General features: G+C 45.9%; 51 protein-coding genes, 4 tRNA genes and 1 pseudogene (1 of these 56 only partly in view). 28 read left to right on the forward strand and 28 right to left on the reverse strand.

Going from position 1 to position 57,671, the window contains the following annotated elements:
• From EX31_RS04100 to EX31_RS04115, 4 genes are all read right to left on the reverse strand, one after another.
• Positions 1-1,219, reverse strand: partial view of a type II toxin-antitoxin system HipA family toxin gene (locus tag EX31_RS04100; RefSeq protein ID WP_037033498.1) — the 5' portion only. It extends 41 nt beyond the left edge of the window; only the first 1,219 of its 1,260 coding nucleotides appear in the window; it begins with the start codon at positions 1,217-1,219; the stop codon falls past the left edge of the window.
• A gap of 2 nt (positions 1,220-1,221) precedes the next feature.
• On the reverse strand, positions 1,222-1,545 hold the full coding sequence (locus tag EX31_RS04105; protein ID WP_013577110.1) for a helix-turn-helix domain-containing protein: 324 nt from the start codon (positions 1,543-1,545) through the stop codon (positions 1,222-1,224).
• 231 nt (positions 1,546-1,776) lie between these two features.
• The gene (gene rimI / locus EX31_RS04110; protein WP_013577111.1) at positions 1,777-2,220 is read right to left on the reverse strand and encodes a ribosomal protein S18-alanine N-acetyltransferase; all 444 of its coding nucleotides are present in this window, start codon (positions 2,218-2,220) and stop codon (positions 1,777-1,779) included.
• The gene (locus EX31_RS04115; RefSeq protein ID WP_037033499.1) at positions 2,189-2,602 is read right to left on the reverse strand and encodes a DNA polymerase III subunit psi; all 414 of its coding nucleotides are present in this window, start codon (positions 2,600-2,602) and stop codon (positions 2,189-2,191) included. The genes rimI and EX31_RS04115 overlap by 32 nt, the downstream gene beginning before the upstream one ends.
• Before the next feature lie 139 nt (positions 2,603-2,741).
• Here EX31_RS04115 and rsmC point away from each other — a divergent pair, with 139 nt between their 5' ends.
• Positions 2,742-3,788, forward strand: a complete 1,047-nt coding sequence (gene rsmC / locus EX31_RS04120) for a 16S rRNA (guanine(1207)-N(2))-methyltransferase RsmC (protein ID WP_037033500.1) — start codon at positions 2,742-2,744, stop codon at positions 3,786-3,788.
• A gap of 4 nt (positions 3,789-3,792) precedes the next feature.
• On the opposite strand, the gene EX31_RS04125 is transcribed toward rsmC, so the two are convergent.
• Positions 3,793-4,785 carry an aldo/keto reductase gene (locus EX31_RS04125; protein ID WP_013577114.1) on the reverse strand — a complete coding sequence of 331 codons (993 nt, stop codon included), beginning with the start codon at positions 4,783-4,785 and terminating at the stop codon, positions 3,793-3,795.
• Positions 4,786-4,910: 125 nt separating this feature from the next.
• Between EX31_RS04125 and EX31_RS04130 the strand changes: the two genes are divergently transcribed.
• The 4 genes from EX31_RS04130 (at position 4,911) to EX31_RS04145 (ending at position 6,384) form a co-directional block, all read left to right on the forward strand.
• Positions 4,911-5,849 carry a LysR family transcriptional regulator gene (locus tag EX31_RS04130; RefSeq protein ID WP_037033501.1) on the forward strand — a complete coding sequence of 313 codons (939 nt, stop codon included), beginning with the start codon at positions 4,911-4,913 and terminating at the stop codon, positions 5,847-5,849.
• A gap of 194 nt (positions 5,850-6,043) precedes the next feature.
• A tRNA-Leu gene (locus EX31_RS04135) sits at positions 6,044-6,129 on the forward strand.
• Positions 6,130-6,165: 36 nt separating this feature from the next.
• Positions 6,166-6,251 (forward strand) — tRNA-Leu (locus EX31_RS04140).
• A gap of 46 nt (positions 6,252-6,297) precedes the next feature.
• Positions 6,298-6,384 (forward strand) — tRNA-Leu (locus tag EX31_RS04145).
• A 115-nt stretch (positions 6,385-6,499) separates the two neighbouring features.
• Here the strand turns inward: EX31_RS04145 and EX31_RS04150 are convergent.
• Positions 6,500-6,784 (reverse strand): DUF1435 domain-containing protein, encoded by a 285-nt coding sequence (locus EX31_RS04150; protein ID WP_037033580.1) that lies wholly within the window; start codon positions 6,782-6,784, stop codon positions 6,500-6,502.
• A gap of 302 nt (positions 6,785-7,086) precedes the next feature.
• Between EX31_RS04150 and EX31_RS04155 the strand changes: the two genes are divergently transcribed.
• A complete protein-coding gene (locus EX31_RS04155; RefSeq protein ID WP_037033502.1) occupies positions 7,087-8,181 on the forward strand; it encodes a GGDEF domain-containing protein in 1,095 nt (364 codons plus the stop codon).
• Between the two features lie 600 nt (positions 8,182-8,781).
• Positions 8,782-9,816 (forward strand): L-rhamnose/proton symporter RhaT, encoded by a 1,035-nt coding sequence (gene rhaT, locus EX31_RS04160; protein ID WP_013577118.1) that lies wholly within the window; start codon positions 8,782-8,784, stop codon positions 9,814-9,816.
• A gap of 28 nt (positions 9,817-9,844) precedes the next feature.
• Here the strand turns inward: rhaT and rhaR are convergent, their stop codons facing one another.
• Together rhaR and rhaS are read right to left on the reverse strand one after the other, a co-directional pair.
• Positions 9,845-10,717, reverse strand: a complete 873-nt coding sequence (gene rhaR / locus EX31_RS04165; RefSeq protein ID WP_037033503.1) for an HTH-type transcriptional activator RhaR — start codon at positions 10,715-10,717, stop codon at positions 9,845-9,847.
• An 83-nt stretch (positions 10,718-10,800) separates the two neighbouring features.
• The gene (gene rhaS / locus EX31_RS04170) at positions 10,801-11,628 is read right to left on the reverse strand and encodes an HTH-type transcriptional activator RhaS (protein ID WP_013577120.1); all 828 of its coding nucleotides are present in this window, start codon (positions 11,626-11,628) and stop codon (positions 10,801-10,803) included.
• A 340-nt stretch (positions 11,629-11,968) separates the two neighbouring features.
• Between rhaS and rhaB the strand changes: the two genes are divergently transcribed.
• From rhaB to rhaM, 5 genes are all read left to right on the forward strand, one after another.
• Positions 11,969-13,453 carry a rhamnulokinase gene (rhaB, locus tag EX31_RS04175; protein ID WP_037033504.1) on the forward strand — a complete coding sequence of 495 codons (1,485 nt, stop codon included), beginning with the start codon at positions 11,969-11,971 and terminating at the stop codon, positions 13,451-13,453.
• A complete protein-coding gene (locus EX31_RS04180; RefSeq protein ID WP_037033505.1) occupies positions 13,450-14,706 on the forward strand; it encodes an L-rhamnose isomerase in 1,257 nt (418 codons plus the stop codon). Before rhaB ends, EX31_RS04180 begins: the two co-directional genes overlap by 4 nt.
• A 52-nt stretch (positions 14,707-14,758) precedes the next feature.
• On the forward strand, positions 14,759-15,583 hold the full coding sequence (gene rhaD, locus EX31_RS04185; protein WP_013577123.1) for a rhamnulose-1-phosphate aldolase: 825 nt from the start codon (positions 14,759-14,761) through the stop codon (positions 15,581-15,583).
• 136 nt (positions 15,584-15,719) lie between these two features.
• Positions 15,720-16,868 (forward strand): lactaldehyde reductase, encoded by a 1,149-nt coding sequence (fucO, locus tag EX31_RS04190; protein ID WP_037033506.1) that lies wholly within the window; start codon positions 15,720-15,722, stop codon positions 16,866-16,868.
• Between the two features lie 223 nt (positions 16,869-17,091).
• On the forward strand, positions 17,092-17,406 hold the full coding sequence (rhaM, locus tag EX31_RS04195; RefSeq protein WP_013577125.1) for an L-rhamnose mutarotase: 315 nt from the start codon (positions 17,092-17,094) through the stop codon (positions 17,404-17,406).
• On the opposite strand, the gene EX31_RS04200 is transcribed toward rhaM, so the two are convergent.
• Positions 17,381-19,555 carry a YgiQ family radical SAM protein gene (locus tag EX31_RS04200; RefSeq protein WP_037033507.1) on the reverse strand — a complete coding sequence of 725 codons (2,175 nt, stop codon included), beginning with the start codon at positions 19,553-19,555 and terminating at the stop codon, positions 17,381-17,383. The two genes, rhaM and EX31_RS04200, sit on opposite strands and share 26 nt — an antisense overlap.
• 259 nt (positions 19,556-19,814) lie before the next feature.
• Between EX31_RS04200 and EX31_RS04205 the strand changes: the two genes are divergently transcribed.
• Positions 19,815-20,546: a hypothetical protein gene (locus EX31_RS04205; protein ID WP_037033508.1), complete on the forward strand. Its 732-nt coding sequence runs from the start codon at positions 19,815-19,817 to the stop codon at positions 20,544-20,546.
• Positions 20,547-20,612: 66 nt separating this feature from the next.
• Here EX31_RS04205 and EX31_RS04210 read toward each other — a convergent pair whose 3' ends face one another.
• The 3 genes from EX31_RS04210 to EX31_RS04220 all read right to left on the reverse strand — a co-directional run bounded on the left by EX31_RS04210 (position 20,613) and on the right by EX31_RS04220 (position 25,164).
• A complete protein-coding gene (locus tag EX31_RS04210; RefSeq protein WP_037033509.1) occupies positions 20,613-22,265 on the reverse strand; it encodes a dihydroxyacetone kinase subunit DhaK in 1,653 nt (550 codons plus the stop codon).
• Positions 22,266-22,409: 144 nt separating this feature from the next.
• The gene (locus tag EX31_RS04215; RefSeq protein ID WP_037033510.1) at positions 22,410-23,777 is read right to left on the reverse strand and encodes an L-serine ammonia-lyase; all 1,368 of its coding nucleotides are present in this window, start codon (positions 23,775-23,777) and stop codon (positions 22,410-22,412) included.
• A 103-nt stretch (positions 23,778-23,880) separates the two neighbouring features.
• On the reverse strand, positions 23,881-25,164 hold the full coding sequence (locus tag EX31_RS04220; RefSeq protein WP_013577130.1) for an HAAAP family serine/threonine permease: 1,284 nt from the start codon (positions 25,162-25,164) through the stop codon (positions 23,881-23,883).
• A gap of 587 nt (positions 25,165-25,751) precedes the next feature.
• Between EX31_RS04220 and EX31_RS04225 the strand changes: the two genes are divergently transcribed.
• Genes EX31_RS04225 through EX31_RS04235 form a run of 3 tightly spaced genes read left to right on the forward strand, consistent with a single transcriptional unit; the run spans position 25,752 to position 28,135 of the window.
• Complete coding sequence (locus tag EX31_RS04225) at positions 25,752-26,339, forward strand: regulatory sequestration protein YfiR (RefSeq protein WP_228389031.1); 588 nt, start codon at positions 25,752-25,754, stop codon at positions 26,337-26,339.
• Positions 26,340-26,341: 2 nt separating this feature from the next.
• Positions 26,342-27,622 (forward strand): diguanylate cyclase DgcN/YfiN, encoded by a 1,281-nt coding sequence (locus EX31_RS04230; RefSeq protein WP_037033512.1) that lies wholly within the window; start codon positions 26,342-26,344, stop codon positions 27,620-27,622.
• A 15-nt stretch (positions 27,623-27,637) separates the two neighbouring features.
• Entirely contained in the window at positions 27,638-28,135 is a 498-nt protein-coding gene (locus EX31_RS04235) for an outer membrane lipoprotein YfiB (RefSeq protein ID WP_037033513.1), read from the forward strand.
• 1 nt (position 28,136) lies between these two features.
• Here the strand turns inward: EX31_RS04235 and EX31_RS04240 are convergent, their stop codons facing one another.
• A complete protein-coding gene (locus tag EX31_RS04240; protein WP_013577134.1) occupies positions 28,137-29,009 on the reverse strand; it encodes a LysR family transcriptional regulator in 873 nt (290 codons plus the stop codon).
• Positions 29,010-29,112: 103 nt separating this feature from the next.
• Between EX31_RS04240 and budA the strand changes: the two genes are divergently transcribed.
• The 5 genes from budA (at position 29,113) to EX31_RS04265 (ending at position 35,133) form a co-directional block, all read left to right on the forward strand.
• Positions 29,113-29,895 (forward strand): acetolactate decarboxylase, encoded by a 783-nt coding sequence (gene budA, locus EX31_RS04245; protein ID WP_037033515.1) that lies wholly within the window; start codon positions 29,113-29,115, stop codon positions 29,893-29,895.
• A gap of 27 nt (positions 29,896-29,922) precedes the next feature.
• Complete coding sequence (gene alsS, locus EX31_RS04250; RefSeq protein WP_037033516.1) at positions 29,923-31,599, forward strand: acetolactate synthase AlsS; 1,677 nt, start codon at positions 29,923-29,925, stop codon at positions 31,597-31,599.
• Between the two features lie 132 nt (positions 31,600-31,731).
• Positions 31,732-33,303, forward strand: coding sequence for an MrcB family domain-containing protein (locus tag EX31_RS04255; protein WP_037033518.1), 1,572 nt, complete (start codon positions 31,732-31,734; stop codon positions 33,301-33,303).
• A complete protein-coding gene (locus tag EX31_RS04260; RefSeq protein WP_037033520.1) occupies positions 33,303-34,577 on the forward strand; it encodes an McrC family protein in 1,275 nt (424 codons plus the stop codon). The genes EX31_RS04255 and EX31_RS04260 overlap by 1 nt, the downstream gene beginning before the upstream one ends.
• 334 nt (positions 34,578-34,911) lie before the next feature.
• Positions 34,912-35,133: a hypothetical protein gene (locus EX31_RS04265; protein WP_013577139.1), complete on the forward strand. Its 222-nt coding sequence runs from the start codon at positions 34,912-34,914 to the stop codon at positions 35,131-35,133.
• A 66-nt stretch (positions 35,134-35,199) separates the two neighbouring features.
• Here the strand turns inward: EX31_RS04265 and EX31_RS04270 are convergent.
• Positions 35,200-36,326: pseudogene (locus EX31_RS04270) on the reverse strand (porin).
• 628 nt (positions 36,327-36,954) lie between these two features.
• On the opposite strand from EX31_RS04270, the gene EX31_RS04275 reads away from it, so the two are divergent.
• Positions 36,955-37,290: a hypothetical protein gene (locus EX31_RS04275; protein WP_013577141.1), complete on the forward strand. Its 336-nt coding sequence runs from the start codon at positions 36,955-36,957 to the stop codon at positions 37,288-37,290.
• Here the strand turns inward: EX31_RS04275 and EX31_RS04280 are convergent.
• The 4 genes from EX31_RS04280 to EX31_RS04290 all read right to left on the reverse strand — a co-directional run bounded on the left by EX31_RS04280 (position 37,268) and on the right by EX31_RS04290 (position 42,881).
• Positions 37,268-38,188 carry an alpha/beta hydrolase gene (locus EX31_RS04280; RefSeq protein ID WP_037033522.1) on the reverse strand — a complete coding sequence of 307 codons (921 nt, stop codon included), beginning with the start codon at positions 38,186-38,188 and terminating at the stop codon, positions 37,268-37,270. The two genes, EX31_RS04275 and EX31_RS04280, sit on opposite strands and share 23 nt — an antisense overlap.
• A gap of 806 nt (positions 38,189-38,994) precedes the next feature.
• Positions 38,995-39,666, reverse strand: coding sequence for a RipA family octameric membrane protein (locus EX31_RS25135; protein ID WP_072012256.1), 672 nt, complete (start codon positions 39,664-39,666; stop codon positions 38,995-38,997).
• Positions 39,667-39,715: 49 nt separating this feature from the next.
• Complete coding sequence (locus EX31_RS04285; RefSeq protein ID WP_037033523.1) at positions 39,716-40,828, reverse strand: restriction endonuclease subunit S domain-containing protein; 1,113 nt, start codon at positions 40,826-40,828, stop codon at positions 39,716-39,718.
• Positions 40,821-42,881, reverse strand: coding sequence for an HsdM family class I SAM-dependent methyltransferase (locus tag EX31_RS04290; protein ID WP_037033524.1), 2,061 nt, complete (start codon positions 42,879-42,881; stop codon positions 40,821-40,823). The genes EX31_RS04285 and EX31_RS04290 overlap by 8 nt, the downstream gene beginning before the upstream one ends.
• A gap of 288 nt (positions 42,882-43,169) precedes the next feature.
• On the opposite strand from EX31_RS04290, the gene EX31_RS04295 reads away from it, so the two are divergent.
• From EX31_RS04295 to EX31_RS04315, 5 genes are all read left to right on the forward strand, one after another.
• Positions 43,170-43,910 (forward strand): hypothetical protein, encoded by a 741-nt coding sequence (locus EX31_RS04295; RefSeq protein ID WP_037033525.1) that lies wholly within the window; start codon positions 43,170-43,172, stop codon positions 43,908-43,910.
• A 519-nt stretch (positions 43,911-44,429) separates the two neighbouring features.
• Complete coding sequence (locus tag EX31_RS04300) at positions 44,430-44,867, forward strand: hypothetical protein (protein ID WP_037033526.1); 438 nt, start codon at positions 44,430-44,432, stop codon at positions 44,865-44,867.
• Positions 44,836-46,104 carry a relaxase/mobilization nuclease domain-containing protein gene (locus EX31_RS04305; protein WP_051930990.1) on the forward strand — a complete coding sequence of 423 codons (1,269 nt, stop codon included), beginning with the start codon at positions 44,836-44,838 and terminating at the stop codon, positions 46,102-46,104. Before EX31_RS04300 ends, EX31_RS04305 begins: the two co-directional genes overlap by 32 nt.
• Before the next feature lie 235 nt (positions 46,105-46,339).
• Entirely contained in the window at positions 46,340-46,966 is a 627-nt protein-coding gene (locus EX31_RS25730; RefSeq protein ID WP_037033527.1) for a DUF4755 domain-containing protein, read from the forward strand.
• A gap of 25 nt (positions 46,967-46,991) precedes the next feature.
• Positions 46,992-47,381: a hypothetical protein gene (locus tag EX31_RS04315; protein ID WP_037033529.1), complete on the forward strand. Its 390-nt coding sequence runs from the start codon at positions 46,992-46,994 to the stop codon at positions 47,379-47,381.
• Positions 47,382-47,428: 47 nt separating this feature from the next.
• On the opposite strand, the gene EX31_RS04320 is transcribed toward EX31_RS04315, so the two are convergent.
• From EX31_RS04320 to EX31_RS04365, 10 genes are all read right to left on the reverse strand, one after another.
• Positions 47,429-47,851, reverse strand: a complete 423-nt coding sequence (locus EX31_RS04320; RefSeq protein WP_037033531.1) for a hypothetical protein — start codon at positions 47,849-47,851, stop codon at positions 47,429-47,431.
• A gap of 121 nt (positions 47,852-47,972) precedes the next feature.
• The gene (locus EX31_RS04325; RefSeq protein ID WP_037033532.1) at positions 47,973-48,362 is read right to left on the reverse strand and encodes a hypothetical protein; all 390 of its coding nucleotides are present in this window, start codon (positions 48,360-48,362) and stop codon (positions 47,973-47,975) included.
• Between the two features lie 16 nt (positions 48,363-48,378).
• Positions 48,379-50,247 carry a DNA-binding protein gene (locus tag EX31_RS04330; RefSeq protein ID WP_037033533.1) on the reverse strand — a complete coding sequence of 623 codons (1,869 nt, stop codon included), beginning with the start codon at positions 50,245-50,247 and terminating at the stop codon, positions 48,379-48,381.
• Positions 50,244-51,602 (reverse strand): site-specific integrase, encoded by a 1,359-nt coding sequence (locus tag EX31_RS04335; protein WP_037033534.1) that lies wholly within the window; start codon positions 51,600-51,602, stop codon positions 50,244-50,246. The genes EX31_RS04330 and EX31_RS04335 overlap by 4 nt, the downstream gene beginning before the upstream one ends.
• Positions 51,599-52,804 (reverse strand): tyrosine-type recombinase/integrase, encoded by a 1,206-nt coding sequence (locus tag EX31_RS04340; protein WP_037033535.1) that lies wholly within the window; start codon positions 52,802-52,804, stop codon positions 51,599-51,601. Before EX31_RS04340 ends, EX31_RS04335 begins: the two co-directional genes overlap by 4 nt.
• A 283-nt stretch (positions 52,805-53,087) precedes the next feature.
• Complete coding sequence (locus EX31_RS04345; RefSeq protein ID WP_037033538.1) at positions 53,088-53,402, reverse strand: hypothetical protein; 315 nt, start codon at positions 53,400-53,402, stop codon at positions 53,088-53,090.
• A gap of 16 nt (positions 53,403-53,418) precedes the next feature.
• A complete protein-coding gene (locus EX31_RS25140) occupies positions 53,419-53,625 on the reverse strand; it encodes a helix-turn-helix transcriptional regulator (RefSeq protein ID WP_037033540.1) in 207 nt (68 codons plus the stop codon).
• A gap of 165 nt (positions 53,626-53,790) precedes the next feature.
• The gene (locus tag EX31_RS04355; RefSeq protein ID WP_037033541.1) at positions 53,791-54,600 is read right to left on the reverse strand and encodes a DUF6387 family protein; all 810 of its coding nucleotides are present in this window, start codon (positions 54,598-54,600) and stop codon (positions 53,791-53,793) included.
• Positions 54,601-54,721: 121 nt separating this feature from the next.
• Positions 54,722-55,972, reverse strand: a complete 1,251-nt coding sequence (locus EX31_RS04360) for a tyrosine-type recombinase/integrase (protein ID WP_037033542.1) — start codon at positions 55,970-55,972, stop codon at positions 54,722-54,724.
• Between the two features lie 188 nt (positions 55,973-56,160).
• Positions 56,161-56,245 (reverse strand) — tRNA-Leu (locus EX31_RS04365).
• Positions 56,246-56,464: 219 nt separating this feature from the next.
• Between EX31_RS04365 and ampH the strand changes: the two genes are divergently transcribed.
• Positions 56,465-57,604, forward strand: a complete 1,140-nt coding sequence (gene ampH / locus EX31_RS04370; protein WP_037033544.1) for a D-alanyl-D-alanine-carboxypeptidase/endopeptidase AmpH — start codon at positions 56,465-56,467, stop codon at positions 57,602-57,604.
• Positions 57,605-57,671: the final 67 nt, after the last annotated feature.

Consider the following 57,671-nt stretch of genomic DNA (forward strand, 5'->3'; position numbering starts at 1 on the left):
GCAGAACTATTTTATGTTCTTCAAGCATCGGTAACTCCGTAAGCAAATCTGGCCAGCATTTACGCGCAATTTCAATGGCTTCATCAAGATGCACTTCAACGGCAGACCATGGTACACCAATTCTTTCAGCCCAGCGCTTGAAGGTCTGCATATTAATCACACTCCATCGTTTTTCTTTTGCCATATTCAAAGCCACACCATCTTCCCTCTTAACGTAGGGTTTGGTAGAAACAATGTCATAGGCAGGTGAAAGGACAGCGTCCACTCGATTGGGGTAGATCACCGTCCAGTTTTTTAGATGGGCATCCCCATTCGCCACTAAAATGTTCGCCAACATCCGGCGCGCCATCTGCTGAATATCGATGATTCCTCCTGCACCGACTCTATAAAGAGCACGACCAATATCGTCGTAGCTATAGCCCTTATATTTATTCCGCGCATAAACCTGAAAAATCTGTGCAAAATCCTCAGTATGCACGCGCCCTTCGTCCGTGCGGTCAAAGCGACGAATCGCGTAAGCATAAGGCTCATCAGGTAAAGGGATATCAGGTAAATTGACCAAATTTCGGAGCTCGACAAGCTTAATCTCAGGGATATTGACACCGATTACCTGCGCTAATTTCATCGCACTAAATTCATTCTCAGGCACTGCACGATGTGCCGTTGACGGAGTTTTGATAATCCAACTGTCTCCCCCGACAGCCGTACTCACGTTGAAACGGCCATCTTGTCGTAATGCAGAGAACTTCATCTGAACACCTGCCAGAGAAAATTTGTCGGTGCTATGCGAAACATCAATTTGAACGGCTTCCAGTTTGTCGCCACGAGATGTCAGCGCCCAGCCAGGTATTTCGCCCCCCTTAAGTGGCACGGCGGTTATCCCACCGGGCAGGTTGTTACCGGCATAGGCCAGTAATGGGAACTCATCGTCATGATGGACTTTCAGCGTCAACGCCATCCATTCTCGCAATGCGCCTTCTGACAACAAATTTGAAAGAACCGGGGGAAGCTTGTGAAAACTGATAAGCGGCTTATTGAGATATTCTGCCCGCACTTTTTGCGTCAATGTAAAAACGGGACGCTGACTGATGGGTAGTTCAAGATACTCCGGGGCAAAAGATAGGATATTTCGGCTGCCCGCATAATGTGCTAAAACCCCTACACACTGCTCATCAAGATACAGTGCTAAAGCCTCGACTGACTCCACCAGCTTCTCCATGTTTACTCCTTTAAATCACTTAAGATGTCATCCCAATCATTGTTAAGACTCTCTGGCTCCGGCTCAGATGGGCGGTTACCGTTACTAATTGTCGAATCAAGCAGCTCTTTAATCTCTTGTACACGCTGACGCGGCACCAGCATGAGTTCCAGCTCCATGCCTTCCAGAATCCTCAGTAACGTTGAAAGACGGGGATCCGCACCCGCTTCAATTTTCTGATATTGCTGCTGAGTCATACCCGTTCTCATACGCATATCTTGTTGGCTCAGCCCTAACTGCCTGCGTCTTTGTTTTAATAAGGTCGGCAATTCATTGAGAGTTCTCATTAGCTATCTCCTGACAGACTACTTACAACAAAATAGCTGTTTTTAGGGTTATTTAACAACACATTAATTGTAATAATTATAATTTACATTTAATTTGCTGTAAATAATTCTGATTACAACTCTTTAACTGTAAATATAATGAATCACACCTTTTTAATTGTAATTTTGGCGGAATACAACTAATTGGCTGTAAATAGTATAAATTACAGTAAATGAGATGTTGTTACAGTATCACCCCAGCGGCAGCGCCATCATGATGGCATCTTCGCGGCCTTGTGCGGCGGGATAGTAATTACGGCGAATGGAAAGTTCATTAAAACCGAGGCTTTCATAGAGCGCGATCGCTTTGGCGTTGGAGGCACGAACTTCAAGCCATAATGTAAAAACATCTTTCTGTTCAAGTTGTTGTATCACTTCTTCCAGCAACGTACGGCCTAAGCCCTGACGCTGAAAAGCCGGATCGATAGCGATATTAAACAGTGTGGCTTCGTCGAGAACGATTTGAGTGATCGCAAAACCAGCCATCACTTCGCCCTGCATGATTTTGAGATTCAGATAGCGTTCGCCCTGATTGCTGGCAAGCGTATTTTCAGTCCACGGAAAGGCATGACTGGCTTGTTCGATGGCGAATGCACGGGGAAGATCAGCGGGCGTCAGGATAGAAATGTTGTTCATTTTCACAGATCTGCTGCCAGAGCGCGCGTTTGGCGCCGGCGTCTTGATAGAGTTCGGCCAGGGCCGGACTGGAGAGCTGCGGGCCAGTGAGAGTCAGTGGTTCGCTTACTCCCAGTCGCCAGATATTGCAGCGGGTATCTTCAGGTAACATAGTGACCTGTTCAGGCGTCAGGCGGTAAACTTCTGATTCTTTTAGCGTCAGGCTGCGCAAAACATCGCTGACCAGCGGATCATCTTCTGCTGGCGGAACGGCGGCGACAATCAGCAATTTAGTTCCCGCAGGCAGACTGACTGCCACTTCGCCTTGTAATACAGCAGGCCGGCGCAGCGTCCACTGGGTAATGCCCAGCTGTTGTAATAATGTATCTCGTCTGGATGCCATGCCTGATCCCTGCCGGTTGAAGTGCGAAAAGCCCGGCTATGCTAGCAAACACATCGAACATGCGCCAATAAAGCTCGATTACTCAATCAGAGACGAAGAGTATATAATCCCGCGTTCATTCCTGAGGAGCCTCACCCTGATGTCTGCATTAACTCCGGCCAGTGAAGTCATACTGCGCCATAGCGAAGAATTTGAAGGCCGCCGCGTCCTGTTCGCCGGTGACTTACAAGACAGCCTGCCAGCTGAAATTGACGCCGAAGAAGTTCGCGTCCACACCAATATGTATCACCACTGGCAGATGCTCAGCAAAGCGCTGGGAGATAACGTTCAGTTTGGCTTAGTTGCTGATGCTGAATTCATCACGCCGTGTGATGTGCTCGTCTATTACTGGCCAAAGAGCAAACTGGAAGCGAAATTCCAGCTGTTCAACTTACTGTCACACTTACCGGTCGGCATTGATGTGTTTGTCATCGGTGAAAACCGCAGTGGCGTTCGCAGCGCGGAAACCACGCTGGAAGGCCTGTGCGAACTGAGTAAAGTCGACAGTGCACGTCGTTGCGGTTTGTACCATGGCCGTCTGGAAAAGCAGCCTGAGTTTGATGCTGACGGCTGGTGGGATCAGTACATGGTCGAAGAAGTGACCATAAAAACCCTGCCGGGTGTATTCAGCCGTGAAGGTCTGGACAGCGGAAGCCTGTTGCTGATCAACAGTTTCGAAGAGCCGGTTAAAGGTAAAGTGCTGGATGTTGCCTGTGGTGCCGGGGTACTGGCCTCGGTACTGGCCATGTACTCGCCGAAGATGAAAATCACGCTAAGTGATGTGAGTGCGGCCGCTATCGAAGCCAGCCGCGCCACACTGGCGGCAAACGATCTGCCGGGCGAAGTCATTGCCAGCAATGTCTATTCCGACATTGCCGGGCGTTTCGATATGATCATCTCCAACCCGCCATTCCATGAAGGTCTGCAAACCAGTCTGACAGCGGCGGAGCAATTGATCCGTGGTGCGGTAAGCCATCTGAACATCGGCGGCGAACTGCGCATTGTGGCGAACGCCTTCCTGCCTTATGCCGCCCTGCTTGATGACGCCTTTGGCAGCCACGAAGTGCTGGCACAAAACGGCCGCTTCAAAGTGTACCGGGCCGTACGTGGACGTCCGCCGCGCGATCTGAAAAAGAAAAAACGTTAATCAGTCAGACGTTGAGGAAACGCATCAGTTCCGCGTTGTAGCGATCACCCGCTGCCACGCGGAAAGGAAACACTGCTTCGATCGCCGCGATTTCGGCTTCACTCAGGGAGACATCAAGCGCGGCGATGTTTTCCTCAAGATAATGACGATGTTTGGTGCCAGGGATCGGCACTATGTTATCGCTTTGCGATAATACCCACGCCAGCGCCAGCTGCGAGGGTTTCACCCCTTTCTCCTGCGCCAGTTCACTGATTTTCTCCGCCAGTTGCAGATTTTTCGCGAAGTTGTCCCCCTGAAAACGCGGGCTGTCGCGGCGGTAATCATCCAAATCCAGATCGTCCACTGAACGGATTTGTCCGGTCAGAAAACCCCGACCCAGCGGGCTGTAAGGCACAAAACCAATCCCCAGACGCTCACACGCCGGTAAAATATCGGCTTCCACATCACGTGACCAGAGCGAATATTCGGTTTGCAGCGCGGTGACCGGATGCACTTTATGCGCCCGTTCCAGAATACTCACAGGCACTTCGCTCAGCCCGATATAACGGATCTTGCCTTCCCGCACCAGATCGGAGAGCGCGCCGATGGTTTCTTCGACCGGCACCGTCGGATCCGGACGGTGCTGATAATAGAGGTCGATAACGTCGGTCCCCAGACGCTTCAGGCTGCCTTCTACCGATTTGCGGACATAGTCCGGATGGCCGTTTGTACCCCGCACCTGCGGATGGGACGGATCACGCACAATACCGAATTTGGTGGCTAAAAAAACCTGATTGCGACGCCCTTTCAGGAAACGCCCCAGCAGTTCTTCATTGGTATGCGGGCCATACATGTCGGCGGTATCCAGCATCGTGACGCCCAGTTCCAGCGCACGCTCCAGCGTTGCCATCGATTCTTTATCATCCAGACCGGTGGTATAGAAGTCGCTCATGCCCATGCAACCCAGCCCCAGCGCTGACACCATCGGACCCTTTTTACCCAGCTGACGTTGTTTCATCGGATTTTCCTTATGACACAGAGAGGAGAAGTAACGGGATAAAGTTTGGTTGTTCTTTCAGGAAAGATAAATCAGCGAAAACGTGCAACACTGTTCATAAATCGCAAACAATCATTGAGAACAGTATGGATCAAATTCAGGCGATGAAAATCTTCATCCGCATTGCCGAACTGGAGAGTTTCAGCCGGGCTGCGGAAGATCTTAATGTGCCACGCGCCACGGTCAGTACGACCCTGAAACGTCTGGAACAGCGACTGGGTGTCCGCTTGTTTCTGCGCACGACACGGCAGGTCAAAATCACCGATGAAGGCAAAATCTATTATCAACGCTGCCTGCAATTGATCTCAGCGCTGGAAGAATCTGACGCCCTGTTTGCGCATCATAAAAACCAGCCCGCTGGCATTGTCCGCATCGACATGCCGCATTCTCTGGCGCGCGTGATGGTGATCCCCGCGCTGCCGACGTTTTACCAGCGCTATCCGCAGATAACCCTGAGTGTCAGCGCCAATGACAACGCCATCAATCTGCTCGATCAGGGGGTGGATTGCGTGGTGCGTGCATGGCCTTCGGAAGATGACAATCTGCAGTCGCGCCATCTGACAGACCTGAAACAAATCACCTGCGCATCGCCGGAATATTTAGCCAAATTTGGTACGCCGCTGACACCGGAAGATCTCACCGCACATCACGCCGTGGGCTATTTTTTTGCCCATCAGCGGGCAGATTCACATCTGGAATTCGTGACTGACGGAAAGATCGAAAAGCGACAACTCGCCAGCACACTGACCGTCAGCGGCGCCGACGCGTACGTCGCCGCCGCAAAAGCGGGTTTTGGGCTGATTCAGGCCTCGGAACTGGCGATGACGCAGGAACTGGCACAGGGCGAACTGGTGGAAGTACTGCATCAGCATCTTCCGCCGCCAATGCCGCTGTACATTATGTATCCGCCCGGCCGCTTCCTGGCACCGAGGATCCGCGTGCTGCTGGACTGGCTGATCGCGCTGTTTTCCAGCCCTGATGACCCGGTGTGTAAGAACCTCAGTATGGGAAAAATCGTTGATTAAACCATCGATTAACCTGACGACGTTCTGAGACATTGAACCATTCACCACGAATATGCTGTTTTTTACATCAAACGTCCGAAATGGGGGAAATAACTATTGACGCCTGTGGGAAAATCTCTAGAATTCGCCCCCGTGGTTGTGTTACTTGCTGATGACATTCCGATGAATGCATCAACACAGTAATCAATTGGAACGCGATGGTGGCGGAATTGGTAGACGCGCTAGCTTCAGGTGTTAGTGTCCTTTGGATGTGAGGGTTCGAGTCCCTCCCTTCGCACCAATACAATCACAAGATTTATATTGCACGGCACGGTACGCGATGGTGGCGGAATTGGTAGACGCGCTAGCTTCAGGTGTTAGTGTCCTTTGGATGTGAGGGTTCGAGTCCCTCCCTTCGCACCACTCCGGTGATATAAATCGAATCCAGCAGTAAGCAGAAATCATCTGTGCGAAGGTGGCGGAATTGGTAGACGCGCTAGCTTCAGGTGTTAGTGTCCTTACGGACGTGAGGGTTCAAGTCCCTCTCTTCGCACCACGTGATTCTGTTCCCCAGTTTTTCCTTCCTGCAATACTTCTTTCAGTTTCAAAAAATAGAAAAGACCCGCAGCTTTACTGTGTTTCCTGTTTTTCATCTTAAAAAAATCCTTTTATTACAACAAACTAAAATTCAACGTTACCGCAGCCAGACTTCCTGCCAGCGCCATAAATGATGGCAGCAACATATAGTGTCGCAACGTACGGTGGAACAGCATGCCCAGCGAGATCAGCATTGCAACGACTATCAGCACACGTAACTGATCGAGCGACATATGCGTCAGGGCAAGCAGCGGCATCAGTGCGCAAGGCAACAATACGCCCCAACCGCTGGTAAGACGTTTGCCAAACATCCACACAACCGCCCAGATGCCATATGCAATGGCCATTGCTGGTATCATAACCTTGCTCCAAATGATGGTAATGAGAACCAATATCATATAGGATTTTTTCTCATTTACCACCTATTTACAGTCCCCCCCTTCGTTTGGGTGACACCTGACCGCAAAAGTGTTAGTTTTGTGGCAGTTAAACCACATTAGTACAGCCTCAATTAAGACAGTCACTATAAAAACAACATTTATTGCGTTCTAATAATTACATATTAGAACTATTAGCCTTCCTGCATGGAATAATTACGCGGTATAGGGCGATAAGACACTTTATCTATTCAGAACAACACACGCTAAATAGAGTAAATTTGATGATATCTCATTCCTATGATGAGCTGCTTAAAAGCAAACATCGGCTGGCGATGTTGCTATTCTTTTTTTTAAATAGTGCAACTGCATTATTTTCTATGGCTTACCCGCCAGAGAATGCAGTTTCTACGCCATTTCCGTTGGTGCTGATTTTTGTGCTTTGTTTTTCAGGGCTGATATTTTCTTTTTTCAGTAAGAAAAATTACTCTGCCCATCTTAATATGTGTTCAGTCGCCGTCGGGCTGTTATGGGCCTGGCAAATAACCTTACGCTTTGAAGAAATCGGCCATCTGGATAAAAATTATCTTTTAGTCAGCTTGCTCAGTATATTCTTTATCAGTGCCATCGCTTTATCAGATAATTTTCTGGCTTTTTGCCTGCATGCAGTACCTTCTACTCTTTGCGTCATCTTCTTAGACGATTTTCAACATGTCGAGCGCATCTTATTTACCGTCTCATTGCCGCTGATTGGCCTGTGGCTGCATCATCTGATGCTCAAACGCAGCGATGAATTTACGCGCAGAATGGTGTCCAATCTCTACAGCGAACGGGAAAAATTCAGCGACCTGAGTATGCTCGATCCGCTGACCGGTCTTTACAACCGCCGGGGTTTGCAGAATAAGCTGGAAACGCTGTTCAATCAGGCTTCAGGGCACTACGTTATGCTGCTCGATATCGACCATTTCAAAGCCTATAACGACAACTATGGTCACACGATGGGCGATCAGGCATTGGTGCGGGTCTCTGCCGCTATCCGCGATGCAGTGCGCTCGCGGGATGTGGTTGTCCGTTATGGTGGAGAAGAGTTTCTGGTACTGATGTCCAACGTTAAACAGGAACACGCGGTTCGCATGGCAGAGCGTATCCAGAATAAAGTCCTCGGGCTGAATATCCCGCATTTGTTTAATGTTGAGGTCTCCACCCACGTCACGGTAAGTGCCGGGCTGGCTGCGCTGGAGGACGGTGACTTTATTAAGGCTTTAGGTAAAGCCGATGCCTCACTCTATAACGCAAAAAACAGCGGCCGTAATAAAATATTTTATGCCTGGGAAGAGCCCCAGGAGATACAGCAAGCCGTGGAAGAAAAAATAGCCTGACGATGATTTATATATAGTATTAATAACAACACACTTATTGTTATTAATTTTTGCGAACAATGTTCAGCGTTTTACCGGTTCGTCATAAAGAAAGCCGTCATTCATTTTCACTGCATAATCATTCAACTTTCAGCCAGATTAATGGTTCTGGCTGAAAGTAAAGAAACTTGTTTACTATAATGAATGTTACTACTCCCTGTTACTTTTCAACTTTTTAAATCTACTTAAATATGCCTGCACACGTCCGCTTCACCACGAAATAAGCACAGATAAAAATAATCCTAGAAGACATCTTGAGTCCATTTCCCACCCGCTATCGACCTCTTCTGCAACCACAATCCCTTTGTCTCTAAAAAGTCTCTAAAAATGTTCTAGTTTGTTGATTTAATGTAATTATTAATTCTCTTACTGGATTTGTGAACTGACTCATGTTCATCTTCCGGCGAGTGCCAGCGCTGATTTCTCTGTGGCACTGACCGGAAGGCTCCACTACCGGACACTTCTTACACTACCGCCACCCGCTGCTCATGTTTCTGAAGGATCAGTTAACAGCAGCGCTTTTGTTTATCTCATCACTCTACATAATAAAAGGTCCAGTGTATGAACAGTTCGATAGTGTTAGGGATTATCTGGCATCTGATAGGAGCAGCCAGCGCAGCTTGCTTCTATGCGCCATTCAAACAAGTTAAACATTGGTCATGGGAAACCATGTGGTCGCTTGGCGGCTTCTTTTCCTGGATCATTTTGCCATGGGCGGTCAGCTACGTGCTGTTGCCTGATTTCTGGGCCTATTATGGTTCATTCAGTTTTGCGACCCTGCTGCCCATTTTCCTGTTTGGCGCCATGTGGGGCATCGGTAACATCAACTACGGCCTGACCATGCGCTACCTCGGTATGTCGATGGGGATAGGCATCGCCATCGGCATTACCCTGATTATCGGGACGCTGATGACGCCTGTTTTGCAGGGCAAAATTGGCATGCTGTTTGGCACAACAGGTGGCCAGCTTACCCTGCTCGGCGTATTTGTTGCGGTCATCGGTGTGGCAATTGTCAGCTATGCGGGTTTCCTGAAAGAAAAAGCATTGGGCATTAAAGCTGAAGAGTTCAATCTGCGAAAAGGGCTGATTCTGGCTGTAATGTGCGGGATTTTCTCCGCAGGGATGTCTTTCGCCATGAGCGCTGCGGTGCCAATGCACGAAGCAGCACGCGAACTCGGGATTGATCCGTTGTACGTCGCCCTGCCAAGTTATGTGGTGATTATGGGCGGCGGTGCGGTCGTTAACCTCGGTTTCTGCTTTATCCGTCTGGCAACACGTAAAACCATCTCTTTGCGCGCCGATATGTCGGTGGCGAAATCCCTGCTGCTCACCAATGCGGTCTTTTCCATTATTGGCGGCGTGATGTGGTATCTGCAGTTCTTCTTCTACGCCTGGGGCCATGCCAGCATTCCTGCAGAATATGATTACATGAGCTGGATGCTGCATATGAGTTTCTACGTATTGTGCGGAGGCATCGTCGGTCTGGTGCTGAAAGAATGGCTCGGGGTAGGCAAAAAACCAGTACGCGTTCTTTGTATCGGTGCGCTGGTGATTATTCTGGCCGCGAATATTGTCGGTCTGGGTATGGCACTGTAAGCATTACGTTTCTCAATGACAGCAGAACTTATTCTGCTGTCATTGAGGATAAAAGGATTTTGCCGGTCTGCTGTGTAAAACGCTGCCGGTAGTCCCGCGGCGAAACACCACTTGCACGACTGAACACCACAGAAAAATAGTTACTGTCATCAAAGCCGCATTCAGCGGCCACGTCACTGATCGTCATGTTGCCGTAGCGCAGCAAACTCATCGCCCGGCAAAGCCTCAACTGACGTAAATAATGGGTCACGCTCATGCCGGTGTACTGCTTGAACAGCGAACGTAAAGCACGCGGATTGAGCTGATGTTGCAGACAAAACGTTTCAAGATGGAAGGGAGCGGAGATATTTGCCCGCAGAGCCATCAGCAATAGATCCAGCTGATGCGCATCCGGTAACGCGCCACTGTCCGGCCGCTGACGAAAACGCAGTAACAACAGTGCCAGTTGCATCAACAGGGCTTCACTCAGCTGGATCGAAAGCGGCTCCGATTTCATACACTCTTTAGCAAGCTCATCCACTTTATCGCGCAAAACCGCCATGCCAAGCGTACTTAAACGCCAGTAACGTTGTTCCTGGCTGACATTTTCGCCCGGTAATAATTGCGACCAGTCAGCTGCCAGCCCGAAACGCTCACGGCAAAACAGCACATTATCCAGTGCCAGTTCATTGACTGACTCATAGCTATGCCGGTCCCGCGAATTAATATAAAACAAGTCACCACAGGTGATGGGATAAGGGATGTCGTTCCAGACATGCAGACCATTACCGCGCCAGACAATGACCAGTTCATCAAAATCATGGTCATGACTCGGAAAGTCGGCCTGCGGGTGACGTTCAGCCACCACGACCGAATTCATTTTGGTCAGGAAGAAGTCATTTTTATTCAATTTCAATGACATAGATGCAATCTCAAACCCGTTTGACGACAAAATAAACGAGGCAGTTCTCAGGTAAGAATACCGGAAACCGCGAGAGGTGCCGTTTAACGCAACTGATCACGCATGAGTTTTGGCGACACCGAAAACTCCCGACGAAACTGTGTCGAGAAGTGGTTACTGTCACTGAAGCCGCAGGCATAGGCGATGTCGGTAATACTTTGATCGCTATGATGTAAACGACGGCGCGCCTCCAGCAACCTCAGGCGGTTGAGATACCGCTGTGGCGTCATGCCGGTGTAATGCTTCATCTGACGATGTAATGTTCTCAGCGCCAGCGAAAAACGTTCTGCAGCCTCGGTCCAGTTGACGTCCTCACTGTAATGCGACTGGAGCCATTGCAAAAGTTGATTGACCCTGTTTTCCGAGGTATCTCGCAATTGTGACTGGAAACAGTCCTGATAAAGCAGGATCAGCAGTTGTAAAAACAGACTTTCACGGGTCGCGATGTGTTCCATTTCAACACTGTCAGGCAACGCTGCAAGCTGTGTGATGCAGTTCAGTACCTGCTGAAGCACGCACGGACTGAGCTGCCAGTGGACCTGTGACTGATAGTGATGTTCCTGAGGAAGGAAGTGGCCGACGTCCTGAATGAACCGGAACGCCTTCGGCGAGCGGAACAGCACATTGGTCAGCCGCAGGTTATCAACATTTTCAAACAAATGATGATCGCTGGCGCGCACGAAACAGACCGTACCGGCCGTCAGTGTATAAGGGTTGTCATTGAAGATATGCACACCCGATCCGCTTTCCACCAGCATAATTTCGTGGAAATCATGGTAGTGCTCCGGGAATACATCTTGAGGAAGCCGCCGCTCAACCGTCACAGTCAGCTCAGGTGCCGCAAAATAATCATCACCTCTCAGTAACGTCATGTATCACCTCCGGTTCAAAATCCTTGTGCTTCGGGAACCAACCCTACCCTGCGCCCTGCGTTTTTGCCTTCAAACCACGGCAGCAAAAGCGCCATAAACGGTCATATTTCAAAGATTCAGCCTGTCGTGATGCAGATCTGCGGCAAAGATCACAATCGCGTATTCCGGTTTACTCCGGCGCGGCAAAACCCTGTTTCAGTCAGCTTTGAACCGTTATGTGATCTGCCTCGCATCTACCTTTTTAATGCTGCCATCCCGCCAAAACCGGTGGCAATCACCGGAAGGTGTCCCTCAGGCACCTCCCCTACACTGGCCACATATTCAATAAGGAATGGCCGCTATGAGAACACACCATCTTGCCGCTATTGACCTCGGCGCTTCCAGCGGCCGGGTGATGCTGGCGACGTTTACCCGTCAGGATCCCGATCCGGCAGCGACGCTGACACTGAAAGAAATCCACCGTTTTCCTAATAATCTGATCCGCGTTGATGGCCACGATAACTGGGACCTTGATGCGCTGGAGAAACACATACTTGAAGGGCTGAATCGCCTCGACGCGTCCGGCGTTCAGCTTGACGGTATCGGGATTGATACCTGGGGAGTGGATTATGTCCTGCTTGATGCACAGGGGCAGCGGGTCGGCTTGCCGGTTGCTTATCGTGACAACCGCACGGAAGGCGTGATGGCGCGGATGGAACAGCAGTTTGGCCGCGAGAATTTGTACCAGAAAACCGGCATTCAGTTCATGCCGTTTAACACACTTTACCAGTTGCGCGCGCTGAGCGAACAACAGCCTGAAATCGTCAGTAAAGCAGCCCACATGCTGATGATCCCGGATTATTTCCTTTACCGCCTCACCGGAAAACTGAACTGGGAATACACCAACGCCAGCACCACACAGATGCTCAATCTCGCCACCGGTGACTGGGATGAAGATTTGCTGAAACTTGCAGGTGTGCCGCGCCGCTGGTTGCAAAAACCTACACAGCCGGGTAACTCCCCGGGACTGTGGAAAAGCCCTCGCGGACGCAGCGTACCGGTATTCAGCGTCGCAACGCACGATACCGCCAGCGCGGTGGTTGCCGCCCCGCTGACCAGTTCACACAGCGCCTATCTCAGTTCCGGCACCTGGTCGCTGATGGGCATTGAAAGCCCGCACGCTTTTAACCATGCCCAGGCACTCCACGACAATATCACCAACGAAGGCGGTATCGACGGCAGCTATCGGGTGTTGCGCAATATCATGGGTTTATGGCTGTTCCAGCGGGTTTGCCGCGAACTGAACATCCAGGATTTACCGTCATTAATCACGCTGGCTAAAAACGTCCCGCCGTTCACTTATCTGATTAACCCGAACGAAGATCGTTTTATCAATCCCCCCTCTATGGTGGAGGCCATTCGCGATGCCTGTCGTCAGGCGGGTGATCCGGTGCCAGAATCGCCAGCTGAACTGGCGCGTTGTATTTTCGACAGCCTTGCCATGTTGTATCGCAAAATCGCCTTGCAACTTGCTGATTTACAAGGGACACCGCTGGAAGATATCCACATCGTTGGCGGCGGCAGTCAGAACCAGTTCCTGAATCAGCTTTGTGCTGATGTCTGTCAGGTCAGCGTCAGCGCAGGCCCGGTGGAAGCTTCAACGCTTGGCAATATCGGCTGCCAGCTGATGGCGTTAAACGCCGTCAAAGATACCGCTGAATTTCGTCGCATTGTTGCCACGAATTTTGAGCAACACCACTACATTCCACGTATTCACGCGGATTTCGCTATTCACTGGCGCCGTTTTCAGGCGCTCTGTCACGTCAATGAGGAACTCGCAGTATGACTTCATCTATCGATCAAGCATGGACACTTGCCAAAGAACGCTTTGCACAGTTGGGTATTGATGCCGAAGCTGCAATCAAACAACTTGATACCCTGCCCGTTTCTATCCATTGCTGGCAGGGGGATGATGTCGCTGGCTTCGAAAACCCTGAGGGCAACCTGACCGGCGGTATTCAGGCGACCGGTAATTATCCCGGCAAAGCGCGCAACGCTCAGCAGCTTCGTGCTGACTTAGAACTGGCGATCTCCATGATCCCTGGACCTAACCGGCTGAATCTGCATGCGATTTATCTGGAGTCCGATAAGCCCGTTGCCCGTAATGAGATTGAACCTAAGCACTTCACCGGCTGGGTTGACTGGGCGAAGAAAAACAAGCTGGGTCTGGACTTCAACCCGTCTTGTTTCTCACACCCGCTGAGCGCCGACGGCTTCACGCTGTCACACGCAAACCCGGAAATTCGCCAGTTCTGGATTGAACATTGTCAGGCCAGCCGCCGTATCTCCGCCTCATTTGGCCGCGCACTGGGCACGCCGTCAGTGATGAATATCTGGGTGCCGGATGGCATGAAAGACATCACCGTCGATCGTCTGGCACCGCGCCAGCGCCTGATGAGCGCACTTGATGAAGTGATTTCTGAGAAGTTTGATATCACCGAACACATCGATGCCGTTGAAAGCAAACTGTTCGGCATCGGTTCTGAAAGCTACACCGTCGGCTCAAACGAATTCTATCTCGGTTACGCTGCCAGCCGCGGCACTGCGCTGTGCCTCGATGCCGGCCACTTCCACCCGACTGAAGTGATCTCCGACAAAATTTCTGCTGCGATGCTGTATGTGCCGCGCCTGCTGCTGCACGTCAGCCGTCCGGTACGCTGGGACAGTGACCACGTAGTTCTGCTGGACGACGAAACGCAGGCCATCGCCAGCGAAATCGTGCGCCATGACCTGTTCAACCGCGTTCATATCGGTCTGGATTTCTTCGATGCCTCGATCAACCGCATCGCTGCCTGGGTTATCGGCACCCGCAACATGAAAAAAGCCCTGCTGAAAGCCCTGCTCGAACCGACCGATTTACTGAAAAAACTGGAAGCTGAAGGCGATTACACCGCACGTCTGGCTCTGCTGGAAGAGCAAAAATCCCTGCCATGGCAGGCCGTGTGGGACATGTATTGTCAGCGTCACGACGTACCGGTTGGCGGTCAGTGGCTGGATACCGTCCGTCATTACGAAACCAGCGTGCTGGCAAAACGTTAATTGCCGCCGAACGCAACAAAAACGCATTCACCTTATTCGCAGGAAAGAACCGATGAAAACATTATTTAGCTCGTGGTTTGTGCAAGGCATGGTCAAAGCGACCACCGATATGTGGCTGAAAGGCTGGGATGAGCGTAACGGCGGCAACGTCAGCATGCGCCTGTTACCGGAAGACGTCGCACCTTATAAAAATGATTTTTACGACCAGCCGCGCCAGGTTGAACTGACTCAGCATGCGCCTGATCTGGCCAACGAATACTTCATCGTGACCGGTTCCGGTAAGTTTTTCCGTAACGTGCAATTAGCCCCGTCAGAAGCGCTGACCGTTATTCAGCTCGATGACAAAGGCGCCAGCTACAAAATCCTGTGGGGTCTGACCGCCGGCGGTCTGCCAACCTCTGAACTGGCCTCACATCTGCAATCTCACGCTGTGCGTAAACGTGTCACCAACGGTCAGGATCGCGTGATCATGCATTGCCATGCGACCAACCTGATCGCACTGACGTACGTGCTTGAGCTCGACAGCGCCAAGATCACCCGCAAATTGTGGGAATGCAGCACCGAATGTCTGGTGGTCTTCCCCGACGGCGTGGGGATTGTACCGTGGATGGTGCCGGGTACCGATGGTATCGGCGCAGCCACTTCCGACCGGATGCAACATCACAGCCTGGTGTTGTGGGCATTCCACGGTATCTTCGGTTGCGGCCCGACGCTGGATGACGCTTTTGGCCTGATCGACACCGCTGAAAAATCGGCGGAGATTCTGGTGAAAGTGATTTCTATGGGTGGAATGAAACAAACCATCCAGACCGATGAACTGATTGCGCTTGGCAAACGTTTTGACGTCACACCTTTCGAGGCCGCACTGAAAGCCTGATCAGGCACTTTATGCTCCAGACTTCATAAATCCTGCACGGGGAACAGTGGATGTTTCCCGTAGCAGGAAATGGCAAAGACCGCGGAGCAGCGCACAACAGAACACCTATTTTACTTACTCTATAGAGGGAATTTTTATGAGTTTCATGTTGGCACTTCCTAAAATCAGTCTCCACGGTCAGGGCGCAATCGAAGATATGGTTGCGATGCTGGCGACTAAGCAACACGGCAAAGCGCTTATCGTTACCGATGGCCAGTTAATCGAACTGGGTCTGCTCGACAGTTTATTCTCCGCCCTTAAACAGGCCGGACTGCCTTACGCTATTTACGGCGGCGTGGTACCCAATCCAACCTCTGCTCACGTTGATGAAGGTTTCCGTTTGTATCAGGAAAACCAGTGCGATTACCTGATCGCTTTCGGCGGCGGCAGCCCGATTGATACCGCAAAAGGCATCAAAATTCTGACCGCCAATCCGGGGCCCGCCACAATGTATTCCGGTGTCGGCAAAGTTACCAAACCGGGTGTCTTCCTGGTGGCGATTAATACCACAGCGGGCACAGCCGCAGAACTCACCAGCAATGCGGTGATCATCGACAGCCAGCGTCAGGTGAAAGAAGTGATCATCGACGCCAATCTGATCCCGGATATTGCAGTGGACGACCCGGCGGTTATGCTCAAAATCCCGGCCAGTGTCACCGCTGCAACCGGCATGGATGCGCTAACCCACGCTATCGAAGCCTATGTTTCTGTCGGCGCACATCCTCTGACCGATCCGACCGCGCTCGCCGCGATTTCAACTATCACGCAATGGCTGCCAAAAGCAGTCGATCACGGCGATGATATTGAAGCCCGCGAGAAAATGGCGCAGGGACAATATCTGGCCGGTATGGCATTTAACAGCGCAGGCTTGGGGCTGGTTCACGCACTGGCGCATCAGCCGGGCGCGACACATAATCTGCCGCACGGCGTCTGTAATGCCATCTTGCTGCCGGTTGTCGAAGAGTTTAACCGCGCCAGTGCACCTCACCGCTTTGCCGATATTGCCCGCGCGATGGGCGTGCATACGCAAGGTATCAGCGAAACACAGGCCAGTATTGCGGCCATTGACGCTATCCGAAAATTGTCCACCCGCGTGGGTATTCCTTCCGGTTTCAAAGAGCTGGGGATTAATGAAAGCGATATCGAAGGCTGGCTGGACAAAGCCCTCGCTGATCCGTGCGCACCGTGCAATCCGCGCACCGCAACTCGTGAAGAAGTGCGCGAGTTGTATCTGAAAGCAATGTAGTTTCTTTGCTCCCTCCTAAGGGGAGAGCGAAAGCAAACACGAAAACAGCTCGGTCTGCTCCCTCCCCTGCGAAGGGGAGGGTTGGGGTGGGGTATTAAATAAAAGCGAATGTGTTGAAGTGTACTTTGACGAGGCGTTTATCTTTAAAACCCCCTCCCAGCCTCCCCCTTCGCAGAGGGAGGAGCTTTCCCTCTACCCCCCGATAATCTAACCGGAGAAAAACATGATCCGTAAATCCTTCGTGATGCAGGTTAATGCGAATGCACACGATGAATATCAGCGCCGTCATTCGCCAATCTGGCCAGAACTGGCGGAAACCCTGAAAGCCCACGGCGCGCATCACTACAGCATTTTTCTCGATGAAAAACGTAATCTGCTGTTTGGCTATGTGGAAATAGAATCAGAAGAAAGATGGAACGCGGTAGCAAAAACGGAGATCTGCCAGAAATGGTGGAAGCATATGGCAGACGTAATGCCTGCCAATGCCGATAACAGCCCGGTCAGTAACGATCTTAAACCGGTCTTTTACCTCGATTAACCCGCTGACCAGCGGGTTTTCCTTTTCCGGCAGACGGATTTTGCGCTTTTGAGGCGGTAAAACGCGTGGTGGCCGGTTTCGCTTTGCCTGAAACTGACGCCGCAAACTTTGGATCAAAACCGTCCGGCGGCACCAGACAATCAGGCCGGATGCCAATCAGACGGCGCATGCCCATCGCGGTCAGCGCCTCGCGGATCACCGGCCAGTTCACCGGATCGTGATAGCGCAGCAAGGCTTTATGCAACCGGCGCTGGCGATCCCCTTTCGGCACTACCACGTCTTCGCTTTTGTAATCCACTTTGCCAAGCGGATTCTTGCCGCTGTAATACATCGTGGTGGCGCTGGCGAGCGGTGACGGATAGAAGTTTTGCACCTGATCCAGGCGGAAACGGTTTTTCTTCAGCCACAGCGCCAGGTTGATCATGTCTTCAGTACGTGTCCCCGGATGTGCGGAGATAAAGTACGGGATCAGATATTGCTCTTTTCCGGCCTGTTTGGAATAGCTGTCAAACAGCTCCTTGAAGCGGTAATAACTGCCCATTCCAGGCTTCATCATTTTGGACAGCGGTCCGGCTTCCGTATGTTCCGGCGCGATCTTCAGATATCCCCCCACGTGATGTTCGGCCAGCTCTTTGATATAACGCGGATCTTCTATCGCCAGATCGTAACGTACGCCCGAGGCGATCAGTATTTTCTTGATGCCCTTCAGGCTGCGCGTACGGCGGTAAAGGTTGATCGTCGGTTCATGGTTAGTGTCCATGTGCGTACAGATTTCCGGATACACACAGGACGCACGGCGGCAACTTTGTTCCGCTTTCGGCGACTGACAGCGCAGCATATACATGTTGGCGGTCGGGCCACCCAGATCGGAAATCACACCGGTGAATCCCGGTACATTGTCGCGGATCTCTTCTATTTCGCGGACGATCGACGCTTCCGAGCGGCTCTGAATGATCCGCCCTTCATGCTCGGTGATCGAACAAAACGCACAACCGCCGTAACAGCCACGCATAATATTGATCGAGAAACGGATCATGTCATATGCCGGAATTGTCGCTTTGCCGTAAGACGGGTGCGGTACGCGCTGGAACGGCAGGCCAAACACTTCGTCCATTTCTTCGGTCGACAGCGGGATCGCCGGTGGGTTGATCCACACATAGCGGTCGCCGTGTTTTTGCATCAGGGCACGCGCACAGCCGGGATTGGTTTCGTGATGCAAAATGCGCGAGGTATGCGCGTAAAGCACTTTATCGGCCTTCACTTTTTCAAATGATGGCAACAGAACGTAGGTTTTCTCCCACGGTTTCGGCTTTGGCGCGCGCACCGTTACCGGTTGCGGGGCATCCGGCGCAGGCAACTCTCCTTCCGAGCACGGCAAATCCTCACCGTACGGATTCATGATCGGCTCAATCCGCCCCGGCTTATCGAGCCGCGTGGAATCCACACCGCTCCAGCCGATAAGCGCCGTTTTGCGCATCACGGCAGTGTTACGCACATCATGAATATCAGTAATGGATTCGCCCGCCGCCAGACGGTGCGCCACTTCCACCAGCGGCCTTTCGCCGTTGCCATAAATCAGCATGTCAGCTTTGGAATCCACCAGTACCGAGCGCCGCACGGTATCGGACCAGTAATCGTAATGTGCGATACGTCGCAGGCTGGCTTCGATACCGCCGAGCAAAACCGGTACATCGCTGTAGGCTTCTTTACAGCGCTGGGTGTAAACCAGCGTCGCGCGATCCGGACGTTTTCCACCCACGTTACCCGGCGTATAGGCATCGTCGTGGCGTAATTTACGGTCGGCGGTATAACGGTTGATCATCGAATCCATATTGCCGGCAGTCACGCCGTAAAACAGATTCGGCTTCCCGAGCCGCATGAAATCTTCTTTGCTGGTCCAGTCCGGCTGCGCGATGATCCCGACGCGAAACCCTTGCGCTTCCAGCATGCGGCCGATGATCGCCATGCCGAAACTCGGATGGTCAACATACGCATCGCCGGTCACCACGATCACATCACAACTGTCCCAGCCAAGCTGATCCATTTCCTCCCGGGTCATCGGGAAAAACGGCGCAGTGCCGTAGCATTCGGCCCAGTAACGTGGGTAAGAAAACAGGGTGCGATCAGGTTGGATCAGGCTGACTGGCATAGTAAGGTCTTCGTTCGGCGGCAAATAATTGGCCGCAAATTATACGGGGACGGAAACTGCGGCGGGTGAGCAAATCGCTTAAAATTGTTTTAGATCAAATTATGTTTTCTGACTGAGCGCCGTATTATATCCAGGCTGCTCCGGCGCGGAGGGTCTCAGCAGATCCAGTATTTCTTAAGAAGTCATTTCCTTTATACCGGCAATAAAGAGTGCTCAAATAGTCCATTGCTGAATCAGGTTTTAAAGGAAAAATAGCGTTATGGATAATAAACGTTTCCAGAAATTACTCTTACCCAAGCTTACCGAAGCCATGCTGTTTACGCGTTCACGACTGTCGCTGAAATCTGCCAATAAGTTTTATCCGGATAAAAGAATGATTGATGGTCTGATGATATCGGATCCTAAAAAATACCGGCTGCATTCACTGGGCGGCGACAGGGATCGAGGTGCCATGGTGCGGGGTCTGCGAAAGCTCAATCTTTCCTCCCAGCAGCTTTACCGGAAAGTTGAAGAAGATTATCGCAACGGGAAAGAAAATGCGGGCAACTGCGGCGAAAATGCCCGCGTCGCATTTTGTTATATCAGTGAAAACATTCAAAAATGGGAAAAGCTCGCCGGTACGCCATTAAAAGTGATCAGCATCTTCATTACGCGTCCGGTCGACCATTGTCTGGTATTAGTCGGCACCCAGCCTGTACATAACAACGGCAAAATCCTTGAGAACGCACTGATTTGCGATCCATGGGCAAAGATCGTCTGCCCTCTGGCGCATTATTCTCTTGAGTGGAAAATGAAAATGAATAAATGGTCTAACCGTGGCCTGAAGGGGAAATATCCCGGCGGTGTTTACGACCATTTTGCTAACAGGGATTCCCGTGAAGCGATCCGTATCGGCAAGTTCGTTATTTATGAACAAAATCAGTACAAAATTTCACAGCGGATCCATGATAAAAAGCTTTATTCGCTGATTGATCCCAATGCGATTACCTGACGTTTTCATTGCCATAAAAAGGCCTGCCGGTTTCCCGCAGGCCTTTCTTTTTTGCTGACATCAATCTTATTTTTTCGCCAGCGCCTCAAACACTTTTTCAACGGCCACTGCGCCGGGATCTTTCACCCCTTTCAGGCTGTTGCTGCTGAGATAAGAAGAGCGCCCCGCATTGGCTTTCTTCATGCTGGCCGTGTCTTTGGCCCCTTTGGCTGCCGCTTTAGCCGCCCCTTTCAGCGCATCTTTTTTGCCAAGGGCTTCCAGCGCCGGTTGCAGTGCGTCGATCATCGTGCGATCCCCGAGATCTGCCCCGCCGTAATGCTTCATGCGTTCGAGACCGGACAGCAACGCTTTCGGCAACTTCTCACCCTCACCGACTTTCTTACCTGCGGCGGTAAAGAAGATCGACATCAGCACGCCGCTGGATCCGCCCATGACGGTCGCCAGACGATCGCCGACAACGCCCAGAAGATCGGCCACATTATTCAGCGGTAATCTTTTGCCTTTGTTTTCTTTCTGGATATCGCGCGCGCCGGTGGCAAACGTCGAACCGGTATCGCCGTCACCGACTTTGGCATCGAGTTTATTCAGCTCGTCTTCCAGATCAGAAAGTGTCTGAGTAATGGTTTCAACGATTTTGCCAACCTGCGCATTGGACGAGGCTTTTACCGTTTTCTTATCGCTGATTTTCTTGCCCTTTTTGGTCGCCAGTTTCTCAAGCTTCACCAGAGGCTGCCAGCCGGAGGCTTCCACTTCTGCCAGCAAGGCTTCCTCAATGCCGCCTTTAAGGGCAATCACCGAGAGCGAGAACCCTTTCATATCCAGCGCACTGACCAGCGATGCCGGGCCAATCAGATAACGGATCGAACTGCCGAGCGCCGAATGCACCAGTTCTTTGGTGATCTGATTCATTTCGAGCGGAGAGACGCCGCCGAGGTTATTGATCAGCACCGCCAGCTTGTCGCTTTTCTTCACATGTTCCGCAAGCTTGCCGACCAGCGTATCCACCACTTTTTTGCTGTTCTGGGTTTTCATGGTCGACACACCCGGTTCGCCGTGAATACCTAATCCCAGCTCAACGTGGCCCGATTCGATACGTTGCTCTTCTTCATCTTCACCGCCTCCCGGCAGGCTGCACCCCGCCGCCGCAACACCAATACTGGCGGTCGCATCAATCGCCTGCAGGGCGATTTTGGTGACATCTTTCAGGGATTTACCCTGCTCAGCCGCGTAACCGGCAATTTTATGCACCAGCGCCGTACCGGCGATGCCGCGCGGCTGCTTGTTTTCCGGCAGGGAAATGTCGTCGGAGACCATCACCAGCTCGACGTTATAGCCTAAGCCTTTTGCTTTCTCAGCGGCCAGACCAAAGTTCAGACGGTCGCCGGTGTAGTTTTTGACGATCAGCAGACAGCCCGCTTTGCCGGTGACCGCCACAATCGCGTTCAGCACGGCGTCCACGCTCGGAGAAGCAAACACTTCGCCACACACTGCCGCCGTGAGCATGCCTTTGCCGACAAACCCCACGTGCGCCGGTTCATGACCCGAGCCACCGCCTGAAATCAGCGCAACCTTTTTCTTATCCCAGTCACGCCGCACGACAACGCGGATTGCCGGATCGATGTCCAGTTTTGCCAGGTTTTTGTAGGGAGAGGTCAGGATCACCCCTTCAATAACATCGTTAATCAGAGTCTTGCGGTCATTCATAAAGAATTTAGACATACCGGACCTTTCCTTTTAACTGTTTTCCAGGTGAAAAAAGAGCTTCTACGCAGTATAGATAACCCAAAACATAACACAGGGAAAAGTAACGAAGGGGGCGGGAAAGGCGGTTTCCCGCCTTTTAGGAAATGATGAGAAAAGAAATCAATTGCAGGCGAGAACCTTGATAGCCAAACCGCCTGTCGAAGTTTCACGGTATTTCGAGTTCATGTCCTTGCCGGTTTCGTACATGGTTTCGATGACTTTATCGAGGCACACACGCGGTTCGCTGGTGCGGCGTAATGCCATACGCGACGCATTGACGGCTTTCACGGCCGAAATGGCGTTACGCTCGATGCATGGCACCTGAACCTGTCCGGCCAGCGGATCACAAGTCAGCCCGAGGTGATGTTCCATCGCGATTTCTGCCGCCATAAACACCTGCGCGGTGCTGCCGCCCAGCAGTTCGGTCAGACCTGCCGCCGCCATAGAACAGGCCACGCCCACTTCGCCCTGACACCCCACTTCCGCACCGGAAATCGAAGCGTTCATTTTGAACAGAATACCGACCGCGCCAGAAGCCAGGAAGAAGCGGCTGTACGAATCAGGGCTGATCGGGCGGATAAACTGATCGTAATACGTCAGCACGGCAGGAATGATGCCACACGCGCCGTTGGTCGGCGCAGTGACCACACGCCCGCCTGCCGCATTTTCTTCGTTAACCGCCATCGCGTACATGTTGATCCAGTCAACAACACCCATCGGATCGACATTGTTCTTATCCTGCGTCACCAGAATGCGGCGCAGCGCGGCGGCACGGCGGTTGATTTTCATCGGTCCCGGCAGCAAGCCTTCGGTATGAATGCCGCGCGTAATGCCTTCGCTCATCACATTCCAGATGGCCGCAAAGTGATCGCTGATTTCTGTGCGTGTGTGTCCCGCCAGTTCGTTTTGCAGCATCAGTGCCGACAACGACAGGCCGGTGTCCGTACAGTGTTTTTGCAAATCGCTGGCCGAACGGAACGGATACGGGCGCACCACCGGATTTTCATCCTGCATCCCAAATTTGCTGGCTTCGACAATAAAGCCACCGCCGATAGAGTAATAGGTTTGGGTATAGAGCAGTTCATCGCCGCTGAAAGCACTGATTGTCATGCCGTTTTCATGCAACGGCAGATTACCGGAATGGAAATTCATGCCTGAACTGGCCGGGAAATCCACTTCTTTTGCGCCCTTGCCCAGCATCAGACGTCCGGTATTTTCTACCTCACGGATAAACGCCGGGATCGCATCGATATCCACATCATCCGGCATATTCCCCGCCAGCCCCATGATAATGGCCAGATCAGTATGGTGACCTTTACCGGTTAATGATAATGATCCGTAAACATCAACCGCCACGCGGGTCGTTTGGGTTATATGGCCTGAAGAGATAAGCTCATCAGTGAATATTTTCCCGGCTTTCATCGGGCCAACAGTATGCGAACTGGAAGGACCAATACCAATTTTGAAAATATCGAAGACGCTGATCACGGTGGGTACTCCAAGTGAAATTATTTACGGGCGGAATAAACAGAAAAACGGGAGAGAAAGGAGCGGGATATTCCCGCTCACTTTATTTCAGAAGCTTTAATCATTAACCCATCAGGCTGAATACAATGGCTGACATCGCAATCAGACCCATTACAGCAACGAAGACATTACTGATATGGCCGCTGTATTTTTTCATCGCCGGAACTTTACGGATGGCATACATTGGCATCAGGAATAACAGCATCGCAATAATCGGACCGCCCAGCGTTTCGATCATGCCCAGAATACTTGGATTCAGGGTTGCCACTAACCAGGTGGTTAATAACATGAAGATACCGGTATAACGGTTCAGCGTTGGCAGGGCAATTTTCTTGCCTTTACTGCGCAAAGATTTAATCACCATGCCGTTAAAACCTTCGCGTGCGCCCAGATAATGGCCGAGGAAAGATTTAGTAATGGCAATAAAGGCAATAAATGGCGCGATATATTCAATGACCGGGTTAGAGAAGTGGTTCGCTAAATAAGACAGAATAGACACGTTTTGCGATTTGGCTTCCATCAGGTCGGCCGGAGACAGGCTCAGGACGCAGCTGAAGACAAAGAACATCACCGTGATCACCATCATGATGTGGCTAAATGCCAGAATGCGCGAACATTTTTTCTCAGCGCCATCACCGTATTCTTTGCGTTTTGCCACTGCAAAAGAGGAGATAATAGGCGAGTGGTTGAACGAGAACACCATCACCGGGATCACCAGCCACAGCGTCATCAGCATACCATGACCTACGCCGTTACCGGAAAGCGAGGCGTTTGTAAACACTGACATATTCCAGTTAGGAATAAGGTAAAGCGCCAGCGCCATCAGCACCGTCACAAACGGGAATACCAGAATACTCATCGCTTTCACGATCATATCCTGACCAAAATGCACCAGTGTCATTAATCCGAGGATCAGGATCAGTGACAGCAACGCACGCGGTGGCGCATTCATATGCATCTGGTGAGTAATAAAACTCTCAACCGTATTAGTGATCGCCACGCTGTAAACCAGCAAAATAGGATAAATGGCGAAGAAATACAGCAGCGTAATTAATTTACCAGCCGTAATACCAAAATGTTCTTCCACGACTTCCGTAATATCTTCACCGGCATTTTTACCCGATAAAACAAAACGGGTTAATCCGCGGTGAGCGAAGAAAGTCATTGGGAAGGCGAGAATCGCCATAATAATTAACGGAATTAATCCGCCAATACCGGCATTAATAGGAAGAAAAAGAACACCCGCACCAATTGCCGTTCCATATAAACCTAACATCCACATGGTGTCAGTTTTACGCCAGGAACTTATTGATTTTTCAGACAGCGTCCCGATTGTTGTATTATCCATGATTCCTCAGCACCTAATTATAAAAATAATTCCGTTTTCCCCAGGAATGGTTGATGTTTTTTTACTGCACCCGTCATCGAAAAAACCACCCTGACGGTTAAAACATACCATTAATGCGGGCATGATACCTATCAGCAGCATAAAAATCTGACTAACGGTGTAGCTTTGAGATCATGGTCACGAATATAGCTAAAATGCCGTCTATTATTCCTTTAAATTCCAATCTATTAACATTTCCTGCAATTTAAATTCATCAAACGGTGATTACGGTAACATTTATTTTTTGTCATATTTTGTTATGACCGTGACTATTATTTTAATAACGGTTGAAATAACACCAATGTGTATTATTTATCGACGCCGCCTCTCTTATCGCTGCTCAAAAATCAACCACGCACATTAACCTAAACATTCATTAGATTCTCTTCAGTATTCGCTGTTTTCCTGGTTTCTGTAAAAAATTCTACACAAGATGCGTGTTGTTTCGGGGTGAAAAACTTTTTATTGACGCTTTCAGAAATCATGCCGATAAAGTTATTCTTATTCCGGTGAAACAATTTCAACCGGAAGAAACACAGAGTGACGCCATGGAAAAAGCCCGATCACCTTTTTACCTGTTAGTGAAGATACGTGTCGGCCATTTTTTTAAGGCTGCGTATGGCTTCGCCCTGCTGATGGTGCTTCTGATCGCTCCGTTAAAACCGGTTATCGCAGAAACCAGCGAGACGTCACCCGACGCCGCCGTCGCCCAGACCGTTAACGGTATCCTCAGTTATTCGCGCTGGCCCGACAAAACGACCTCGTCTTCTTTAACACTTTGCATCATTCAGCCAGTTAAATACGCGGCGCTACTCACGCCCGATGGCAGCGCTTTTGCCGGCAGACCGCTCAAGGTGATGACGTTGCCTTTTGACAGCCCGCTGCTGACCGCGCAGTGCGATGCCATTTATTCCGGCAGAACAACGGCTGAGCAGCAAAACGATTTACATCAGCGCCTGGAAGGCCATGCCATTTTAACGATCAGCGAAGAAGACGAGACCTGCGGATTACTGAACGCTTTTTGTCTGGTTATCACGCCCCTTCACACCGGATTCAAACTGAATCTGGACACGCTGTCCCGCAGCGGTGTGCGGGTTAATCCCGCCGTATTACAACTTGCCAGGGAAAAGGAGTAACCATGGAAAATAAAATTCCTGTTCCTGACACAGAACAGCCGCGCCAGCGCCCGACGCTGAATGCCGCACTGAACAGAATCCATGTGATTGTGATTTTGACCGCGATTGGCCTTGCCGGTTTTTTACTGATCTTGCTGGCCCTGATCGCCCTGCGTTCGCATGCCGAAAATAATCTGCAACTGACCGCACGCGCTATCAGCTACACCACCGAAGCGGCGCTGGTGTTTAATGATCCTGCCGCCGCGCACGAGTCGCTGGAGTTCATCGCTAAACGCGGCGATTTCACGCAGGCTAAAATTCTGACCCCTGCCGGTGCAACGTTCACTGAATGGCAGCGGCCGGTGAACAGCAACTGGGACAAGCTCGGGCAGTTCGTCGGCCACCTGGCTTTCCCGGAGCCTGTCACGATGCCGGTGAATCATTCCGGTTCGCTCATCGGTACCGTCTGGCTCGCCGGTAATGGCGGAACCCTGGCGGGTTTCCTGCTGGAAACGGTGCTTAGCCTGATCGGCTGTCTGGTACTGACGGCGCTGGTGGCGCTGTATTTTTCCCGCCGGATGCAAAAAGGTATTGTCGATGCTCTCGGCCACATTACGCGCGTCACTCATGACGTCAGCGCTAACCGTTCGTTCAGCCTGCGTGTCCCTTCTGCGCCGATTGCCGAGCTGCACACGCTGAGCCAGGACTTCAACAGCCTGCTGACGGAGCTGGAAGCCTGGGAAAACCATATGCGCAACGAGAACGTCTCACTGACCCAAAAAGCATTGCATGATGGATTGACCGGCCTGCATAATCGCGCGTTTTTCATTGATACGCTTAATCAATGCTTTAACCCGATGCGCCCGGCGCTGTCACTGGCGTTGCTGTTTATTGATGTCGATAACTTTAAAGAGATCAATGACTCACTCGGTCATGCTGCCGGAGACCGCGTGCTGATGGTGATTGGTGAACGGCTGGCGAAAACGCTGCGAAAAGGCGATGTGCTGGCACGTCTGGGCGGTGATGAATTTGCCATCTTGCTTGAACCGATGGTTTCCACCGCAGAGGCCGTGGCTTTTGCCGAACGCATTGTTGAAATCATGAAAACCCCTGTCATCCTGCTCAATAACAAGACGCTGGATGTTTCTCTCAGTATCGGTATCGCGCTGTCGCCTTCTCAGGCCACTAACGCGAAAGAGTTACTGGATAAGGCCGATGAGGCCATGTACCGCTCGAAAAAAATTTCCGGCAGTTGCTGGCATGTCTCTTCAGGCATGCCGCTTCCTGTCGTGATGAAAGACTAAAAGGAATTAATGACAATGAATACCTGCAACACTTTCAAGACCTGGTTTCAATTCGCCGCAATGGGGTTGTGCATTCTGCTGCTGGCCGCCTGTCAGACCAAACCGGCGGGATTAACGCCGGAACAGATCGCCGTACTGCAAAAAAACGGCTTCTCGCAGACAGCCGAAGGCTGGGAACTCGGGCTGGATGCCAAAGTGCTGTTTGGCAATAATCAGGCGACGCTTTCGGCAGAAAGTAAGCAGTCGGTGGAAAAACTGGCCAGTGAACTGCTGCATGTCGGGCTGAATAAAGTCAATCTCGACGGCCATACCGACAACTACGGCGACGCCGGTTACAACAACGATCTGTCTCTGCGCCGCGCCAACACGGTTGCCGCCGCCTTTGCCGATGCCGGAATGCCACGCGCCAATATCCATACCCGCGGATTAGGGCAGAGCCAGCCGGTCGCCAGCAATAAAACCCAGGCCGGACGCGCCCAGAACCGTCGCGTGTCTGTGATTATTGTGGTGTAACTTACAACAACCCCACCATATGCAGCGCCGCCTTGCAGTTATCCGTTCTGCGCCAGGCGAGCGCGATCTGCGTCGTTAATGTCTGCCCTGCCAGGGGCAGACAGCGCACATTGGTTTCATCAATCTTACTCAGCGACGCCGGCACCAGCGCGTAACCAAATCCTGTCGCCACCATACTCAGCGCCGAGGTAATTTGCGGACACTGCTGCCCGTAGCGCGGCGAAAATCCCGCCTCTTTACACGCCTGTGTCACGGCATCATAAAGCCCCGGCGATAAATCGCGGGGAAAGGTGATCAGCGTGTCGTGGCGCAGCGCTGCCAGCCGGACTTCTTTCCCCTGACTGAGCGGATGCTTCTTCGGCAACGCCACCATCATTTCCTCAATATCCAGCACCTTATAACTGAACTCCTTGCTGCGCTCGCAAGGCAGACGGATAAACGCCGCATCCAGCGCGCCCTCGCTCATCGCGGTCATCAGCCCCGCCATATCTTTTTCCTGCGGCTCCAGCACCATGCCCGGATACTTGTCACGGAAGCGATGCAGCAGCTCAAACACCTGCGGATTGAAGGCCGTTGAGGTGGCAAAACCGATGCGCAGCGTACCGTTAAGGCCGCGTGCCACCGCACGGGTACGTTCAAAGGCGGCATCGGTCAGTTTGATGATGGTTTGTGCGTCGTCGTACAGCACTTTTCCGGCTTCGGTCAGCTCAACGCCACGGGTCAGACGCTTGAGTAAAGGGGTTCCGATTTCATGTTCGAGCCGCTGGATTTGCTGGCTCAGGGGAGGCTGGGATATTCCCAGGAGTTCGGCAGCACGGGTGAAGTGGCCCGCCTCGGCTACCGCGACAAAATAACGCAGATGACGAAGTTCCATATCAAAAACGTCTCAAAGTAAACACCTCCTTATATTGGAACTCAGGACGGAATGGGGTCAACCTTTTAGTTAGCAAAGTTAATTATTCGACGGAGACCCCTGCATGAAAAGCCATTCTGAGTCCTGTTCCTGCGTCGCCGATATTGCCCGCACGGCGACAGCGTTTAAACATCAGCATCCTGACCGCGTGCTTTATCAGTCGTCACTGATGAGCGCCTTGCTGAGCGGCGTCTATGAAGGCGACACCACGATGGCGGACCTGCTGAAACACGGCGATTTTGGCCTCGGCACCTTTAACCATCTCGACGGCGAACTGATCGCATTCAACAGTAATATCTTCCAGTTGCGTGGCGACGGCAGCGCCCGGCGCGCCCTTCCTGAACAAAAAACGCCCTTCGCCGTCATGACATTCTTTAACCCGACTAATGAATACGTGATTGACCGCCCGCACAGCCGTGAACAAATCCACGCCGTAATTGACAGCGCCGTCGCCAGCCAGAACACCTTCTGCGCATTGCGCATTGATGGTGAGTTCAGCCGCGTCGAGACACGCACCGTACCGGAACAGCACCGCCCTTATAAACCGATGCTCGAAGCCATCGAAGCGCAGCCAACATTTCATATTGAAAACAGCCAGGGTGTGCTGATTGGCTTTCTGACACCTGCGTATATGCAGGGCATCAACGTGGCGGGCTATCACGAACATTTCATCAATCAGACACGCAGCAGCGGCGGCCATGTGCTGGATTACCAGGTTGAGCGCGGCGTACTGACTTTCGGCACGGTCGAGAAGCTATTGATCGACTTTCCGCAGGACAGTGATTTCCTGCACGCCAACTTATGCCCTGACGATTTAAATGATGCGATTCAGTCCGTTGAAAGTTAACAGTCCGCAGACAAAAGGAATAAAGCCATGAAAAATTCAGACAGCCAAAGCGAATGGAAATGCGGTGCGGATCTGGTCGTCGCGCAGCTTGAAGCACAGGGCGTCAAACACGTGTTCGGCATTCCCGGCGCAAAAATCGATCGTGTTTTCGATTCGCTGGTCGATTCCCGCATCAAAACCATTCCGGTGCGTCACGAAGCCAACGCCGCCTTTATGGCCGGTGCCGTCGGCCGCCTGACCGGGAAAGCGGGCGTCGCGCTGGTCACCTCCGGCCCCGGTTGTTCGAACCTGATCACCGGCGTTGCCACCGCGACCTCCGAAGGCGATCCGCTGGTGGCTTTAGGGGGTGCGGTGAAACGCGCCGACCACGTTAAACAGGTGCACCAGACCATGGACACCGTCGCGATGTTCCGCCCGGTCACCAAGTATTCCGCCGAAGTCACCTCGTCTTCCGCGCTGGCCGAAGTGCTGGCGAATGGTTTTCGCGCCGCCGAGTTCGGGCGTCCGGGTGCAGCATTTATCAGCCTGCCGATGGATATCGTCAATGAACCGGCCAGCGGCAAACTCCTGACCTCGCAACCGCCCGTACTGGGCAGCGCGCCGCACGACGCGATATTGCAGGTCGCACAATTACTGAAACAGGCCAAAAATCCGGTCCTGCTGCTCGGCCTGATGGCCAGCCAGCCGCGCAACGCCGAGGCTATCCGCCGTCTGCTGCATAAAAGCGATCTGCCGGTCACCAGCACCTATCAGGCGGCAGGCGTTATCGATCAGGCTTCGTTCCATCGCTTCGCCGGTCGCGTCGGTTTGTTCAACAATCAGGCCGGTGACCGCCTGCTGCGTAACGCAGATCTGGTCATCACCATCGGTTACAGCCCGGTCGAGTATGAACCGGTGCAATGGAGCAACGGCAGCGCCGAACTGGTCCACATCGACGTGATGCCCGCCGAAACCGACAGCGATTATCTGCCGGACGTCGAACTGGTGGGCGATATCGCCGACACACTGGATCTGCTGACAGAACAGATCCCGCAGCGCATCGATCTCAGTGCTTCTGCTATTGCGATCCTCGAGGATCGCCGACAGCAGCGCGAACTGCTGGCCCAGAAAGGCCGCAGCCTGAACCAGTTTGCCATCCATCCGCTGCGTCTGGTGCGCGCGATGCAGGACATCGTCAACAGCGACGTCACCCTGTGCGTCGATATGGGCAGTTTCCATATCTGGATCGCCCGTTACCTTTACAGCTTCCGTGCGCGTCAGGTGCTGATTTCCAACGGCCAACAAACCATGGGCGTCGCGCTGCCGTGGGCGATTGGCGCTGCGCTGGTCGATCCCAGCCGCAAAGTGGTTTCCGTATCCGGCGACGGCGGCTTTATGCAATCAAGCATGGAACTGGAAACCGCCGTACGCCTCGGCGTCAACCTGCTGCACATCATCTGGGTCGATGAGGCCTACAACATGGTGGCGATTCAGGAAGAGAAAAAATACCATCGCACCTCCGGCATCCAGTTCGGCCCGATTGATTTCAAAGCCTACGCCGACGCCTTCGGCGCCAAAGGTTTTGCCGTCACCTCCGCCGAAACGCTGGAAAGCACCCTGCGCGCCGCCATGGACGTACAAGGCCCCGCCGTCGTCGCCGTCCCGGTGGATTACAGCGATAACGCACTGCTGATGGGGCAACTGGAGATGGGGAGGATTTTTTAGGGGGTGGGGTTTTTACTAGATAAGGCGCAGAAATGCGCCTTAAAGATTGAAAAAACGTAACCGGAACATGTAAATTGGTGGCATTACTATAAATTACTGGTCTAAATTTTGACTTAAAAGTGGTGCCAACAAATGAGCACAGATTTCGAAAATTTATTAAAAGAAACTGGATTCGCTGACGAAGTTCGAAGATTTATTAAACAAGCGCAAACAGATGAGCTAAAAACTAAGGGTCTGTACTCCGATAAAGTTTGCTCTTATAAATTAAAGGTAAGCTTTGGACAAGGTAATATTGCCCAGGTTCCTTGGATAGCTTTCTTGGGTGAGGGTCAGGAGGTTTCAGACGGAATTTATCCAGTATTCCTTTATTATAAAACTGACGACCATTTAGTGTTGAGCTATGGAATAAGCGAAACCAAACCACCGAAAAATAAATGGCAAAATTCTATACTGCAAAATAAAACGGTATCTTTACATATGCAAGAAAAGGGTTTTCCTTTTAAACGCTATGGTTCCTCTTATGTCGCGACAGTCTATGAAAATGCCTCCAAGATAGTTAACTCTCCATCTTTTGATACAATTCTTTATCATGACTTAGGTAAAGTCCTACAAGACTACCAAGTGATATTAGAAAGTGAAGGAGCAGTTGAAAGTACTCCTATTACCACCGTTTCAGAGGACAATATAATGTTAAATCAGATTCTCTATGGTCCTCCTGGAACGGGTAAAACTTACGCAACCGTGAACACTGCACTCAGTATTTTAGACAAAGATTACTATGAAACTAATCAGTTCAATAGAACAGTACTTAAAAAACGGTTTGAGAAACTTTGTGAGGACGGATTTATTAATTTTGTAACCTTCCATCAAAGTTTTTCTTATGAAGATTTTGTGGAAGGCTTACGTCCTTCGATTGGCGTAAGCAAACAACTTGAATACCATGTTGAACCGGGGATATTCAAGAAAATATGCACCAATGCTATGACGTCTCCTTCTAAAAGATTTGTATTAATCATTGATGAGATTAATCGAGGGAATGTTTCACGTATTTTTGGAGAGCTTATTACTCTCATTGAAACATCAAAGCGCAAAGGAGAGGATGAAGAATTGGTAACAAAACTTCCATACTCAAAAGAAACCTTTAGTGTACCTAACAATGTTTATATCATCGGTACAATGAATACCGCTGATCGTTCTCTTTCAGGACTTGATGTCGCATTACGTCGTCGTTTTATTTTTCGTGAAACACCCCCACAGCCTGAATTACTTGCAGATATCCGTATCGAAGGCCTTAATGTTGGGGAAATGCTTGCTGTTATTAATAATCGTATAGAAATATTACTTAACGCAGACCATTGTTTGGGACATGCGTATTTCCTTCCTCTGAAGAAAAATCCAACTCTTGAACAGCTGTCTTCTATTTTTAAAGACCAAGTAATACCTCTTTTGCAAGAGTACTTTTTCGAAGACTGGCAAAAAATTCGCTGGATCCTCAATGATCATCGAAAAAATGATGATATTTGTTTTATTTCACCTACTCAGTGGGATCAATCCCTCTTTGGCTCCGAGGTGACAGAACCTCTGAAAGGGAATACATACAAAGTTAATGATAATAATTTCTCAAAAATTGAAGCCTATCTCGGTATCATCGATACTAGATTAATTTCCGCATTGGAAAAAATAGCTGATGAGAAGAATGTGTAATGTTAGCCATCACGGTTAGAGAATTTGCCAGGTTAACGACATCAAGCATCGAGCCTACCTTGGATCGTGCTCAAATTTCTGCTAGCGCATTTGATTATCTCTGTAGACTGGCCTCATCCTTCAATGGCGGAACAGGTTTATTACAAGTTGAAGATCGAGCATGGTTAAAACTCGATAACCACGTGGGCGTTATTGAAACGCCCTGCGGTACGCGTATTGAGATTCTGCCTAAAAGCTTTATGGATGAAGATTGCGTCATTAAAGCAAGAAGACTTCTTCGAAAAATGATTGAAGCATCATTCGATCTCCCCACTCGTCATGTTGGGGAAGCATCGCTTGAACTTTTTAATGCACCTCTTAGCGAATGGGTAATGGAGAGATTTGTTGATTCCTTCAGCTCTTTGATTAAAAGAGGATTGCGTGCCCATTATCAACGCCTAGATGAAGAGCAGTTTTATCTTAAAGGGCAAATTAACTTTTCAGCGCAGATGAGACAATCGCCTAGCCAACAACATAAATTCCAAATCCGCCATGACATTTTTACTTTTGATCGTGCAGAAAATCGCCTTTTGAAATTAGCCTTGTTGCGCGTATCGAAAACTACGCAACAGCCTAGAACATTGCGTCTAAGCCAAGAATTACTTTCCCTACTGAATGAAGTCACTGTCAGCACAGCAATTAGTCGAGATTTTAGTGCTTGGCGAAGCGATCGTTTAATGAGTGACTATCAAGATATTAAACCATGGTGTGAACTGGTATTAGGTGAGCATATGCCTACCTCAATTCTTGGTGAATGGCGCGGCGTCAGCCTCCTTTTTCCTATGGAAAAGCTCTTTGAACGTTACGTTGTGAAATGGCTTAGAAGAAATCTTCCAAATAATGCCATACTTCATGCCCCTGCCAGAAGTAGATACCTTTGTGCTCATCTAGAATCTTCATTTTTTCGATTAGAACCCGATATTTTAATCGAACATGAAGGAAAAACATGGCTGCTTGATACAAAGTGGAAGCGCTTAAATTCTAGTGATAGAGCAAGTAAATATGGCCTTAGCCAGAGCGACTTTTATCAGCTTTTTGCTTATGGGAATAAGTACTTAGGCGGGCAAGGTCACATGTTTTTGATCTACCCCCTCACCTCTACTTTTAATCGGCCGCTTGCCGATTTCTCATTTAGTGAAACACTCAAACTCAGCGCAATTCCATTCGATATCGAAAATGAAGAGCTCATAGTTGAGCACGAACTTTTACAATTATTTGATAAGTCATGCAATTAGGCAGTCTTACACTATCTTTTCCAAGACATCCCGCAAAAACCAAAACTGCCGAAAAATTCCGCTTACTGTACAAATCCCCACGTATTAGACTCTCTTCACTGCGGCAAAATCCGCAGTCAGAATTAGCGTTCTGTCATTTTCTGGTACCGACAACCCTATGAAAAAATGGGGAATGTGGTACGGTCTGTTCTCACCCAAATTATGGTGGCTCAGACAGTGGCTTCTCATGAAGCACCGGATCCAGAAAACCGGTAACGCTAACGCTGTTTGAGCTACCACCCCGAGGTTAGCGTCTCCAGTGGTAGTAAATTCACTATTTTCTGGAGTACTCAACATGCCTAACCTTTACGACAATACCCCGCTGGAACTGGAAGAGATCGTCGATCACTGCCGTGCCTTGTCTTATGCCATTGTGTCGCTGGATAATCCGCAGGCGAAAGATCTGCTGAGCTATATTCTGTGTGAACGGCTTGAAGTGCTGTATCAGACACTGGAAATGCCGATTAGCGAGGATGATGTGGTGAGCATTGACGTCGCGGAAGCACTGGCGCATTAAGCAGATTTGCAGACGTAAAAAAGCCAGCGCAAATGCGCTGGCCTGATGATCCACAAGGCATGTGAATTAGAAATCGTAGAAGACGGTAACCCAGGTGGCGTCAGCTTCGTCGTCTGTGGTGTGCGCTAATGTGCGCTCCACGTAAACAGACAAACCGTAACCGATGGTGGTACCCGCGCCCAGATAAACGTGGTTCGCGTGATATTCTTCGCCGCCTTTCAGTTGCAGGGAATCGGCTGCAACGTATGGCTGGATCGATTTCAGGAACGGCTTGTCGATATTAAAGGTATAACCGACGAAACCTTCCACACCGTAACCGCTGCCTGCGAAGTAATGATCGACAGGATTTTCACGGGTGCTCGGCACGAAATCTTTGTAATAGCTGCCGGTTCCGACGATGTACCAGTTATTTGGCTGCCAGGTTAAAGCCGTACCAGACAACCGTTGATGATAATCTTTTTCGTTATATTGATTATCTTTAACCGTGGCATCAGTCAGGCTATAAGCCGCACTCCAGACTAAATCTTTGGTGAGTTTATAATCGAACCCTAAACCGCCACCATTATTGCGGCGATAATGCTGATTCTCGCCCGCCTGAATTTCATCTTCCGGCAATAAATAGTTGGCATATAACGTCACAGGGCCAAAGTCGTTGGTATATTTCAGGCTACTTTTCGGCTTATTCGCGCCATCGTAGCTGCCGTTAATACCAATACCCGTACCGCCCGCATGACCATCGTTATCCCAGACGTCACTTTTAATCCCGACAACGGAATAATAAATACCGTACTGGTGGCCGTAGGTTAATGTCCCGTAACGATCGTCTTTAAAGCCCGCATATAACTGACGCTGAGTATCACGCTGACCGCCTTCCGGATAATGATCATTCATACCCAGAAGGTTCGCCATGTCCACACCCAGCTCGTAGTAAGCGATGACGGAGGTGTTTTGCGTCAGTTTATAATCACCACGGAAGCGGAAACGGGTGCCGCCATCGTGACCATTTTTATAATAACCCGGTTCCGGGCCATCCACTCAGGACGGATGCTCCCGCCGACCTGCAAGCTTAATGGCGCCAGCAAAGCATTACTTTGAGGATTTTTATCTAAAACAGTAATCTCGGCCTGGGCGCTGGCAGATAATGCCGACAGCACGACGCCGCCAATTAAGATTGACGCTTTTAAATTGCTCATTATTACCCTGTCTTTATTATTTATGTGATGTGTGTGCGGTCTTGCGCCGCGTATAAATAATTAACATAGGTATGACAGAGGACAAAGTGAAAATTCAGAAAGTTCCCTATAAGAGAAAAATATGTTTAGGTGAATTATTAAACAAACAGGTTTTTAAATGTAACTCATAGAAACATTATTTGTATTATTGATTAAACAGGTATCAATACGATGAGTAATCCATCAATCGTAAATGATAAGAATGTCAGAATTGAAATATTTAATAACAATTACATCGGAAAAATAGCATCAATAAGTAAATCATGCCAGCGTGATAATAACACTACGTGACAACCCACCGCTTTCATTATTTTAATTTGAGTGGTTTTCAACATCGCCAGAATAATATCCGGTAAACACTGTTATTTATTCAGCCATTTCAATTTTTATCTCATGAATAGCGTTCTGATGGTGAATATCCCCAATTCCCGGAACGGATTTTGCGAGACACATTCCAGATCTGACAACAAAACACTGTAAATATAAACAGGTTATTTCTTTGGCGTACGAACAGGCATAAAGTTCTCTGGCAGCGGCAATCACCTCGCCAGTACCGGGGCCTCGACTCACTGACAATGGAATGACTTGTATGACTGATTCTGATAACCACACCGCGTTCACTACTAACTCTATCTCCGTCTTTCGCTCGCTTATCGCCGGGCTGGATTTCAGTCACTTTGATGATGCTCAGCTGTATGACCTCAATGCGCTGGCGTCAGAATCCGCCGGCGGGTTATGTCAGGGGCTGTTGTGTTTAAGCGAAGGACTGGAGAACAGCGAGATATTGCTCCCGGAAGGGATTTCGCAGGTCAGCGATTATCTGAAAGCTTCCGCTCACCTGATCCCTGTGCTCTTTGAATTATGCGAGCAGGCCAACAGCGGGCTCGCAAGAAGCAAAAAGCTTACGGTGTATCCGATGAACTGACACGCGCGGCGATATCCTGCATAACATTACGCGCTGTTTGGCTGATTCCACCGAGTTGGAAAAAACCGTGGATCACCCCCAGATAGCGCTGTGCGGTGCAATTCACGCCCTGCTCTGTCAGCCGGGAGAACAGCGCTTCACCTTCATCGCATAGCGGATCGTATTCCGCCGTGATGATGTGAACCGGAGGCAACCCAGAAAAATCATCACGCCATAACGGGCTGACTTCTGGATGCATGAAATCCGTTTGCGGATAATAAGCTTCGAACCCGCTGAGCAGCGTGTCGCTGGTCAGCACGTAATCATCGCCATTGCGCTTGTGGCTGTCAGATGCTGCCGTCGCGTCCAGCATCGGGTAAATCAGTACCAGCAGATGCGGCAGCCACTGCCCGGTATTTCGCAGGCGCAGCGCGGTGATCAGAGCCAGATGTCCGCCTGCGCTGTCGCCCATGAGTGTTATCCGGCTGCGTTCAACGCCAAGCCTTTCCGCGTTCTGCCAGATAAAATTTGCCGCCAGCTCTGCGTCGTCATGCGCCGCAGGATAAGTATGTTCAGGCGCTAAACGATACTGAACCGCAATCACCCGGCAGCCACTGTAATAAGCAAGCTGACGCAGCTGATTTTCATGCGTTGCAAAACCGCCACTGACAAAACAACCACCGTGATAATAGATAACGGCAGGCAGTGCGCCTTCTGCATTCAGCGGCGAGAAGATGCGTAACGAGATGCCGTCGATAACCACATCCTCAACCTCTGCACGTGGCTCAATATCACCCGCTAAAACCGTGCTGGCGATATATCCGGCGCGGCGCTGTGCAAAAGTCTGACTGCGCGACGACGGGCGACCTGCAGCGATGAAGTCATTAACAAGCGCGGCGATTGCGGGTTCCAGTGCCATGAAGAATTTTCCTGATTTGGGGGTGGGTAATTATTACATCAGTGTAAATCGCATGAGAGGGGGTGGAAAGTGCACAAAAAGCCCAAATGAACTGATTTTAGACATAAAAAAAGCCACCCGCAGGTGACTTAATTTACATACTAATGGTGCGAAGGCCGGACTCGAACATCGCGACTATCCTTATGATATTTAAAGTGTAAAGTGAAGGGCGTTAGCAAAGATACCATCATTGATACCATCAGTCCAGATTGGTGACTATCGAACAGAGAGAGGGGGCAAGAATAAATTGACTAATCTTCATAAAAATAAAAAAGGTGAATGCCTAACGTCCTATCATAATGCAATGCAAAAATTTTCGAAATAAGAGATGAGAAATATAATTAAAATGTAATACAACCGCTTAATTATCAATACGTTAAGAAAAAATATACATCTGTATATAAACCAGTATTAAGTGTTAAAATCACTGTTGTGTTCAATTGTTGAACATTTATCATATATTTTTCTGAAAACTTGTAAAAATTTCTAAACACTCATCTATTTTAGAGAAAATATATATAAATATTATTATCGACTACGTTTCCCAATATAATTATTTATCTACGCCATTATAAATTAGTGATGAAAGATATAAATTAGTGATAAAAAAACATATTAGAAGCATTTCATCAAACTTATGAGTTATGATTACCTACACAAAAAAAATTATGAGAATATAGATAAAGATATGGTAAGTGAGTAAATTTAATAGTTGTTGAATGGCAAATAAAAATTGATCATATTTCTATTTGTAATTCATTTATCGATTATTCCTGATTTTGGTTGTTTATACTTGATGTTCGGATTGTTGCAGTATGCCAATATCCGCCACTGTAAGTCCTTGCTATAGTGACGAAACCTATACATGTAATAAAAGTCATGACTATAAGAAATACATAAAAATAATTTATAGGTGCTTTTGTATCGAAGGGAGGCAAACAGTAAATTAGTAATCCTAACCAAATGATTGTAATAAACAAACTAATTATTTGATTTATCTTAGATACAGATATTGGTGAAGGGCCAGAAAGTAAATGAACCGAAATCTCTTTAATTCCCCTGGGTTTGGAACGAGATAAAACAACTTTATAAAGTGGACCAGTAACGTTGTCTTCTAACATATCCACATGTTTTTCCCAGTTTTCTTGCCAATACTTACTCCCTCGATTAACGCAAAGCCAACCGAAGGAAAATACAATACCCAGAGAACACAGTAAAACAGATAAATCTGTTTTGGATGGAGATAATGAAGTCTGAATAGCAATAAAACCAGCTAATGTTGCAGCTATAAATGTCCAAAAATATGTTGCTCTTTTCCAATAGTGATCTATTTCATATTTACGAATATCTAAAGCCTGTTGCAAAGCATCTTTATTTATGGCTGTTCCTGATAAAAAACGACTTTGATATTCATCATTGCTGAAATCACGTATAGGCATAATCATCTCCAAGCTAAAAAATGGCAGATTACTCTGCCTATCATTTTATCTAATTTATTTGTATATTGTCTTCGAGGGTTTCGAGTAGTTCAGTAACAATTTTGTCTTTAAAATTAACTATTTTCTCGTAACTTTCAGATATATCAATTTGCTTTTGGTAATCGAACTCTCCGTTATCATCGATTGGTAATTCTACGATCACATTCTCTTTGATATTAGTTAATGATGCTCGGAAGGTTCTATCAAATCCATATTGATCCTTCGTAGACTTTAAATAATAATAAACATACTTAGGAAATATTTTTTTATTCAAGATCTGCAATCGGCCACAATGATCTGTGACCTGAAAAACTTTATTTTCAGCAATATAGGCCCAGTCAAATATACCATCTATTCCCCAAATGAGAGACGGTAAATCGAATTTATCAAGCTTAGTTTCTTTCACATAGCCAAAAGGTTTATTAACATTTGCACTGAATACGTCAACGCCTTGATCTAACTGATCTTTTTTAAATAGCCGCTCTCCAATAGACAATAAGAATGACTTACTTTCTGCCAGTGAGACTTCAAGTGTGCGGCAACCATTCATATACTCCTTCAAGGAAACAGAACATTCGTCAAGTTCATTAATCAAGAAATCAGCATTTTCAATAAATGTTTTAATACGGTTATATTTATCCGCAATTTTCTTTTGCGCATTGAGATCGTATCCACCATTAGAATCTAAAGGAATATCCAATGTAACAAGGCTAGCATTAGGAGGTGTAGCTTTAAAGGAGAAATCAAATCCATAGTCTTCCTTCATATTTCTAATACGAAAAATCACATAACCAATATCAATATTAGGATCACGAATTTTAATTACGGTTCTATCATTACTAACATAGAAACTACTTTTATGTATTGCAAAATTACGGCCGGCACTGCCATCGCCATTTGACGCAAAAGAAAATATTTGATCACCATCTTCAACTAAAATTAGTTTATCATTCTCAACTTCAACGTAAGCCACCGGTAATTCAGCTGCAGTGTAAACCGGATAACCGACAAGTTTATCTTTTGTATCAATTTTGCTATAAAATTCTTTAGTCCAACCTGTTTTAAAGAAAACGAATCCAAAAATTTCATTATCTCCGAGGTTGATAATTTTTGAATTATTCACCGCTATCCTCTTCAACTGTTGCTATGAATTCATTAATTAAGTACGATATTGACTTCACTTTTTCAACTAATTCTGCTTGTGTGATCTCATTCGCTTCGGAAGTAACACCCAAAGCAACTCTCTCATCTTTAGACCACCACCTTTCAATCATCCAGTTGTTTTTTTGACCAAATTCTTCAAATTTTATTACTTTACATCTATTGTTATCTGACGTGAAGTGATTCGGAGAACCTTTGAATTGATTAAAAAGGTTAACCAGTTCATCTAAATCGTTCTCATCAGTCACCCATCTTTTTGCATCTCTTGTCTCACCAATTTCACTGACAAGATAAGAAAATACAGGATTTGTTTGTTCTTCATTTATATCCGATTTTTTTCTCAGACAGATAATATAAGTTTTCTTCGGGGTAGAATAGAAAGTTCGGGTAGGCAAAGATACTACTGCTTCAATGAAACAATTAGTTTTTAAATATCCAAGCATAGATTCCTGATTTAATAATCCATCAGGAACTACAACTATAGCCTGCCCGTCAAGCTTAAGATTTCTAACAATCCATTCCATGGCAAGTGATTCTGTACCACGACCACTAGAAGTATAGTACTTGGCTAAACCTTCTTCATCTATAGAACGTTTCAAACTACTCGAACCACTTGTAACGTAAGGCGGGTTTGTCAAAATCAAATCATAAGGTTCATCATCAACTTTACCAAAAGTACCTAAATTGGATCTTAATAGATGGAAAACTTTATTGAAAGCACCCTCTGAGAATGCCTTAAGATAATTAGGGGTATGGTATTTCACTAATAGATCGGAAAAATAGATAAGCATATTCGCTTTTGCCAATATGATTGTCCTTTCGTCTTCTTTTTCGTCACTACCTTTATCGTATCCAATGATATCAATAGACGGATTAACTAAACCATTCTTGGGTTCAAACTCATTCCAAATATTTTTATTTTCCGCAATTAATTCGAGTAAAAATCCCCCAACCCCGCAGAACGGATCACATACTCTAGCACCTTTTTTAAGTTTAGAAGAATCAGACATAGAAACGATAGCTCTAACAACATTTCGAGGAGTGAAATATTGCCCAAGAGATCTAACTCCCGCATTTTGTCTCAAAAATGACTCATATAAGCGGGTTTTAAACTCTCTGCGAATATATTTGAATGAACCAAATTTGCTATCGTAATCCTGTAGGTCTTTTAAGACTTCTCCAAATAAGCTTGATTGAGCAGTATTAGGCTCACCTTTCTCATTTACAAAAATAGTGCCATTTATAACTGTCGTTCCATCATTTCCTTTTGGAAAAAGCTCTCTAATTTCTTTACGACATGTATTAGCGTAATGCTTGAGAGCTTCAGCAGGAGATTCAGTTTGCGAAAGGTTATAAACAGAAGTGAAATTAAGATGTTTTTTTAGCACACCTACATCACTTAAAAATTTGAAGACGAAAAGTTCAACAACATTGTATAAACATCTTTCTGGTTCTTTACCAGTATTTATCCATATTTTTTGCCATAATGTTTTAGCAAGTTGTGATGGATCTAATACTTCCGGAACAGAAATATTATTATTTTCTTCCGTTAGTGAATAGTCAATTTTATCAATGAGTTTCTCAAAATCCAGTTGCTGTTCATTAGTTAGAGAACCATCTTCAATATGTTTAACATCGAAAAGTTTTTTTAACTCATGACCATTCTCATCACAAATCCTTTCACCATTTAAGGCATTAATCCAAATAGTTTTGCTACCACAAGTTACTATAAGCAACTTACAAAGATTTTTGGCAACTTCTATTTCTTGATTAATAGCCTTATCAATCAATGCATTCGTTCGAAGTTCAGAAGGCTGCTTATATTCAATAACAGCCTTAACATCGCCACCAGCAAGTACGACCAATCCGTCCGGTTTTTTTGTAGCAATGTTTGCATTAACCTTTGTTTTTATTACTTTATTTTTTTTAAGCTGAGATAGGGTTGAACTCCCTACTCGATAGTAGAGATACCGACCTAAGGATTTTGGGGATAGCTGGATTAGCTCTTCACTCATATCAAACTCTAAGTTGTATGTTAACAGGCGAAAATATTTTCCTTAAAATATCATATTTCCATGCAAAAATCGAGTTTTAGATCCAAAAATGTTATATATTTTAGTCCCTTGACATTTTATTGTATGTGAAAGCAAATTAATATTGACTGTAGAAAAAGGTAAAGGAAGAAATAAGAGGATATCAATAATAACCACTAGTAATTATTGGCATCTGCAATTATTTTCATGAAGATAAATCGAGTATAGATTTAAGACATTAAATTCAACAGCAAATAATAGGAAGATCACATGATAGACAAAATTAAAAAAATTGAAAATATTAATGAAATAGCTTATTCTTTCTTACAAGTGAATGGAATCCCCGTAATAAAAGAAAGCTTCAGAGAAAGCAAAGAAAATATAATTGGGCAAGAGTATAGAGTTATTTACTTCAAAAAAATTAGTGGGGAGGATGTTGGGATTGTTATTAGCAATAATGATTTGGAAAATCTAATACTTAAAGAAAACTTTATAAAAGGCCGGACATTATTTTCTTTTATAGGATTTAGCACTATAATCTTTCTCGTTATTACACTCATTTTTTTTATCACAAATTTTTTCGCTGGTAATTTTAAAGTTATAGTTTTTTTATCACCATTAGTTTTTGGTTATTTCCTATATAAAATGGCTTATAACACAGCCGGAGTTTATTTTAAGAAACTAACTGACACTATAACTTTTCTCAGTGCATCAATTGCTGCAGCAGCAGTGTTAGGCGGCATAAACATTGGTCAGATGTTGTATGACGATAAAGAAAACATCGCTTATAAAGTACTCTTTTTTGTAATATTACAATCCTTCTCAATCTTTGCAACAGCTAAATTTTACATTTCATTTGATGATACAATAAAAGAAAACATTATTTATTATCAGAAGGATAGTATATCAAACGACAAACAAAAAGGCTTAGGCAAGATAATTGCAATCTTTGTTTCAATATATTTATTTATCAAAGTAACATTCCATGACTCTAAAAAATACAGGGAGTGAATTATGTAACCTCAATGAATAATCATTTGGATTTTAAATAAATAATAAACATAGGGAATGTAATCACCGACATTCCTACATATGCTGCTGTTGCCACCAATATCAAATAAGGTATATATGAACCATAAAAAGATGATAGCATCGTAAAAAATGAAAGCAGCATTAGAATAATATGCAGTATAATCATTGGAACGTTTTTATTTAGTATGTTTATTAAGTTCATAGTAATACCTTTTGAATTAAGTCATATAATAACTATCACTTCATGAAATAATGTCAACCATATTTATTAACCTTCTTCATTATTTTAGCAAGGGCTAACTCTCCGAAGCTGCTGCGCTCGCTTCTAAGAGTTGCCTTGCTTTTTCTGCCCTTCGGTTGAAAAAGAGAATTCAAAATCGTTAGCGAAGCTATTGACAATCTTTTCATCCATTATATAAAAGTTATATATATGAAAAAATAAGGAATATGTTTATCGTAATCAAATAGCTTTAATCATTACTATAAAATGGAGTTTATATGAATGAAATAAAAAATACATCGAAAATAGATCTGTCGCGATCTTCATGCAGGGGAGCGTTTAACTCAAAAAAAATGCCTACCGAAGCGTTAAGAAGCTATTGCGTCAGTGTGAGATTAAATAATGAAGAACTATCCCTTCTCAATACGAAAAGAGGTCGATATCGCAAAGGTGAATGGCTTCGCATGGCATCCCTCCAAAAATTACCCCCCATTATACCCGCTATTAATACCGAAGCCTGGAAAGCTTTGTCTGAGATATCGCAAAAGTTGAACCGCATTGCCATTCATATAGATGCTAAGAGCAAAGATAGCAAACTTACTCATACTGAATTATTTGCAGTTAAGCGACAACTGGAAGATCTTCGCTGCAACTTGTTAAGAGCAGATTTCTGGAGTGTCCCTCGTGAAGGGAATGCAGAAGATACGCAGAGGTAAGAGCTTCGCTGGTGTAGTCCTATACGCATTAAAAGCTGGAACCCACCATAGAAGCGATCCAACCGTCATTGGCGGGAACCTGTTGAGCGACTCTGCCATTGAACTAATCGCTGAATTCGATACAAGCAAACAGCTTCGCCCAGACGTTACCAAACCAGTTTGGCATAACTCGCTTCGCCTACCCTGCGGTGAAACGCTGTCAAATGAACAATGGGTAATGTTCGCAGATGATTACATGAAGAGAATGGGATTTAGTGATACTCATCTCCGCTGCTATGTTCTACACGACGACGAAGCAGGCCAGCACATACACATTATCGCCAGTCGCATCGACCTCAACGGTGGCAAGCTTTACTTGGGTAGGAACGAAAATCTCATAAGCACTCGTATAATCAGTGAACTCGAAATCACTCATGGTCTGACAGTGACCAAGACAGCGCCATCCCTCTCGAATGTGCAACCGAAGCGGAAGAGAGTGTCCCGTAATGAGAAAATGCTATCTGAACGGACTGGGGAGCCCTCACCAAAAGAAGCTCTTCAACAGATCATTGATAAAAGTTTAGCTGATACGCCTGAACTGCTAACTTTTATCAAAAGGCTGGAAGAAGCGGAAGTCGGCTGGACAGCCAATGTCGCCAGCACAGGAAAGATGAACGGGTTTTCATTCTCATACCAGGGTATTGCATTCAAAGCTTCGCAGCTTGGGAAAAAATACTCGTGGGCGAATCTTCAAAAGCTTCTCAACTACGAGCCTGAACGCGAAAACTCGCTACTTTTGCATACCAGGCCAGTTGCTCCTGCTCCTGCTCCTGCTCCTGCTCCTGCTCCTGCTCCTGCTCCTGCTCCTGCTCCTGCTCCTGCTCCTGCTCCTGCTCCTGCTCCTGCTGAAATGGTAATCAGGGTAACAAAGGAATCACTAACTATTTCTGAGAAAATAGCTTCTCTTACTCCAAAGGCTTCTATTGCTCTTACACCGGCTTTGATACCGAGAACCGTAGTTAAAGCAGATAAACGGCAGCAAATACTTAATGCAGTTTTCGATTTACAAAATGCCCAGAAAATCAGGAAAGCAACACATCCCCGCTTCAGCTTGTGGCTTCCTTTCATTAACCTGTTGAAAAATTACGGTTTTTGTTTGATACATTCATTCCGAAGATTTAAGAGAGTCCTTATGGTCCGCACCTTAACTCCCTTGATACAACCCCAACTTCAAGTGAACATTAAACAGCCGAAATAACAAAGGGTTGTCATCTTATAAAATTATCCACACGCATCACATGGTTTAATCCATTGATTTAATGAGAAATTATTGATCGGTTTCGCAGATCGATAATATATTATTGATAGTTTTTACCTATTATAAGCTTAACATCGATCGGTACAAACGTTTTTACTTAAGTCTGATAAACATCGAAGATTCATCAAGATATCTCCACTCCTGTTAAAGATTAACCAACTTGATGGACACGCAAATGACAACAGAACTCACGTTTAAAGAGCCAGCCAAGCCAACAATTTTTGTGATGAAGCGAACATGGATAGCATTAGCTATCCCAGTAGTAATATTGTTCACATCAGGGCTGGAAGCTGTCACACAGTCATTTGTTGCATGGCTTTTTGCTGGCGCTTTCATTATTTTTACAGCAATACCCAAGTATTTAGACAAACGAAAAAATCATTCAACTATCGATTATTTAAACGAGAAAAATGACGGTTATTACTATCATGAGTTTGATAAAACATCGTTTCTCATAGATTTAAATAAAAAGACTATAAAGCTAAAAGAGAAAAACAAAGAACAAACATACCCATTGAGTGACATTAAAACGTGGCGTTATGATTTAAAGAACTCTGGGAAAATGATTGGCATAGGGATTACCAATGGGATCGTAGCTAAATCTCAAAATGATGCCAACAGATTAAAAGACGCAAAAAATTCAGGGTTTTTTATTTCCGTAAAAGATATTCAGTCACCAGAATGGCAGGTGAGATTTTTTCCGAAGAAAGGACGTTTCAGTGACGAAGCGGGTTTTAGAGATACAGAGCTTCAAATGAAGCAATGGATGCAGGTTTTTGAACAAGTATTAAATCAAGAATAAATATCATAAAACAAGGATAGCGATTATGAAAAAAATCATTATAGCACTTATTACTTTTTCCATTTTTTCAATAACAGCCTGTTCATCATCTGGGAACCAAGCTTTGAAAAATGAAAGCCAAGATTCACTGCAAACGAAGCTCGTAAAAAATAAAACCACTAAGAGTGAAGTGATCAGACAGTTCGGTTCGCCCTCCTCTACAACAACTAATGGAGAAGGTGGTGATATCTATTTGTATGATATGAATAACGCAAAAATGAGTGTGATTAACGTAATCCCTATAATCGGTATGTTAGCAGGAAACACAAAAACGGAGTCCAGAACACTGTCAATAGCATTTAATAAAAATGGCACCGTAGAGACATGGAGCTTCATGTCAGACGACAGAAATCTGAACAATGGATTCATTAACTAAAATTGCATTGAGTTGAGTGTTCTATCCCCGTTGCAGAACGGGGATCATTACAATCTCTTTCTTTTGATAGGCTTACAAGCTGTTGTCACGCGACTGTTAATCTCTTTCATTTCATACTGAGCTTTTAACTCAACGTAGACTTGCTCTAATCTAATTTGATTCCCTTCAATATAATCTACAAGTGCTGTAAGTTGTAAGAACAGGAATTCTTTATTTTGTAAATTACTTATGAAATTACTTTTCATACACTTAAATAAGCCACAAAACATTTGCATTATGTTATCTATATTAATCGTGGAACTACTATAGTCATTACCTGAATAAAAATACTTTAAGTGATACCCTACTAAGATCAAATATAATTTGTATGTGAAAATATCATCTTCTTGTTTGTATTCAGCACAAATATACTTATCTATAAGTATGATCAACTTCTCTTCTTTTGATAGAAATTTCTTTTTATTATCCATAAATTGCATCCTTGCAAGTTATTTTTATCATCCTGATATTTAATAAATACCATAATTGAATTGAAAAGCAAGATCTCTGTAAAAATATATTTACATATTGTAGATTTTATTTCACACCGCATCAATATTTCTCAGGCAAGGGTTCATTTAACTGGTGTGACTTAACCCCATATTTATACGAGTTGTATTGCCATTGTGTGAACTGTTCTTTATATCTGTTATTTTGTTTTCTAAGAATCTCAATTTCCGCTTCCATATTTTTAATTCTTTGTGCTGCAATATTCAAATTAGCAGGTTTTTTTAAAGGGAATTCACTTTCTTTCAACCTTTTTCTTTTTAATAAATATGCTTCTACAATTTCTTTATGAAGAGCCAATGATTGACGAGTTGGTTGCTTCCCAATGTGTGGTATTAATTTTCCACGTAGTGCTTCCCACGTTAATTTTCCTTCCCAAGTATGAATGATTACATTTATCTTTTTTATATCTGCCTGCGTTAAATGTTTAGCCATATATCCTCCAATTTTATTATTTATATTTACTGCATTTTTTATCTAAAATAGATAATATTTCTTCGTGATGTTGAACCCACTCCTCTGCACCGTAAAAACCATCACCTACTGCCTGAATCGCCTTCTGATGTAACGACCGGATTGTTTTGATAATTTGCGCTTGCTGTTTTTCACTCATGGCATCATAGCCTGCCCATCCAAGTGTCGCTGTTTTTGATAACTTTTTGCAGGGTGGAATTATGTAGTCATGGACACAATAACCATTAGCCGTTAGGTGAACAGCTCCATGATCTAACTCATCAAAGATTTTTTCACTCAAATGAGTTTCAACCTGGCCGCAATAGCGGTTGTTGCCGAGCTTCAGAGACCCTACTTTTTCAAGCATTTCTTCTTGCGAGACATGGTTATAAACACGATTCTGCGTGATGCTGACTCGTCCCGACCATTTTGCTATATCCAATTCGGATAAATCGCCAAGGTGTGCCAAAGTATTGATAAGATGTCTGGGCTGATGGGAACGGAGATATAACGCTTCGCCTGAATCATTTAGATAACCAAAACGCGAAAAGACATTTTTCATTGTCTGCCCAGTTTTTCTCGCCTTTTCTATATCCTGCGTAAAGAAGCCATAGGTTGGTCTGTAAAGGGCATAACAAACGGTCAATCTCCTTTCATTGCACTGATGCAGATTCAATAGACACAACGCATTGCTACATTTAACTGATTTATCTTCATCAAACCAGGGGAATTTCTCAGGTAGCAAGCCAATTACCATTTTCGATAGTGCTCTTAAAGTGTAAGCCCCGTCTGCTGGATTAAGGAAGGAAACTCCACCGTCGATACTGGTTCGCTTTACCTTATCGATACATTGCTTCTTATCATTCAGTTGATAGCCAAGTGCATGGCAAAGCTGAACAACATCAAGTGGCTTATCTTCCTGCACTGCAGGACAAAGTTCATGTCTGTAAAATTTATCAGGCGAGGATTCATACCATTTAGCAAGAGAGCGTGCATTTTCAGACAGCCTTCGCAGTCTGCTAATTGCTCTTCTGGCAACAGGCACCATAACGTCAGGTATCCACTTGATAGTAGCTCCATAGCCTTTTACTGAAAAAAAACGAAGCCCATATCTCTCTATTCCATTTTTATCATTTCGAGTAATTTCACAGTCAGCAGGCAAGGCCAGAATTTCTGAAGCACGACTTGGGGCGCACATCAGTAATGCAAAAACAGAAGTCGTAAAAAGGTCTCTCTCGCTGAGTTCTTCATCCGGCAGGGAAAAAATCTCAGCGATAGCGAGTAAAGCTTGCTGATCAGGTAATTTATTTTTTCTGTCTGCATCTTCTTTTTCTGGAACATAGTTGTTTTTAGTATTTCGCTTTACTGGATTGGTCCAACTAAGAAATCCACACTTTAAAAAATGTTGCTCAGATAAAAACTTACCGAGTTTTTCAAGCTCATACGCACACATATAAAGGACATTATTTTCATAGTGCTGACCTGCTATCTGTAAAGCCTCGTCCAGAACAACGACAGAAGTGTTATAAACGTAAGCGCTCTGACAAACTTGCAAAAGTGCTTTTTCCAGACACTTTAACGCCATCATTGTTGTGCCGGGATTTTTAACAGGACTTAATGCCTGCTGGTATCGGATATAGCTTCTTGCAAAATTCACAAAATTTTTATCTAGCAGGTATTCATCTTTCAATACGCCCCTACCCGTATCTAACTTTCGAAAAACGGCAATACCTTTCCATACAGGAGAATCCCATTTCAGATCTGCACCGAACACGGTTAACTTATTACGGCAAAAGTTGTTAAAATCATGAACATTTCTTTCTGCATCTAAATCAGAGTAAGACTTGAATATCACTATATTATTCATATAAAAGCCTCGTCACTCTCAATATTATTATTCGTTATTCTAAAATAAACGCAACTATGGCATGGGTCTTCAAGAAAATTAGTGCAGGATGAAGGTGTTTTATCATTCAATAAAATACTATTATCAATATGTTTATCACCATTAGTTTTCCCAAGAAAAACATTAGCAAGAAAAGCCAACTTATCTGAGACAGCCTGATTGATCTTTACAACATTATCAGGAAGATTTTCGACATAAATTCCAGCACTGGAGATTGAGGAATGGTCTAACAACTCAGAAATAATCTGCACGCTATATCCATCTCTAGAAAGTCTTGTCCCCAGCGTATAACGTAGTCTACGTGCATTAATTTTCATTGATTCTCCTGTTCGTTCCGAGATAACTCCCTCTATTTTAATTATTTTACTCAGAACATAGTCAACGACGTTTTTAGGCACATGAAGTCTGTCAGAACTAAGTAATCCTAAGATATCTTTTTCGTCTGTCATAATTTTACGACCAGACTTACTCCTAAATATAGGAACCTCATTTTTCTCCGCTGAATTAAGTGTCCTGCCAATTTTTTCTTCAATCAATTTGACTGAACAAACAGCCTGCTCATGAACAATATTAAAAATGTATTCACTAATAATTAACTTTCTGAAGGATTTTCTAAATTCAAGCCCCTGCTTTATTCTAGGGAAATTCATATAATATTCAACTTTGCCATTGATCGTCGATTCTCTTACAATGTCTTTAAATTTTAGTGAAGTAATTTGCGCAGGTCTTCTTCCTGTAAAACTCACCAACAGTGCCAAAGAAAATTCATATAAATTTATTTTATTGAATTCATAAGCATTTCTAATTGCCCTGTTGAATGTATAATGCTCAGTGTCTGTTAATGGGCCTTGTTCAGGATTTTCATTTTTTACCGCATCTCCTGCTTCTTTAACTTTCAACTTCATTGCATTGAAAAGTGTTATAACCTTTTCATCAACTCCGTAATATCCCAATGAATACCATATTTTGAAGAAACTCCTCAGTGTGACTAAATATTGAACCCTTTGTTTGGGCAGTGTATCTTTATAATTTAGAATAACTGACTCTTCAATATAATTAGGGGTCATCTTCTTAATAAAATCATGTATGCTGTTATTGATCTTTATAACGTAGCTTGGACTATACTTGCAGGCATAATAGGCAAGCGTGTTTATATATCCCTCAGTTAACTTTTGATGAAGAAATCTTGATACAAGTCTAACATTTACTATGTTATTTCGATCTAGCACCCACTTGTCATCATTTATACAAAATGAATAATCAGGTTGCTTCGCGGTTAAATACACCTTCTCTTCTTGATGTTTTACATTATTCATATAGCTCTCTCCATAAATTCATTTTGAATCGCCAATGAGGTCTTATGAGCCTGTTCTACGATATGTCTTGCGTTGTATATTTTTGCCATTTCCGAATCAACTACCCATCCCATAATATAAGATCGAATCTGGGCTTCCTTTTCCTCTGAAAAGGGTTCATCCCTCTCATCCATCATTCTTGAAAACTCATAGTTCCAGGTATGTCTCAGCATATGCCCACTTAACTCATTTAACTCTGGGTGAGCCTTGCTAATTATGTTGATGATTTTATGATATGCCGACATTGATAAAGGCATTCCCACTGTTTTCCCTAATTTATTGGTGATGAAAAGAAAATCATTACCTTTTGCATTTTTAACTTTGTTTCTTTCTACAATAATATAATTATAGACTTCTCCCATCAGGACCTCTCCAACAGGTAATTTCCTTTCGCACGTTTTCACGAGAGGCTGATTCACTCGTGGATCAGACTTATCATCAGCTCGCCTTTTTATTGCGATAGTAGAATGTGCAAAATCAATATCGCTGATCCTTAGATTCAAAAGCTCTCCTGCTCTTATACCAAATGAATAAAGCAACAGCATTATTAATTGATTTCTTTTCTGCACTTCGGAAGAAAATGGATTATTATCCGAGTTCGGTTTAACAATATCAAACAAATAGTCAAGTTGTTTTTGATTAAGAGCCTTATCTGGTATCTCTTTTTTATACCTATCTACATTCGATGGTCTTTTACTTTTTACCGCTGTAATGAAATTTTTTATTTTTAATTCTACATTTTTATCGTTTGATAAAGTCAAATAGACTTTACAGAGCCATTGCATGTAGTCACAGATAACACTGAACCTAAAGTAATTGGTTGGATTTTTCGCTACAGGTAATTTACCACTTGGAGTGCCTTTTCCTTGTTTGTAATTTCTCGACATATAGTCTGATAAAACTTCAATTTCATTGAAACTTAAAAACTCTAGTTTGAAAATCCTTTCTTCAATATCTATATTATTTATAGCAAAGTAGCTATGTAACATAGCTAAAATACCTGCGATTGACTGTATAGTATTAATTGAGTTTGAACGATTCCTTACTTGGGTTATCAAGTAAAGATTTGGATAATAAATTGGCTCCCCCGTTATTTTATCAACAACGTGGCAAAACCTTTCTCCATTATCAAATACAAAAGAATTTATTGCATATTTTTTCATATGTCTCCTTATAAACTTTACACTTATGTATAGGTGCGGTATATTGTTAAACTATGATTTTATTTTTTACAAAAAAAATGCACATGTATTTGTATTTTATTGTTCGAAGTCAATTATTTAACAATGAAAAATTTCGCACCTTATATAAGGTGAATCTAGTGAATATTATGTACACCTGATACTTAGAAACGAGTGTCAAACCTAAGTAGAATAAGACACTCAATATTTTCGTAAAGTATTTTGCAAAGTTTAACCCTACTTTTCTCATTCAAACTTTACATTTTTACAAAAGAGTTTTTAATCCAATATGGTATTGAATTATTCTTTTTGAAAGGCGTTTAAATTCTTCTGGACATTTAATTAGTGAAAACCATGTTTCATAAATATAAAATTGGTCAAAAATATCCAGCTTAGAGATAGACTCTAATGGTTCTCTCACATTGCCAACCAGATACTGACTTAACCAGTAAACAATCCTTTTGCTAAATTCATTGTCCGGTAAATCATATATTGCTCCTTTTGCGAAGATCTCATTAAAGAGATTATCACCAAGATTGCACATATGGTTTTCTTCATTCTTAAACTCTTGGATATTCATGATAATGTCTCCCAGATTAAGCAACTTTTTTTCGACTTGTTTCGATAACAGAGTGAATCCAGGCATCAATCTCACTTTCTACGAAAGCTACTGCACGAACACCGATCTTCACAGGGGCAGGAAATCGACCTTCACTAATAAGACGATAGATCCAAGCCTTACCGAAACCTGTTCTTTGTAAGACTTCTGGCAAACGAATTAAATTTTGGTTTGTTGTGTTCATTTGGTCATCTCCGGTTTTTTCGTTAAGGAGATATTAGCCACACATACTTTTATCTATGAAGGGAGTGTTGATAACTAGGAATTTGGATGAGGAAAAACGGAGGGAATTTATGGGGAAGAAAAAAATTTGCACCCTCCCCTTGACAGCTAACATGATGATTAGAAGCTAAAAACCATCAAGATCTGCAATTGGTATGTTCGAAAGATGACTGTTTTTATTGATGAAATACTCTAAACTACGGCTTGTTTCACCTTTTAAGGTTTTCTCTGCAACCGGTCTGTCGGTATCTTTAATGTGATCCTCTCCTCTAATCTCATTAGTAAAATCTGGGTATAACACGCGAGATATTATCATATTAGAAATATTTACTTTTTTAAGACTGGCCCAAATCAATAGATCCATCATCGGAATGATATTGTGATCAACTAACTTTCTTATTTTTGCAATGCCAACCTTTTCAATCTTCTTTGATTCAATTTCATATTCGCTTCTCCAAACGGGCAACATTGTTTGTAAGGCTGAAATGACTTCCTCATCACTCGATAAACCTAAGTCAAATGAAACATACATTTTGCTATTGTTTTTATTAAGGAAAAGCTCTCTCATAGTTTGAGTTATAGGTTTACCTTTTAACTCTTTTTTGAAATCCCCATTTTCATCAAAACAATCGACATCGAACATTACTAATTTCTTTTCTTGTTTTCTTAAATCTTCAAAACTCACCTGTTCAATATGTGTTTGTCTTTTAATAAAGTGGTCAGAATGATTAACTTCTTGGCTTAAAATTGGATTACCATTTAGTATGGATTTCAGATTTTGATCATCGTCTTCCCATTCAAAGTTTATGCTATCAACAATTAATTCCCTAAATACAAGCTCCTTATATAGCTCCTTGATAGTAAGCGATTTAACTTGAACATAGTTACTTATGTCAAACCAATTTTTCAATTCCTCATAAGGACTTACCACTTTCATTAATCCCTCCGCAAAGTGAATGATTCAATGAGTCGATGCTAATTTTTTCAATTTTTAGTGGGTTCTCCCCTACCAATGCTTTTTGATAAAGGAGAACCAACAACTATCAGTTATTTACAGATTACACATTTTTGAAATCAAATGGAGACACTTTCCTTACTTTTAAAGCATCCAGATAATCTGCCCACCACTGGATCATTAACCTACGCTCACCCAAATGTTCTGCTTTATGTATGTAAGCAGCACGCACTGAATTACGCTCTTGGTGGCTCATTTGACGTTCTACAGCATCCTTTGACCATAATCCGCATTCAACTAAAGCACTACATGCCATGGCTCTAAAACCATGGCCGCATACGTCAGTTTTTGTGTCATAGCCCATCCCACGGAGTGCAGTATTCACCGTGTTTTCGCTCATCGGTTTTCCAGGGTTGTGATCACCGATAAAAATTAGATCATATCCACCGCTGATTGTTTTGATCTCTTCCAGAACTATTAATGACTGATTGCTTAACGGAACAAGATGAGGTGTGCGCATTTTGGAACCACGATGTGAGTGTTTTACTCCTTTCAGTGGCTCACGTTCTGCTGGAATGGTCCACATTGCATTATCGAAATCAATTTCTGACCACCGAGCAAAACGGAGTTCGCTTGAACGGATAAACACTAATAAGGACAACTTCACGGCTAATTTAGTTAACTTTCTACCTTTAAAATTTTCAACACGGTCCAGTAGCTCAGGAATGTGCTCAAATTCCAGAGCAGGTCGATGCTGACGTTTCGCTACTGCAATTGCTCCCGCCATTTCTTGGGCCGGGTTATAGTCGATTAAGCCACTTTGAACGGCAAAACGCATTATTGCTGTCGTTCGCTGTTGTAGACGAGCAGCAACCTCAAAACGCTTTGTTGCTTCAACGACTTTTATAGGGGCGAGCAAATCTTTTGTTTTGAGATCGGCAATTCGGCTTTTGCCTATGGAAGTGAAAAGATTATCAGCCAAACTTTTCAGCACACGTTCGCTATGAGAAGAAGACCATTTCTTGCTACAAGCAGCGTGCCAATCTCTGGCTACTGCTTCGAAAGTAGTCGAACCACTTTGTTCAATCTTGTCTTCTTTTTTCTTTTCGGCTGGATCAATACCATCAGATACCAACTTCTTCGCCATTTCGCGCCGCTTTCTAGCATCGGCAAGAGTGACTGTTGGATAGACTCCTAAAGCCAGCATCTTCTGCTTGCCACCGAAGCGGTATTGAAGACGCCAGTATTTTGCACCATTAGGGTTTACCAGAAGGTGCATACCTTCGCCATCAGTGAGTTTGAATGGTTTGTCTAACGGCTTTACCGTTCTTACCTTGATATCAGTGAGTGCCATTGGCTAACCCCCTGCTGTTGGTATCAAATGTTATCGAATCGAGAATACCAACGGTTATACCATCATAAGTTGGTAGATGTTGAGAGAAAAGAGTGGATGTCAGTAGACATGTTTTTGGGGAGAAACAGCGTAACTGCTGGATTTTAGAGACAAAAAAAGACGTCAGTAGACGTCTGATTTTGCATATTTGGTGCCGAAGGCCGGACTCGAACCGGCACACCTTGCGGCGGTTGATTTTGAATCAACTGCGTCTACCGATTTCGCCACTTCGGCACTGAAAGTAGTATGCGGAAAACGTGGGCATTATACCCAGCCCAGCCGGTCACGCAATAGTTATCCCGCCTTGTTCGGTTTAAGTGTTGAAAAAACAGTCATACACCGCAGCTCAGTGAGGATTTGCTGACAAAAATCTTCTGTTTACCCACGTTTTTCCAATGCCGTTTCTCAAACTTCGCATTAGTATACAAATCACGAATAGATCTTGCCCTGTTGATGGATACCAGCTTGTTGAAAAAACTCTCACTTTCGCTCCTCGCGCTGGCCTTCGCCAGTACGCCTTTATGGAGCCACGCGCAGCAGAATGCGCGTCTGGCGTCGCAGGTCGTGGATGACCATGCAGAACACATCTTTTACGGCAGCGGCGCGATGGGAATGGCGCTGGTTGTCGTTGATAACAATCAGCAGGTTTTCCGCAGCTTCGGGGAAACCCGTCCCGGTTCCGATTTGCGACCACGTGAAGACTCTGTGGTGCGTATCGCCTCGCTGACCAAACTTATTACCAGTGAAGTGCTGGTAAAAATGGCGCAGCAGGGCAAAGTCAGTATTAACGATCCGTTGCGTAAATACGCCCCGGCCGGTGCCCGTGTTCCTGCTTACAGCGGCACAAATCCGATCACCCTGCTGAATCTCGCCACCCACACCAGCGGTTTGCCGCGCGAGCAGCCGGGCGGTGTCGCACATCGTGCCGTCTTCACCTGGCCGACTAAAAGTGATCGCTGGAGCTGGCTGAGTGTCGCCAAACTGACTGTGCCGCCGGGTGCACGCGCCTCTTACTCAAATCTGGCGTTTGACCTGCTGTCCGATGCATTATCGAAAGCCGCTAATCAGCCTTATACCCAGTTGCTGCGCGAGCAAATCACTCAGCCGCTGGGCATGGTCGATACCACGCTGACGCCAAATGCCAGCCAGTGTTCACGCCTGATGGAAGGTCTGCGTCCGAGCCCGTGTATCAACACTATTGCGGCAGCAGGCAGCGGAGGCCTTTATTCCACGCCTGCCGATATGGGCCGCTGGATGCGTCAGTTCCTCGGGCAACGCACTACAACCGCCGATATGGCGCAGAAGATGTATTACAAGCGTACGGACCTGGTCTCGCTCAAAGGAATGGATGTACCGGGAATGGCGGACTCGCTGGGAATGGGCTGGGTAACGATGGCGCCGACGCCGTTGCTGCCACGTATCATTCAGAAAACCGGCGGCGGTGGTGGCTTTATCACGTATGTCGCGATGGTGCCGCAGCGCGGTGTAGGCGTGTTCGTGGTTGTGACCCGCAGCGAACTGACCAAGTTTAAAAACATGAGCGATGGCGTGAACAATCTGGTGGCCGATCTGGTGCGTAATAACGAGATCTGACGGTTCAGTTCTCAATATTCAGAATTCAGAATTCAGAATTCAGAATTCAGATGTAAAAAAGCAGGCC

Origin of the sequence: Rahnella sp. WP5 (assembly GCF_000745615.1) — a bacterium.
GTDB lineage: Bacteria > Pseudomonadota > Gammaproteobacteria > Enterobacterales > Enterobacteriaceae > Rahnella > Rahnella aceris.

Excerpts from the sequence above, each read along its gene's own strand:
- rsmC (WP_037033500.1), top strand. The coding sequence starts at position 2,742 with ATGTCTGCATTAACTCCGGCCAGTGAAGTCATACTGCGCCATAGCGAA.
- budA (WP_037033515.1), top strand. The coding sequence starts at position 29,113 with ATGAAAAGCCATTCTGAGTCCTGTTCCTGCGTCGCCGATATTGCCCGC.
- EX31_RS04330 (WP_037033533.1), bottom strand. The coding sequence starts at position 50,247 with ATGAATAATATAGTGATATTCAAGTCTTACTCTGATTTAGATGCAGAA.
- EX31_RS04240 (WP_013577134.1), bottom strand. The coding sequence starts at position 29,009 with ATGGAACTTCGTCATCTGCGTTATTTTGTCGCGGTAGCCGAGGCGGGC.
- alsS (WP_037033516.1), top strand. The coding sequence starts at position 29,923 with ATGAAAAATTCAGACAGCCAAAGCGAATGGAAATGCGGTGCGGATCTG.
- EX31_RS04320 (WP_037033531.1), bottom strand. The coding sequence starts at position 47,851 with ATGGATAATAAAAAGAAATTTCTATCAAAAGAAGAGAAGTTGATCATA.
- rhaR (WP_037033503.1), bottom strand. The coding sequence starts at position 10,717 with ATGTCATTGAAATTGAATAAAAATGACTTCTTCCTGACCAAAATGAAT.
- fucO (WP_037033506.1), top strand. The coding sequence starts at position 15,720 with ATGAGTTTCATGTTGGCACTTCCTAAAATCAGTCTCCACGGTCAGGGC.
- EX31_RS04230 (WP_037033512.1), top strand. The coding sequence starts at position 26,342 with ATGGAAAATAAAATTCCTGTTCCTGACACAGAACAGCCGCGCCAGCGC.
- EX31_RS25730 (WP_037033527.1), top strand. The coding sequence starts at position 46,340 with ATGACAACAGAACTCACGTTTAAAGAGCCAGCCAAGCCAACAATTTTT.
- EX31_RS04275 (WP_013577141.1), top strand. The coding sequence starts at position 36,955 with ATGACTGATTCTGATAACCACACCGCGTTCACTACTAACTCTATCTCC.
- EX31_RS04345 (WP_037033538.1), bottom strand. The coding sequence starts at position 53,402 with ATGAATATCCAAGAGTTTAAGAATGAAGAAAACCATATGTGCAATCTT.
- EX31_RS04255 (WP_037033518.1), top strand. The coding sequence starts at position 31,732 with ATGAGCACAGATTTCGAAAATTTATTAAAAGAAACTGGATTCGCTGAC.
- EX31_RS04210 (WP_037033509.1), bottom strand. The coding sequence starts at position 22,265 with ATGTCTAAATTCTTTATGAATGACCGCAAGACTCTGATTAACGATGTT.
- EX31_RS04265 (WP_013577139.1), top strand. The coding sequence starts at position 34,912 with ATGCCTAACCTTTACGACAATACCCCGCTGGAACTGGAAGAGATCGTC.
- EX31_RS04360 (WP_037033542.1), bottom strand. The coding sequence starts at position 55,972 with ATGGCACTCACTGATATCAAGGTAAGAACGGTAAAGCCGTTAGACAAA.
- rhaB (WP_037033504.1), top strand. The coding sequence starts at position 11,969 with ATGAGAACACACCATCTTGCCGCTATTGACCTCGGCGCTTCCAGCGGC.
- EX31_RS04325 (WP_037033532.1), bottom strand. The coding sequence starts at position 48,362 with ATGGCTAAACATTTAACGCAGGCAGATATAAAAAAGATAAATGTAATC.
- rhaS (WP_013577120.1), bottom strand. The coding sequence starts at position 11,628 with ATGACGTTACTGAGAGGTGATGATTATTTTGCGGCACCTGAGCTGACT.
- EX31_RS04225 (WP_228389031.1), top strand. The coding sequence starts at position 25,752 with ATGGAAAAAGCCCGATCACCTTTTTACCTGTTAGTGAAGATACGTGTC.
- EX31_RS04180 (WP_037033505.1), top strand. The coding sequence starts at position 13,450 with ATGACTTCATCTATCGATCAAGCATGGACACTTGCCAAAGAACGCTTT.
- EX31_RS04155 (WP_037033502.1), top strand. The coding sequence starts at position 7,087 with ATGATATCTCATTCCTATGATGAGCTGCTTAAAAGCAAACATCGGCTG.
- EX31_RS04300 (WP_037033526.1), top strand. The coding sequence starts at position 44,430 with ATGAATGAAATAAAAAATACATCGAAAATAGATCTGTCGCGATCTTCA.
- EX31_RS04105 (WP_013577110.1), bottom strand. The coding sequence starts at position 1,545 with ATGAGAACTCTCAATGAATTGCCGACCTTATTAAAACAAAGACGCAGG.
- EX31_RS04220 (WP_013577130.1), bottom strand. The coding sequence starts at position 25,164 with ATGGATAATACAACAATCGGGACGCTGTCTGAAAAATCAATAAGTTCC.
- EX31_RS04315 (WP_037033529.1), top strand. The coding sequence starts at position 46,992 with ATGAAAAAAATCATTATAGCACTTATTACTTTTTCCATTTTTTCAATA.
- EX31_RS25135 (WP_072012256.1), bottom strand. The coding sequence starts at position 39,666 with ATGCCTATACGTGATTTCAGCAATGATGAATATCAAAGTCGTTTTTTA.
- EX31_RS04290 (WP_037033524.1), bottom strand. The coding sequence starts at position 42,881 with ATGAGTGAAGAGCTAATCCAGCTATCCCCAAAATCCTTAGGTCGGTAT.
- EX31_RS04260 (WP_037033520.1), top strand. The coding sequence starts at position 33,303 with ATGTTAGCCATCACGGTTAGAGAATTTGCCAGGTTAACGACATCAAGC.
- rhaD (WP_013577123.1), top strand. The coding sequence starts at position 14,759 with ATGAAAACATTATTTAGCTCGTGGTTTGTGCAAGGCATGGTCAAAGCG.
- EX31_RS04280 (WP_037033522.1), bottom strand. The coding sequence starts at position 38,188 with ATGGCACTGGAACCCGCAATCGCCGCGCTTGTTAATGACTTCATCGCT.
- rhaM (WP_013577125.1), top strand. The coding sequence starts at position 17,092 with ATGATCCGTAAATCCTTCGTGATGCAGGTTAATGCGAATGCACACGAT.
- EX31_RS04355 (WP_037033541.1), bottom strand. The coding sequence starts at position 54,600 with ATGAAAGTGGTAAGTCCTTATGAGGAATTGAAAAATTGGTTTGACATA.
- EX31_RS04340 (WP_037033535.1), bottom strand. The coding sequence starts at position 52,804 with ATGAAAAAATATGCAATAAATTCTTTTGTATTTGATAATGGAGAAAGG.
- EX31_RS04235 (WP_037033513.1), top strand. The coding sequence starts at position 27,638 with ATGAATACCTGCAACACTTTCAAGACCTGGTTTCAATTCGCCGCAATG.
- EX31_RS04125 (WP_013577114.1), bottom strand. The coding sequence starts at position 4,785 with ATGAAACAACGTCAGCTGGGTAAAAAGGGTCCGATGGTGTCAGCGCTG.
- EX31_RS04335 (WP_037033534.1), bottom strand. The coding sequence starts at position 51,602 with ATGAATAATGTAAAACATCAAGAAGAGAAGGTGTATTTAACCGCGAAG.
- EX31_RS04295 (WP_037033525.1), top strand. The coding sequence starts at position 43,170 with ATGATAGACAAAATTAAAAAAATTGAAAATATTAATGAAATAGCTTAT.
- EX31_RS25140 (WP_037033540.1), bottom strand. The coding sequence starts at position 53,625 with ATGAACACAACAAACCAAAATTTAATTCGTTTGCCAGAAGTCTTACAA.
- rimI (WP_013577111.1), bottom strand. The coding sequence starts at position 2,220 with ATGAACAACATTTCTATCCTGACGCCCGCTGATCTTCCCCGTGCATTC.
- EX31_RS04205 (WP_037033508.1), top strand. The coding sequence starts at position 19,815 with ATGGATAATAAACGTTTCCAGAAATTACTCTTACCCAAGCTTACCGAA.
- EX31_RS04115 (WP_037033499.1), bottom strand. The coding sequence starts at position 2,602 with ATGGCATCCAGACGAGATACATTATTACAACAGCTGGGCATTACCCAG.
- rhaT (WP_013577118.1), top strand. The coding sequence starts at position 8,782 with ATGAACAGTTCGATAGTGTTAGGGATTATCTGGCATCTGATAGGAGCA.
- EX31_RS04150 (WP_037033580.1), bottom strand. The coding sequence starts at position 6,784 with ATGATACCAGCAATGGCCATTGCATATGGCATCTGGGCGGTTGTGTGG.
- ampH (WP_037033544.1), top strand. The coding sequence starts at position 56,465 with ATGGATACCAGCTTGTTGAAAAAACTCTCACTTTCGCTCCTCGCGCTG.
- EX31_RS04200 (WP_037033507.1), bottom strand. The coding sequence starts at position 19,555 with ATGCCAGTCAGCCTGATCCAACCTGATCGCACCCTGTTTTCTTACCCA.
- EX31_RS04130 (WP_037033501.1), top strand. The coding sequence starts at position 4,911 with ATGGATCAAATTCAGGCGATGAAAATCTTCATCCGCATTGCCGAACTG.